This is a genomic window from Ottowia thiooxydans DSM 14619 (assembly GCF_000422885.1).
In the GTDB taxonomy this organism is placed as follows: Bacteria; Pseudomonadota; Gammaproteobacteria; order Burkholderiales; family Burkholderiaceae_C; genus Ottowia; species Ottowia thiooxydans.
This window is the reverse complement of sequence record NZ_AUGX01000012.1, coordinates 112,804-169,957: the sequence shown is the minus strand read 5'-3', so window position 1 is coordinate 169,957 and position 57,154 is coordinate 112,804. Positions and strand designations below refer to the sequence as shown.

General features: G+C 58.8%; 49 protein-coding genes and 2 tRNA genes (2 of these 51 running past the window's edge). 21 read left to right on the top strand and 30 right to left on the bottom strand.

Annotated features, from left to right (window positions below):
• The 3 genes from pgaC to G518_RS34815 all read left to right on the top strand — a co-directional run.
• Positions 1-241, top strand: the end of a protein-coding gene (gene pgaC / locus G518_RS0111705) for a poly-beta-1,6-N-acetyl-D-glucosamine synthase (RefSeq protein ID WP_281170527.1). Its footprint begins 1,043 nt before the window's first position; only the last 241 of its 1,284 coding nucleotides appear in the window; its start codon lies beyond the left edge, outside the window; it ends in the stop codon at positions 239-241.
• Positions 225-809 (top strand): poly-beta-1,6-N-acetyl-D-glucosamine biosynthesis protein PgaD, encoded by a 585-nt coding sequence (gene pgaD / locus G518_RS34820; protein ID WP_051236467.1) that lies wholly within the window; start codon positions 225-227, stop codon positions 807-809. The genes pgaC and pgaD overlap by 17 nt, the downstream gene beginning before the upstream one ends.
• A gap of 330 nt (positions 810-1,139) precedes the next feature.
• Positions 1,140-2,273, top strand: a complete 1,134-nt coding sequence (locus G518_RS34815; protein ID WP_169457934.1) for a serine hydrolase domain-containing protein — start codon at positions 1,140-1,142, stop codon at positions 2,271-2,273.
• Between the two features lie 33 nt (positions 2,274-2,306).
• Here the strand turns inward: G518_RS34815 and G518_RS0111690 are convergent, their stop codons facing one another.
• A complete protein-coding gene (locus tag G518_RS0111690) occupies positions 2,307-3,572 on the bottom strand; it encodes a phospholipase D-like domain-containing protein (RefSeq protein ID WP_028602702.1) in 1,266 nt (421 codons plus the stop codon).
• A 226-nt stretch (positions 3,573-3,798) separates the two neighbouring features.
• Between G518_RS0111690 and G518_RS0111685 the strand changes: the two genes are divergently transcribed.
• Positions 3,799-4,734: a class I SAM-dependent methyltransferase gene (locus G518_RS0111685; protein ID WP_028602701.1), complete on the top strand. Its 936-nt coding sequence runs from the start codon at positions 3,799-3,801 to the stop codon at positions 4,732-4,734.
• Between the two features lie 653 nt (positions 4,735-5,387).
• On the opposite strand, the gene G518_RS0111680 is transcribed toward G518_RS0111685, so the two are convergent.
• A complete protein-coding gene (locus G518_RS0111680) occupies positions 5,388-6,308 on the bottom strand; it encodes an OmpA family protein (protein ID WP_051236498.1) in 921 nt (306 codons plus the stop codon).
• Between the two features lie 23 nt (positions 6,309-6,331).
• Positions 6,332-9,703, bottom strand: coding sequence for an ESPR-type extended signal peptide-containing protein (locus G518_RS38420; protein WP_028602699.1), 3,372 nt, complete (start codon positions 9,701-9,703; stop codon positions 6,332-6,334).
• A 483-nt stretch (positions 9,704-10,186) separates the two neighbouring features.
• Between G518_RS38420 and G518_RS0111670 the strand changes: the two genes are divergently transcribed.
• From G518_RS0111670 to G518_RS0111655, 4 genes are all read left to right on the top strand, one after another.
• Entirely contained in the window at positions 10,187-10,957 is a 771-nt protein-coding gene (locus tag G518_RS0111670) for a response regulator transcription factor (RefSeq protein WP_028602698.1), read from the top strand.
• Positions 10,958-10,964: 7 nt separating this feature from the next.
• Positions 10,965-12,284, top strand: a complete 1,320-nt coding sequence (locus G518_RS0111665; RefSeq protein ID WP_028602697.1) for a FecR family protein — start codon at positions 10,965-10,967, stop codon at positions 12,282-12,284.
• A gap of 35 nt (positions 12,285-12,319) precedes the next feature.
• Positions 12,320-14,404, top strand: coding sequence for a CHASE2 domain-containing protein (locus G518_RS0111660; RefSeq protein WP_028602696.1), 2,085 nt, complete (start codon positions 12,320-12,322; stop codon positions 14,402-14,404).
• A gap of 137 nt (positions 14,405-14,541) precedes the next feature.
• Positions 14,542-15,687 (top strand): tetratricopeptide repeat-containing glycosyltransferase, encoded by a 1,146-nt coding sequence (locus tag G518_RS0111655; RefSeq protein ID WP_051236496.1) that lies wholly within the window; start codon positions 14,542-14,544, stop codon positions 15,685-15,687.
• Positions 15,688-15,718: 31 nt separating this feature from the next.
• On the opposite strand, the gene G518_RS34805 is transcribed toward G518_RS0111655, so the two are convergent.
• The 12 genes from G518_RS34805 to G518_RS0111595 form a co-directional block, all read right to left on the bottom strand.
• Positions 15,719-16,423: a DUF4254 domain-containing protein gene (locus G518_RS34805; protein ID WP_051236463.1), complete on the bottom strand. Its 705-nt coding sequence runs from the start codon at positions 16,421-16,423 to the stop codon at positions 15,719-15,721.
• A gap of 10 nt (positions 16,424-16,433) precedes the next feature.
• A complete protein-coding gene (locus G518_RS34800) occupies positions 16,434-17,831 on the bottom strand; it encodes a tetratricopeptide repeat-containing glycosyltransferase family protein (protein WP_156909344.1) in 1,398 nt (465 codons plus the stop codon).
• A complete protein-coding gene (locus G518_RS34795) occupies positions 17,828-19,390 on the bottom strand; it encodes a glycosyltransferase family 9 protein (protein WP_169457933.1) in 1,563 nt (520 codons plus the stop codon). The genes G518_RS34800 and G518_RS34795 overlap by 4 nt, the downstream gene beginning before the upstream one ends.
• Positions 19,391-19,401: 11 nt before the next feature.
• Complete coding sequence (locus G518_RS34790; protein ID WP_036594389.1) at positions 19,402-19,986, bottom strand: class I SAM-dependent methyltransferase; 585 nt, start codon at positions 19,984-19,986, stop codon at positions 19,402-19,404.
• A gap of 285 nt (positions 19,987-20,271) precedes the next feature.
• Entirely contained in the window at positions 20,272-21,315 is a 1,044-nt protein-coding gene (locus tag G518_RS0111630) for an ABC transporter ATP-binding protein (RefSeq protein WP_245597958.1), read from the bottom strand.
• A complete protein-coding gene (locus G518_RS0111625) occupies positions 21,312-22,292 on the bottom strand; it encodes an ABC transporter ATP-binding protein (protein WP_028602693.1) in 981 nt (326 codons plus the stop codon). Before G518_RS0111625 ends, G518_RS0111630 begins: the two co-directional genes overlap by 4 nt.
• A gap of 12 nt (positions 22,293-22,304) precedes the next feature.
• Complete coding sequence (locus G518_RS0111620) at positions 22,305-23,216, bottom strand: ABC transporter permease (protein ID WP_028602692.1); 912 nt, start codon at positions 23,214-23,216, stop codon at positions 22,305-22,307.
• A gap of 36 nt (positions 23,217-23,252) precedes the next feature.
• Complete coding sequence (locus G518_RS0111615; protein WP_028602691.1) at positions 23,253-24,233, bottom strand: ABC transporter permease; 981 nt, start codon at positions 24,231-24,233, stop codon at positions 23,253-23,255.
• Positions 24,234-24,339: 106 nt separating this feature from the next.
• Positions 24,340-25,923 (bottom strand): ABC transporter substrate-binding protein, encoded by a 1,584-nt coding sequence (locus G518_RS0111610; RefSeq protein WP_028602690.1) that lies wholly within the window; start codon positions 25,921-25,923, stop codon positions 24,340-24,342.
• Positions 25,924-26,245: 322 nt separating this feature from the next.
• The gene (locus G518_RS0111605; protein ID WP_156909343.1) at positions 26,246-27,187 is read right to left on the bottom strand and encodes a hypothetical protein; all 942 of its coding nucleotides are present in this window, start codon (positions 27,185-27,187) and stop codon (positions 26,246-26,248) included.
• Positions 27,184-27,504, bottom strand: coding sequence for a hypothetical protein (locus tag G518_RS0111600; RefSeq protein WP_028602688.1), 321 nt, complete (start codon positions 27,502-27,504; stop codon positions 27,184-27,186). The genes G518_RS0111605 and G518_RS0111600 overlap by 4 nt, the downstream gene beginning before the upstream one ends.
• Before the next feature lie 3 nt (positions 27,505-27,507).
• Complete coding sequence (locus G518_RS0111595; protein ID WP_028602687.1) at positions 27,508-28,173, bottom strand: hypothetical protein; 666 nt, start codon at positions 28,171-28,173, stop codon at positions 27,508-27,510.
• 411 nt (positions 28,174-28,584) lie between these two features.
• Here G518_RS0111595 and G518_RS34785 point away from each other — a divergent pair, with 411 nt between their 5' ends.
• Positions 28,585-31,542, top strand: coding sequence for a VIT domain-containing protein (locus tag G518_RS34785; protein ID WP_169457932.1), 2,958 nt, complete (start codon positions 28,585-28,587; stop codon positions 31,540-31,542).
• A 248-nt stretch (positions 31,543-31,790) separates the two neighbouring features.
• On the opposite strand, the gene G518_RS0111575 is transcribed toward G518_RS34785, so the two are convergent.
• The 6 genes from G518_RS0111575 to G518_RS0111550 all read right to left on the bottom strand — a co-directional run bounded on the left by G518_RS0111575 (position 31,791) and on the right by G518_RS0111550 (position 36,028).
• Positions 31,791-32,072 carry a hypothetical protein gene (locus G518_RS0111575; RefSeq protein ID WP_028602686.1) on the bottom strand — a complete coding sequence of 94 codons (282 nt, stop codon included), beginning with the start codon at positions 32,070-32,072 and terminating at the stop codon, positions 31,791-31,793.
• A 102-nt stretch (positions 32,073-32,174) separates the two neighbouring features.
• The gene (locus G518_RS0111570) at positions 32,175-32,927 is read right to left on the bottom strand and encodes a hypothetical protein (protein WP_156909342.1); all 753 of its coding nucleotides are present in this window, start codon (positions 32,925-32,927) and stop codon (positions 32,175-32,177) included.
• A 174-nt stretch (positions 32,928-33,101) separates the two neighbouring features.
• Complete coding sequence (locus G518_RS0111565) at positions 33,102-33,782, bottom strand: pentapeptide repeat-containing protein (protein WP_169457931.1); 681 nt, start codon at positions 33,780-33,782, stop codon at positions 33,102-33,104.
• Between the two features lie 75 nt (positions 33,783-33,857).
• Positions 33,858-34,646, bottom strand: coding sequence for a hypothetical protein (locus tag G518_RS0111560; RefSeq protein WP_156909341.1), 789 nt, complete (start codon positions 34,644-34,646; stop codon positions 33,858-33,860).
• A 459-nt stretch (positions 34,647-35,105) separates the two neighbouring features.
• Positions 35,106-35,181 (bottom strand) — tRNA-His (locus G518_RS0111555).
• A 142-nt stretch (positions 35,182-35,323) separates the two neighbouring features.
• Complete coding sequence (locus G518_RS0111550; RefSeq protein ID WP_028602682.1) at positions 35,324-36,028, bottom strand: Bax inhibitor-1/YccA family protein; 705 nt, start codon at positions 36,026-36,028, stop codon at positions 35,324-35,326.
• 231 nt (positions 36,029-36,259) lie between these two features.
• Here G518_RS0111550 and G518_RS0111545 point away from each other — a divergent pair, with 231 nt between their 5' ends.
• A complete protein-coding gene (locus G518_RS0111545; protein WP_028602681.1) occupies positions 36,260-36,667 on the top strand; it encodes a GlcG/HbpS family heme-binding protein in 408 nt (135 codons plus the stop codon).
• 36 nt (positions 36,668-36,703) lie between these two features.
• Here the strand turns inward: G518_RS0111545 and ppsR are convergent, their stop codons facing one another.
• Entirely contained in the window at positions 36,704-37,525 is an 822-nt protein-coding gene (gene ppsR / locus G518_RS0111540) for a posphoenolpyruvate synthetase regulatory kinase/phosphorylase PpsR (RefSeq protein WP_028602680.1), read from the bottom strand.
• Between the two features lie 185 nt (positions 37,526-37,710).
• Here ppsR and ppsA point away from each other — a divergent pair, with 185 nt between their 5' ends.
• From ppsA to G518_RS0111520, 3 genes are read left to right on the top strand one after another with little or no spacing between them, the layout of a single operon-like run.
• The gene (gene ppsA / locus G518_RS0111530) at positions 37,711-40,113 is read left to right on the top strand and encodes a phosphoenolpyruvate synthase (RefSeq protein ID WP_028602679.1); all 2,403 of its coding nucleotides are present in this window, start codon (positions 37,711-37,713) and stop codon (positions 40,111-40,113) included.
• Positions 40,092-40,442: a DUF4212 domain-containing protein gene (locus G518_RS38415; protein ID WP_051236457.1), complete on the top strand. Its 351-nt coding sequence runs from the start codon at positions 40,092-40,094 to the stop codon at positions 40,440-40,442. The genes ppsA and G518_RS38415 overlap by 22 nt, the downstream gene beginning before the upstream one ends.
• Positions 40,429-42,489, top strand: a complete 2,061-nt coding sequence (locus tag G518_RS0111520; RefSeq protein ID WP_028602678.1) for a VC_2705 family sodium/solute symporter — start codon at positions 40,429-40,431, stop codon at positions 42,487-42,489. Before G518_RS38415 ends, G518_RS0111520 begins: the two co-directional genes overlap by 14 nt.
• Positions 42,490-42,526: 37 nt before the next feature.
• On the opposite strand, the gene G518_RS0111515 is transcribed toward G518_RS0111520, so the two are convergent.
• Entirely contained in the window at positions 42,527-43,351 is an 825-nt protein-coding gene (locus G518_RS0111515; protein ID WP_028602677.1) for a MetQ/NlpA family ABC transporter substrate-binding protein, read from the bottom strand.
• Positions 43,352-43,608: 257 nt separating this feature from the next.
• Between G518_RS0111515 and G518_RS34775 the strand changes: the two genes are divergently transcribed.
• The 3 genes from G518_RS34775 to G518_RS0111500 are packed head-to-tail and all read left to right on the top strand — an operon-like array spanning position 43,609 to position 46,031.
• A complete protein-coding gene (locus tag G518_RS34775; protein ID WP_084651709.1) occupies positions 43,609-44,511 on the top strand; it encodes a methionine ABC transporter ATP-binding protein in 903 nt (300 codons plus the stop codon).
• Entirely contained in the window at positions 44,504-45,166 is a 663-nt protein-coding gene (locus G518_RS0111505; protein ID WP_028602676.1) for a methionine ABC transporter permease, read from the top strand. The genes G518_RS34775 and G518_RS0111505 overlap by 8 nt, the downstream gene beginning before the upstream one ends.
• A 40-nt stretch (positions 45,167-45,206) precedes the next feature.
• Positions 45,207-46,031 (top strand): MetQ/NlpA family ABC transporter substrate-binding protein, encoded by an 825-nt coding sequence (locus tag G518_RS0111500; protein WP_028602675.1) that lies wholly within the window; start codon positions 45,207-45,209, stop codon positions 46,029-46,031.
• 31 nt (positions 46,032-46,062) lie between these two features.
• Here the strand turns inward: G518_RS0111500 and G518_RS0111495 are convergent, their stop codons facing one another.
• A complete protein-coding gene (locus G518_RS0111495) occupies positions 46,063-48,069 on the bottom strand; it encodes an OPT family oligopeptide transporter (RefSeq protein ID WP_028602674.1) in 2,007 nt (668 codons plus the stop codon).
• Positions 48,070-48,508: 439 nt separating this feature from the next.
• Between G518_RS0111495 and G518_RS0111490 the strand changes: the two genes are divergently transcribed.
• Complete coding sequence (locus G518_RS0111490) at positions 48,509-48,922, top strand: PaaI family thioesterase (protein WP_028602673.1); 414 nt, start codon at positions 48,509-48,511, stop codon at positions 48,920-48,922.
• A 53-nt stretch (positions 48,923-48,975) separates the two neighbouring features.
• Here G518_RS0111490 and G518_RS0111485 read toward each other — a convergent pair whose 3' ends face one another.
• From G518_RS0111485 to G518_RS34770, 3 genes are all read right to left on the bottom strand, one after another.
• Positions 48,976-49,257 carry a hypothetical protein gene (locus tag G518_RS0111485; protein ID WP_051236455.1) on the bottom strand — a complete coding sequence of 94 codons (282 nt, stop codon included), beginning with the start codon at positions 49,255-49,257 and terminating at the stop codon, positions 48,976-48,978.
• A gap of 929 nt (positions 49,258-50,186) precedes the next feature.
• On the bottom strand, positions 50,187-50,759 hold the full coding sequence (locus G518_RS0111475) for a DNA-3-methyladenine glycosylase (protein ID WP_028602670.1): 573 nt from the start codon (positions 50,757-50,759) through the stop codon (positions 50,187-50,189).
• Positions 50,760-50,791: 32 nt separating this feature from the next.
• The gene (locus G518_RS34770; protein WP_051236453.1) at positions 50,792-51,745 is read right to left on the bottom strand and encodes a TraB/GumN family protein; all 954 of its coding nucleotides are present in this window, start codon (positions 51,743-51,745) and stop codon (positions 50,792-50,794) included.
• 112 nt (positions 51,746-51,857) lie between these two features.
• Between G518_RS34770 and hpnC the strand changes: the two genes are divergently transcribed.
• From hpnC to hpnE, 3 genes are all read left to right on the top strand, one after another.
• Positions 51,858-52,706 carry a squalene synthase HpnC gene (gene hpnC, locus G518_RS0111465; RefSeq protein ID WP_028602669.1) on the top strand — a complete coding sequence of 283 codons (849 nt, stop codon included), beginning with the start codon at positions 51,858-51,860 and terminating at the stop codon, positions 52,704-52,706.
• Between the two features lie 38 nt (positions 52,707-52,744).
• Positions 52,745-53,590 (top strand): presqualene diphosphate synthase HpnD, encoded by an 846-nt coding sequence (gene hpnD, locus G518_RS0111460; protein ID WP_036594426.1) that lies wholly within the window; start codon positions 52,745-52,747, stop codon positions 53,588-53,590.
• Between the two features lie 93 nt (positions 53,591-53,683).
• Entirely contained in the window at positions 53,684-55,003 is a 1,320-nt protein-coding gene (hpnE, locus tag G518_RS0111455; RefSeq protein WP_036594425.1) for a hydroxysqualene dehydroxylase HpnE, read from the top strand.
• A gap of 184 nt (positions 55,004-55,187) precedes the next feature.
• Here the strand turns inward: hpnE and G518_RS34765 are convergent, their stop codons facing one another.
• Complete coding sequence (locus G518_RS34765; protein ID WP_051236451.1) at positions 55,188-55,535, bottom strand: carboxymuconolactone decarboxylase family protein; 348 nt, start codon at positions 55,533-55,535, stop codon at positions 55,188-55,190.
• Positions 55,536-55,687: 152 nt separating this feature from the next.
• Here G518_RS34765 and G518_RS0111445 point away from each other — a divergent pair.
• A tRNA-Gly gene (locus G518_RS0111445) sits at positions 55,688-55,761 on the top strand.
• A 54-nt stretch (positions 55,762-55,815) separates the two neighbouring features.
• Here G518_RS0111445 and G518_RS0111440 read toward each other — a convergent pair.
• Together G518_RS0111440 and G518_RS0111435 are read right to left on the bottom strand one after the other, a co-directional pair.
• Positions 55,816-56,934 carry a Fic family protein gene (locus tag G518_RS0111440; protein ID WP_028602666.1) on the bottom strand — a complete coding sequence of 373 codons (1,119 nt, stop codon included), beginning with the start codon at positions 56,932-56,934 and terminating at the stop codon, positions 55,816-55,818.
• A 209-nt stretch (positions 56,935-57,143) separates the two neighbouring features.
• Positions 57,144-57,154, bottom strand: the end of a protein-coding gene (locus G518_RS0111435) for an NAD(P)/FAD-dependent oxidoreductase (RefSeq protein ID WP_028602665.1). Its footprint extends 1,216 nt past the window's final position; 11 of the gene's 1,227 nt are visible here — the last part of the coding sequence; its start codon lies off the right edge, out of view — the gene reads right to left on this strand; it ends in the stop codon at positions 57,144-57,146.

Genomic DNA, 57,154 nt, shown 5'->3' with positions numbered 1-57,154 from the left:
GGGCACGCTATTGGCCATGACCTGCATCCTGCAGATCTTGGTGAGTCTGTGGATCGATCGTCGCTACGACCGCGACCTGTTGCGCTATTTCGCCGGAACGATTTGGTACCCGATTGCGTTCTGGACTATCACGATGGCCACTACGGTCGTCGCCCTTCCCAAGGCTCTGATGCGCGGTCGCGGTAAGCGCGCGGTGTGGACGAGCCCCGACAGAGGAGTTACTGATGTACCACGACAATGATTCCCGCAACGTCACGTCCATTCGCACCTCACCGCCACCCGCACGCCAACGCTCGTGGGGCCAGCCCGAGGGGGATGAACCCATCATCGATGCGGCACGCATCCCTCTGAGCGCCTTCGGTACCGGGCGTTCACCGCAGCGCGCGCTCGCGATGTTTTTGTGGCTGCGCCTGCTGCGTCCCGCCTTCACACTCGCCATCTGGTTCTGTGCGATCTGGTATGCCTGGCCTTACGTGCTGGGCGCTCGCTCACAGCCCGAGGTAAGACAACTGCTAGGGCTATATGCCATCGTGATTGTGGTGATACTTCTCTCCATGCTCGTGATGGGACCGCTGCGCCGCCTGCAGCACCAACGCGAGGCGCCGTCGAAACATGAGCATTCGTCGTTGTCTGCTTTAGCTTCCTACATTGCCGTGCCGCCTGCGCGGCTGTCCGCCTGGCAACGTACCCGGCAACTGCTCGCGCACCATGATCGCAACGGCCAACTACGCGACGCCATCGACAGCGCTCCGGCGCCACTCCAAGACGAGGGATTGGTGCAGGAGCGAAAACTCTATTCACGTCGCTGAGACTGGAGCCTTTTCATCGCTCACCGCGCAGGCTTTGAACTTGGCATTCAATGAGCGGCGCGATAGAGCAGGGACTTGGGGTGCAGCGCGAGGAGCAGCGGCATAAGCCGTCGTGGGTCTCAATTTTCCTGCTTGTTTCAAGCTATGGCACGCGAAGGTGACCTGAGCAGCCGTGGTTATGCTGAAGACCTGCCGCTGGGCATTGCCACTCAAGTGGCCGACAATGCGAACGCTCCAATCACTAAAAAAGGCACAAATGCAGATAGTGCTGGCGCGCTGCCTCAGAAACCTCAGAAACCTCAGAAGCCTCAGAAACAGAGGAGGGTGTTCATGAAGATGGTCCCCGGGCTTGGAGCACAGAAAGTCTTCGGTGTTGCATGGTTTTTGCCAACTTGGCTTCGCGCTTTTCTGTTGACGCTTTTGGTGGCAACGGCATCAGCCGCACTAGCGCAAAAGAGTTCCAGTGCTACAGCGGCTTCGCACGCCGAATGGCCGCAGCTCTCGCCGGGGAAGGCTGCAAAGGCGTTGCAACTGTTCGGCGGTTTGGCAACGCGAATAGAAAGCCAGTACACGGACGTTCGCAGTGTAGTGGTCGTTCAGGATGGTCAACTCACGTTTGAGTATTACCGAAGGGGCATCGCAGCCGATACGCTTCAAGATACACAATCGGTCACGAAAAGCGTTCTCGCGTTGCTGGTGGGGCAGGCGCTTAAGTCCGGCCAGATCAAACGAGTCGATCAATTGGTAGCAGAACTTGTGCCCGAATTGGCACGTGCTCACCCCGACCCTCGTGCAAGCCAGTTGCGCATTGCACACCTTCTGACCATGACGGCCGGTTGGCCTGGCGCGCAGTTCAGCCAGAGAGACTTGGACGACAACGTGGCGTGGATCACACGCCGACCTTTTGTGGCATCGCCAGGCAATCAGTTCAACTATGACAATGGCGCCGCCAACCTGTTGGCGATTGCGCTTTCTCGTGCAGTCGGCAAGCCCGTATCCGAGTTTGCGCGTGAACAGCTTTTTACGCCGCTCGGCATCAGGCATTTCTCATGGGCCAAGGGAGCCAATGGCTATGATCTCGGCGCCCTGGGCTTGCGCCTTGGCACCCGCGATATGGCTCGGTTGGGTGAGCTTGCATTGGGGCAGGGAAAGTGGGGATCGAACACACTGGTGCCCTCGGAATTCATGCGCGCCGCCACTTCAACCCGTAATTCCGGTGGTCCGCCATTGGGTACACCATACGGTTATCTCTGGTGGGTAGCCAACAGTGCCCCTGATCGCGGTGCGACGCACAAACCATTCGTGGCGAGTGGCCACGGCGGCCAGTGGATTTGGGTGTACCCGGAGTTGAACCTGGTGGTCGCCGCAACCTCGAACACCTCGCCGCAGAGCATGGCGCGGGGGCAGGCCATCACCCTCATTCGCACTCAAATCCTTCAAGCGTCCCGCGCTCTGGTGAAGTAGAGATGCAGACACCTTCAATCCCTGGAGACTCAACTACAACTGAGATTTGAGCGGTAGCACGAAGCGCTCGATCAGTTTTTCCTTCAGGGGGCGTGCCGCCCACCTGTTGTAAGTGTAGAGACGCCCGTGCTTGAGGTCTGCCTCGAACATACGCGTCATTTTTTCTGCGAAGGAAGTGTCGTAGACGTTCAGGCTGGCTTCGTCGTTGAGCCGGAACGACCGAACGTCGAAGTTGGTGGATCCCACAGACACCATCTCCTTATCCACGATCAGCACTTTGTTGTGCATCATGGTGGGTTCATATTCATATATTTCGATCCCGGCTTGCAACATGGGTCCCCATGACGCCTTTGATGCGAGGCGAACGGTGTCGGAGTCAATATGCTCACCCGGCACCAAAATCCGGATCTTCACGCCACGCTCACCTGCTTCGGAAAGCGCTTTGATGATGAGTTCGTCCGGGACGAAATACGATGCTTGGAGGTCTATGCTTCTGGCCGCAGCAGCAATGCTCAGCAGGTACATGAGATGCATGCTCTCGCTGCCACCAGCTGGTGAACTGATGAAAAGGTGGGCGTCTGCGTCCCCTGCCGGTGCAAGGCGCGGGAAGAACTCTTCGCCATGGAGCACTTCGCCGGTGGTCTTGATCCAGTTGTCGTTGAACGCCGCTTGAAATTGAGCTGCCGCAGGTCCGTCGAGCCGAAAGTGCACATCGCGCCAGTGATCTGGATCCTGGGCACTCCCCTCCCATTGATCAGCGATGCCAACCCCACCTGTAAAGGCAATCCTGCCGTCTACCACCAACAGCTTGCGGTGCGTGCGATTGTTCATGCGGCCCAGGTTGTACCACTTGAGCGGGCGGTAGCGGTGCACCACGACACCAGCTTTTTGCATGCCCTCGATGAGTTCGTTTTCCATCTTCAAGCTACCTACCCAGTCCAACAGCACCCGAACTTTCACGCCAGCGCGGGCTTTCTCTGAAAGTGCCGCGGTCATCTTCTTTCCGATATCACCAGACCAGTAGATGTACGTCTCGAACGTGATGGTTTTCTGAGCCTCTCCTATGGCTTCCAGCATGGCGGGAAAAATCTCCTCGCCGTTCTGAAGATCTCTCACACGGTTGCCTGGAAGAATGGCTGGGCCGAGCATGACACCCAACTCTCGTCTGAACTGAGGGTCGCTCAATGCGTAGCGGTGTTCAATCTTGCGCTCGAGCTTTTTTTCGGGCGTGGCGAAGTTCATGGCCAACGCGACCGCAAGCACTGTAAGGAGCGCAGTGATGACGATGAGCTTCAGCATTTTTCTAATTTTTTCTAAAGTTCGCGTTAAGTTCCGATGGAGCCTGCGGCAGTCTAGCCTTGGGCTGGAAATAATTCCGTAGGACGGCATCGCCTGATGAATGGGGAAATGGGGCATCGCCGTGGTGAGGGCTCTGTGAACAATGCTGTTCGCTCTCACGGAGCGCCGAGCGTCAGAATTTGCGTCGCAGCCTTTGCACTAATCCGAATCCGTCAGAATCCGGGCTATGCAAGCTTTGTTGGACGCCATCGAAACCATGACCCCCGGCGGGGATGCTCGCCGGATTTTTCACGGACGCGGGGGGCGCTACCCCGGTTGTGAACACTGGGTACTGGATGCCTTTCCGCCCGTCTGGGTTTTAACCAGCTTTCGGAGCATCAATGAAGACGATCTGGCCACCATTGGCGCGGCGCTACAGGCCCGTTGGGAACGCATCGCTTCGCAAGCAGAACCGTTGAACTGGGTTTACCAGTGCCGCGCCACCGGCGCAGTCGAAACGCGGCTGATGAGCGGTGCCGTTCCCGAACCTCACGAAGTCACTGAAGGAGGCCTTGGGTACCTGGTGCACGTACTGAAAGGTCAAAACCATGGCCTGTTTCTCGACATGGCCGAAGGACGGCGTTGGGTACATGAGTACATCACGCAGTCACTATCCACTCAAGGCACCAGACCCAAGGTGCTCAATCTCTTCGCCTATACCTGCGCGTTCTCGTTGGTCGCCTTGCATGCCGGGGCCGAACAGGTCGTGAACATGGATATGAGCAAAGGTGCGCTGGAGATCGGTCGGCAAAACCACCGGCGCAACGATCTGGCGGCAGGGGCGAGTTTTTTTGCGCATGACATTTTTAGCTCATGGGGCAAGTTGACTCGAAACGGCCCATATGACCTCGTTATCGTCGACCCCCCAAGCTACCAGAAAGGCAGCTTTATCGCCACGAAGGACTACGCACGTCTGATGCGCCGCCTGCCCAGTTTGCTGGCACCAGGTGGCCATGTGCTGCTGTGTCTGAATGCACCTGAATTGGGGCTAGAGTTTCTTTTGGGCAGTATGCGCGAGCATGCGCCTGACCTGACCTATGTAGCACGTGTTGCCAACCCTCTAGTGTTCAGCGATACAGACGAAGATCGATCTCTGAAAGTTCTGGTGTATCGCCAAGACTAGGCGGGATGTGCGTTCAAGTGGGTGAATCAGGTTCATCCACTTGCAAATTACATTAATTCGAAGAGTCCGTTAGAAAACCACTGGTAGCCGGGGGCGGCGGTGATGTTCATGGCGTCTCCCTAAACTTGAACTGCTCAAATTTCAGCCAAGCTGCGGCGCACGGATCCGTAGTAGTGATGTGATTCAGGCGGAGCTATTTTCTAGCCACTCAAATATCGCTCAGGATTGCCTAAAAAAAACAGCGTGCGGGAGATACGTTTTCACGCATCCCTCACGCGCTGCCATGACTGTAGTTCCTCTCCATGAGGTGGGCCCGTTCGGCATGGTTGGTCTAGGGCGTGTTCACACTAAATTCACCCCCGCGTGAGGTTCTGGCGAGCCGCAATCAAGGCGCAAACCGCAGCCGGGTTGGGCACCCGGGGAGGATTTGCAACGCCGAGTGCGGCTCGCCAGAGCCTCACCCTTCGGGCCGGGGTTTGCCGGGCCGCATTGCCGCGTTGCGCCTCTTGCCAAGGATCGCACCTTGGCGGCACGGCGCGCCTTGCACTACAGCGCGGCCGGCTTCGGTACGGCAAACCCCGGCGCGGGGGTGAATTTAGTGTGACCACGCCCTATTACCTTCACCGTGCCATCACGCGCGCCCATCTGTCTGCTTATTGTTCTCCGGCGATTTCCAATTCCACTCGGCGATTCGGCTGCAGGCACTGCACCAAAGCCGTGGTCTTCTCTGAGCCTGCGCACTCTGATACTGGCTGGCGCTTGCCCATGCCTGTGGTGCGGATCACTTTGCGGTCAATGCCGTTTTGCACCAGTAGCTCTCGCACAGTGTTGGCACGTGCTTGTGACAGCACTTCGTTGTAGGCGTCCGAACCCAGCCGATCCGTGTGGCCGGTGACCAGCACGTAGTGCACCGACTTGAAATTGCCGCGTATGTCCTGCGCCAACCGTACCAGCTTGTTGCGTCCTTCGGGCAGCAGATCATCCATGGACGAACCATTGAACTTGAACAGGCCGTCTGCTCCCAGCGTGACCTTCTGTGCAGGGCGAGCCACGGGTGGAGGCGGTGGCACCACGGCTACAGGGCGTACCTGCGGTGGGTTCAACAGAAGCTCGCAGTCTGGTCCCTTCCAGTACATCCCTTCCGTGAGCATATCTCCATTGAAACGCACCATGTATTGGCAGGTCACAAACTCCGCACCTTTACCCGTGCGGAAATGAAAGATGTAGTTCCAGGTGCTGACGCCCCACAGACCTTCACTGAAGTGTGGCCAGCCTAGCAGTTGGCGCACCTGATCTTTGCCCATGCCGGTACGCATCTGGCGCAGGTTGTCCAGGTTAGCGAAGTCACCTTGCTTCCAGACTGCCTTGTCCAGAGCCGGGAAATCTTCAGGCTTGGGCGCTACGGGCTGTGCCTTGGCTGCTTTGGCATGGGCTTCGGGTGTGATGGTGTAGCTGGGGTTGGCGCAGCCCTGCACAAGCAGAGCCAGGGCGCACGCGGCTACTGCCGTCATGCTGCGGCAAGCCAGGCCAAATCCTGGGGTTTCACGCATTGGGTTTGCAAATTGTGTGTTCATCATTTTGGTCCTCAGTCCTGCCATCAGTTCAATATCCACTCGACACCCACCGTGGCTGCAGCGCCGCCTCGGCCCAAACCGACACCGCCGGTCACGCTCCAGGCGTTGTTTTCCGCCGTACGACGGAAGCTGACACCCACCGCAGGTTGGCCCTTGTAGACCGCTGTGCCCATACGCATTACTGTCTTGCCCGGCACATAGCTCGCAGGCATCTGCACCGCCATTGACGCAGCCACACCGGCATAGGCGTTCTTGGCCACATCGTCGATACGCTGGTTCAGCGTGTTCACGGCACCGTTGAGCTGGTTGACGTTGACCGCATCCGTGCCTCTCGTGCCCGGCGCAACATTGGTCACCTGCCGCTCGGCTCCCAAGGAGCCTACGGACACCACGTTCTCACGTCCGCCGTCATTGGAGTTGTTGCCCAAGGCCACGGAGTTGGTGCCCGTGCTCGTGGCACCCGAGCCCACAGCCGTGGAGTCCTTGCCGGTCGCTACAGGTGCCACATAGGTGGTTGGGTTACCGGTGACCCACTTGTTGCTGGCGGTGTTCAACTGGTTCACGTTTACCGCGTCGTTGCCATTGACACCGGGGGCCACATTGGTGATGGTGGTGGGCCCTGTACCACCGGGGTTCAGGGTCACGCTGTTGTAGTTAATGGTGCCGTCTTCGTTGATGGTGTAGGTCACTGGTCCCTTCACACCCGGCCCTGTAGCGCCTGTGGGACCTGCAGGCCCAGGGGTACCACCGGAACCGCCTGTTGCACCTGTAGCGCCAGTGGCACCGGTTGCTCCCGTGGCTCCTGTTGTACCGCCACCTGCACCTCCGCTGCCAGAGCCTGTGACGCCGGTTGCACCCGTGGCTCCCGTGAGGCCCGTAGCACCTGTCGCTCCGGTTGCGCCTGTAGCACCTGCTGGGCCTGTGGCTCCGCCGCCGGAACCTGTCGCGCCAGTGGCACCGGTTGCCCCGGTGGCGCCAGTTGCGCCTGCGGGCCCAGTAGCTCCACCGCCTGGGCCTGTAGCACCTGTCGCACCTGTGGCTCCGGCAATGCCCGTCGCTCCCGTCGCTCCTGTTGCACCCGCAGCGCCGTCAGCCCCGGTCGCGCCTGTCGCACCCGCTGGGCCAGGGGCTCCGCCGCCAGGACCCGTGGCTCCTGTAGCACCGGTTGCGCCGGTTGCACCCTTGTTCTGATCAATTTGCTTTTGCAGTTCACTGGTCACCGCGTACAGCTGGCTGCCATTGATCGCGTCGGTGCTGTTGGCACTGATCTCACCTGGCGCCACATTCACAATCTGGCGTTCTGCCCCATGAGAACCCACACTGACCACGCCAACTGCCGTGCCGGCGAAACCGCTGTAGTTCAGAGTAATGCCTCCGCCCACCACGGTGGCGGTATTCACTTGTACAAAGCCCTTGTCTACGCTGCCTGAGCCCAGTGCGACGTTGTTGGTGATCGTGGCTGTGGCGTCTTTGCCGATGGCGACGGCGTTGTCTGCACTGGCATTTGCTGTGTTGCCAATGCTGATGGTGTCATTGGCGGAGATGCTTTGACCGGCGTTGGTACCGCTGGCGATGTTGTTGCTGCCCGAAACATTATCTCCAGCGTTAGTTCCTATCGCAGAGTTGCTATCGCCCGTGACGTTGGTCGACGCGCTGTAGCCCATGGCAACGTTGGAGGATCCACTTACAGAATTCCCCGCTTGCTGGCCCACTGCACTGTTGGAGTTGCCGTTCACACTGCGACCAGAGTCGGAGCCTTGCGTGTTATTGGAGTTGCCGGAAACAGCTCTGCCAGCACCTGTACCAATCGCTGAGTTGCTTTCGCCGGTAACGCTTTGCCCGGTCAAATACCCCTGAGCGATGTTGTAGTTGCCCGAAACAACCTGTCCCGCACTCGCACCGGTGGCGATGTTGTTTCCCCCAGAAACGGTTTGACCCGCATTCGTACCGCTGGCGATGTTGTTGACACCTGTGACACTTGAGCCGGCGCTTACACCACTGGCGATGTTGTAGTTACCGCTGACGTTGTTCCCTGCAGCTGAGCCAGACGCTTGGTTGGATTGACCCGTCACGTTTTGGCCAGCATTGGTCCCCAGGGCAGTGTTGAAGACGCCTGAAACGGTTCGTCCAGAGTTCGCACCAATTCCGATGTTGTTGGAGCCCGTCACATTCTGGCCAGCGTTGGAACTGATGGCTGTATTACTTTCTCCAGAAACCCTTTGACCAGCATTGGACCCATTCGCGACGTTCTGGTGGCCAGTAACGTTTTGACCAGCTGAAGGTCCCGTTGCCTGATTCCCGTCACCGCTGATAGCCTGCCCGGCGCTCGACCCAGCCGCGATATTGTTGTTGCCCGTAACACTACGTCCGGCAAGCATGCCTGTTGCAGTGTTATTGCTCCCAGAAACATATTGACCCGCACCATAGCCGGTAGAGACGTTCTGGTTACCTGTGACATACGCGCCCGCTGATTGTCCCGAGGCGAGGTTGCGGTCACCCGAGACACTTACACCTGCAGCAGTGCCTAATGCGGCGTTGGCGTTCCCAGTTACTTCGCGGCCAGCACCAGCGCCGAGTGCGCTATTGTTTTCACCACTGATCATGCGGCCGGAATCGCTGCCCACCGCGGTGTTGAATCCTCCCGTGACTGAGAACCCCGTCTCGTTTCCGATGGCGACGTTCTCGGCGCCTGTCACATAGTTGCCGGTGCCATAGGTGCCCATCGAAATGTTGGCAGTGCCGCTCACGCTGCGGCCAGCTCCGGTACCGGTAGCGATGTTAAGGTTACCCGTGACGCTCTGGCCGGCGCTTGACCCGTTAGCCAAATTGTTATCGCCCGTGACGACCTGTCCAGCGCTATGCCCAACCGCTAGATTGCTAGTGCCAGACACTCGCTGCCCCGCATGCTGCCCTACGCCAGTATTGTTATTGCCCGAAACGTTAAACCCAGAGCCCGTGCCAAGGTGCGTGTTGGTGTTGCCCGACACCTGCGAACCCGCGTTTTGACCTAATCCGACGTTCTGGCTACCCGTGACGTTCAAGCCGGCTGCCGTGCCCGTTGCTGAGTTGTGGGAACCAGAAACGGAGACACCTGCGTCATGACCCGTTGCTGTGTTGTCGTTACCCACAACATTGGACCCCGCATTTGTGCCGGTGGCTACGTTGTTGCCGCCAGCAACACCGGTAGCCGCACCCGTTCCTGCGAAAGTATTGCCGTTGGCATCCACGGTGTGCGCCAACGCGCCGTTACCAATGGCCATCATCGTGCTGACGGCCATTGCCACGGCTGCCAGCTTGATCGATCCCGAGCGTTTGCCGCGCCCGGGTGAGATTTCAGATGCGGCGACCCACGCTCCCAGGCGTTCGTTGTAGATGGATCTGTATGTCTTGTTCATGCAAACTCCTGTTGATGCGTTGGCCACGTGCACGTAGGTAGGCCGGTGTTTCTCTGTGTGGTGAGGTGTGTGGGCGGCCCTTTGGCGCCCTGCGGTGTGCTGCGCGCTACCGGCCAGGCGTGGGGGGCCATCCCCGACAGGCGCAAATGTGCCGTGCATGCCGAATCATTGCGAGGATTTGCGACAATTTGTCAGAATTGGGCGGTGCGAACATGGCCGGATGGGCAATAGTTGGCAGTGATTTGGCACGCTGCGCCACATCTGCCAGATTGAGGAAAGTCACAGGGAAAGAGGAGGCGCTTCAATGCGAGAATTTTTCAGATTTCAGTGCGGCTGGTGGCCGGAAAATAGAGCCCTCTTTGCTGTTACAAAATAAGCCCGCGCTTTTCGCTCAAATGTGCTTGTTTTGCCCCTCGGCTTCATTGGCCTTTTTACTTGGTGCACGCGAGGTGTGTACCAAATTTGGAAAGATTTTTTGCCTCCATGCGTATTGCCATCCTTGAAGACGATCCGGTGCAGCAAACCCATTTGGTGCACATTCTTGAAACTCAGTTGGCGCTACACGACGATGTGGTGAGCTGCGCTGTGTTTTCGCAAGGTGAGGCCTTGCGAAGGGCGCTGCGCTATGAGACTTTTGATGCTCTGGTGCTGGATTGGAACGTGCCTGATCTGGATGGCATTGATCTGCTGCAGTGGCTGCGCTCGTTCCAGGGTGATGAAGTACCGGTGCTGATGCTGAGCTCACGGAGCTCGGAGCGTGATGTGTCAGTGGCCTTGGGTGTAGGGGCGGATGACTACATCATCAAGCCGTTTCGCCCGCTGGAGCTGTGCGCCAGGTTGCAGCGGCTGCTGCGCCGCCGCGCAGGGGTGCAGGTGTCAGAGTCGCTGGTGTTCGGGGCTTGGCGTTTTGACCGGGCGACTTTGTCGGTGGTGTTCACAAACCCTGCACCTCAAAAACCGAATGTGCACCAACTGACGGACCGTGAGTTTCGCCTGGCGCTGGCCCTGTTTCGATACATGGGCCAGTTGGTGTCGCGTGCGCATCTGCTGGAAAGCTCTGGCTACAGCAGCGAGGAGCTGCTTTCCCGCACTTTGGACAGCCATATTTACCGCTTGCGCAACAAGCTGAATCTCACGATGACGCGAGGCCTGCGTTTGCAGACGGTGTACGGCAAGGGCTATAGGCTGGAGGCCATGGTGCCAGAGCAGGCGGAGGGCACTGCTGCTGAGGCGCAGCCCACCAACGGGGTATAAATCTGCCATGCATGTGTCTTTGACTTCCCGTTTTTTTAGTCCCTGGGTCAGACCTGCCTGGTGGGCAGGGCTGTTGGTGGGATTTTTGCCTCTGCTGGTGGTGGCACAGTCGCATGTGGTGCGGCCTGGAGACACTTTGTGGGGGGTGGCGCGCAGCCATTTGCAAGAGCCGTTGCGATGGGTGGAGCTGCAGCAACGCAATGGTCTGGCGAACCCGCATATGCTGCGGCCGGGCACGGTGCTCGATCTTGGTGGTGCACCGGTACAGGGCACCCTGGTGGCTGAGGTACAGGGCCAGGCCTGGCTGCGGCGCGCAGGTCAACCTCCGCAGGAGCAACGCGTGCTGGAGGTAGGTGTGGCGGTGGCACCAGGCGATGTGCTGCTCACGGAGGCGAAGGCGTTTGTGCGTTTGCGCATGGCAGATGGCAGCCATGTAGTGCTGCCTTCTAGTAGTGCATTGCAACTGGAAGATGTGGCAGGCCCTGTGATGCGGTTGCGGCTTTTGCAGGGGCGGGTGGAGTCTCATGTCGAGAAGCAGGGCGGCAAGCGGGGGTTTGAGGTGCGCACGCGCTCTGTGGGCTTGGGCGTGCGGGGCACGTATTTCCGGGTGCGCGACGAAGACGGTGTGGTGGGCAGCGAAGTGCTGGAAGGTGCGGTGCTGGCAAGTGCACCGGCACAACCCGGCGCGGCAGCACGCTCACAGGCCTTGGTGGCTGGGCAGGGCGCCACGCTGGCGGGACCGCAAGCATTTGTGCCTCAGGCGTTGCTGCCGGCTCCGGTATTGGAGTCAGGAGTCACCACGGCTGCCGGTGTGCCATCTCGGCGTTTGCACGTGAGCCCGGTGGCTGGTGCGGTGGCTTACCGTTTGCAACTAGCCCGGGACGAGCGGTTTTTTTCGCTGGTGCATGAGCAGCGCAGCGAGTCGCCGGTTTTTGTGTTGCCAGACGAGCTTGTCAGCGATTTTTACCAAGTGCGATTCACGGCCATAGATGGGTTGGGGCTGGAGGGAATACCTGGCGACAGCCTGGTCGGGGTGCCTCCCGCGGCAGGGGCAGTGGCTTCAGGCAAGGTGTCTGTAGTGCCTCTGGCGGATGGCCGCTTCGAGATCAGATGGCCTGGAGTGGCTGGCCAGATTTATCGCTTTTCTTTGTCGCGCAACGCTGACATGGTGCCGGTGCTGGCAGAAGATGCTGCAGTGGCCACGCCAGGGATGGTCGTGGGGCCATTTTCGTTGCCTGGTCGCTACTTTTGGCGGGTGGAGGCGGCGCACGACGCGGCGGCTCAGGCTCTGAGTGGTAGCTTTGAGGTGCCTGCGGCGGCGCGCTAGTCGCCGCTCTGGGAACGCGGTGACGCTCTAGTGCAATGAAGGGTTCTCTATCCAGAGTACTGGCGAAGGGGCGCCACAAGCGTTTTGTGCTGGAGTGCGGGCTGTTGGCGCTGCTCTTGCCTCCGTTGTTGCTCTGGCTGAGCGGCCTTCCTGGGCTCTGGCATGCGGATGCGCAGTCTTATGACAGGCTGTTGCCACTGGCACGGCACGCCCCGTCTTCAGATATTTTGGTGGTGGCTGTGGACGAGCGCAGCCTGCAAGCATTGGGCCGGTGGCCATGGCCGCGTGAAGTGCATGGTGAGCTTTTGGAGGCATTGGCTCCCCACCAGCCGCGCGCAGTGATGCTGGATATGTTCTTTACGGAGCCAAGTGAAGAGCCGCGTGATGACCAGGCGCTCGTCAGGGGCATGGCGAAGGTTCCGACCTATCTGCCATTGCTATTGGCACCTCTTGGCTGGACCGAGAGCGCGGCTCAGCAGCAGCCTTCTGGTTCAGCGTATGTCGGCACAGCCAGGCCTGGTTTTGTGAGCCCGGTGCCCCGGCTGGCACAGGCAGCGCGTGGCATGGGTCATGTGAACGTGACGCCAGATGCGGATGGTGTGCTGCGTACGCTGTTTTTGGAAGAAGGCCCCACTGGTCATATGCAGCCATATGTGGGCAAGTTGATGCAAGGAGCTACCAACAAGGCGGTTGAAGCCGCTCCGCAGGTGGTTGGCTCATGGTCGCGCCGCACCGCGCTGCGCCTGCCGTTTGCAGGACCGGCGGGTACCTACCAGACGGTACCCTATATCAGTGTCCTGCAAGGCGAGGTGCCACCCGAGTTGATACGGGGCCGGACGGTGTTGGTGGGAGCGATGGACACCATGGGTCTGGGGGATCAGGTGCAAGTGCCCGGTGGCGTGCTGGCTGGAGTAGAGGTGCATGCCAATGCACTCGATGCCATTTTCCATGGCTACCGCATTGGTGTACCCACCCGTTGGCAGCATGGTTCCTGGATAGCCGCAGTGGTGGTGCTGGCGCTGTTCTTGTTCGGAAAATTCTCACGCCATGCGCTTGCTTGCGCCACAGGTATTGCTATATTTACAATAGCAATCAGCATGGCGGCGATGGCGTTGAGCGCTTTCTGGCTGCCGTTGGCGGGGCCATTGCTGGGCGTGGTGCTGGCGTACATCTTGTGGAGTTGGCGCCGGCAGCACGCCTTGGCCAGGTTTATTCAGCAGCGCATTGCGGCGCTGGACGCGGTGGTGCAGGTTGTGCCGGAGAGCACGGCTATCAAGGCCCGCGTGGCGGCCACAGGCATTGACTTTCAGACACGCGCGCTGGATCAGGCGATCAATGATTTGATGGCCTTGCGTGCGCAGGAGCAAGTGACGCGCCGGCAGCGTGAAGAGTGGTTGCGTTTTTTGTCACACGATTTGCGCAGCCCTCAGGTGAGTATCTTGAGCCTGCTGGAGTTGTGGCGTGGCAAAGCGCATGGAATGGACGAAGCCACGCTGGCCGATGGTGTGCGGCGGGAGGCAAAGCGGACTTTGGCCTTGGCTGAGGGCTTCATCGACATGACCACTGCAGAGTCCGGGCAGTACCAATGTGCCGATTGTCTGGCGGGCAGTTTGGTGATGGATGCCTTGGACCAAGTATGGCCCTACGCCAGTTCACGCAGTGTGCAACTGCAGCACGACTTGCCGGGTGAGGAATGCCTGTTGCATGCTGACGCGCACATGGTGACCCGCGCCATGGTCAATTTACTGAACAATGCTATCCGTCACAGCCCTGCGGGGGGCGTGGTATTGGTCCGACTGGAACAACGCATCTACCCTGAAGGCGCAGATGGCGTGGCGGCACGGCCAGCCGAGGTGGTTTTGAAGGTGCAAGACCATGGCGATGGCATGGACGAGAATCAACTGCTCGCAGTGCTGGATCCGGTGTCACAGGAAGCCGGCGCCAGTCCTTTGCGGATTCGCGGTATGGGCGTGGGGTTGGCCGTGGTTCGTGCGGTGGTGGCGCGCCACGGAGGCTGGTTGCATGCGATCAGCACGCTCGGCGAGGGAACGGAATTTCTTATAGGACTGCCTACAAAAGCCTCCTATCCCGACGATCTTCATCAGGTGGGCGTTGAATGAGGTTGCACCGCCTGAAGCGCATGACTCTTAGCCCGAGATTGGTGCCAGACCAAACTGCGTTCAAGCATATGAACCCGTTTGTCGATTGAGCACAATTCGGGACTAGATATTTTTATCCATTGATTTTTTCCAGTGCCATGACCACTACAACCATTCGCTCTTCCCGTCCGCGTGTTTGTCTGAACATGATCGTCAAAAACGAGGCTGCTTTGATTGAGCGCTGTCTTTCATCGGTGCTGCCCCTGATCGACAGTTGGGTGATTTTCGACACAGGCTCAACCGATGGCACCCAGGCGTTGATCCAGAAGTCATTGGCGCATTTGCCTGGTGAGTTGCATGAACGGCCTTGGGTGAATTTCGGCCACAACCGAACCGAAGCGGTGGTGCGGGCCCAGTCTTTCAGTCGGGAGAAATGTCCTGCGGATTACGTGCTTTTCTTCGACGCCGATGATGTGATGCATGTTCCCCAGGGCTTTAAGTGGCCGGCACTTAACACCGATGCGTGCTATCTGTGGCTGCAATTGGGTGATACGCGTTACACCCGCGTGATGATGGTGAGCACACGGTTGCAATGGAAATGGGTAGGTGTTTTGCACGAGTACCCAGAAGCCACACCGCCTTCGCAAACCTTGTGCACAGTGGAGGGCCCTTGGGTGGCTGCGAGCACAGAGGGCGCGCGCTCTGCTGACCCTCGCAAGTACCACAAGGACGCTGAGGTGCTAATGCGAGCACTGGAAATGGAGCCTGACAGCACCCGCTATCGGTTTTATCTGGCGCAAAGCTTGCGTGATGCGGGTGAGCCTGAGGCTGCGCTGCAGGCCTATTTGAGGCGTGCAGAGCTGGAAGGTTTTTCCGAGGAAAGGTGGTACGCCTTGTACCAGGCGGCGCTACTCAGCGAGCGTTTGCAAAAGCCTTGGCCTGAAGTGGTACAGCGCTATCTGGAGGCCTATGAGGCCAGGCCTCAACGGGCTGAGGCCTTGGTGGAGCTGGCTCGCGCAGAACGGTTGCAAGGGCATTTTTCAAGGGCTTATCTGTTTGCAAGCCAAGCTTGTCGTACCCCACGGCCTGCTGATATTTTGTTTGTTGATGAATCGGCGTATGCTTGGCGTGCTGCAGATGAGTTGTCGATTTCGGCCTACTGGACTGGACGGTATGAGGAGTCACTCAGCTTGTGTGAAGCTTTGCTGAAGCAGCCGGCGACGCCCGCTGAACATCGAGAGCGAATCCACGCCAATTTGGAGCATGCCAAACGCATGCTGCGCGAGCGCAGCGGGCAGGTGTGAACGGATTGGTATTCTTGAAACTAAGCTGATCTCAACTTTGCCGCAATGCGGATGCTGCCCGCGCGGCTTCTGCTACCAGTGCCAGGTTGAACGCCGGGTCGTTGTACATCTTGAACTGTCTATAAACCTTGAACCAGGCGCGCCCGGCCTGTGTGTCTGCGAGCAGGCCGTCCAGTGCGTCAGCCAGGTCTTGTTGTTGGGTTTGAAGACGCATGAGCCGCTCAGCACTGACGGCGCGATGGGCTTCACTGGCATCGGCACGCTGAGTTTGCTCGGCCATAGCCCGGCATTTGAGCGCCAGGATGGACAGCCTGTCTGCCATGCTTCCAGCGGTTTCGCTATGTAGTCTTGCGCCCAGTTGAGCAGGTGCTGCCACCGGAGTGTCGCTTCGGGCGCTTTCGGGTGTGACCAGCCGCAAAGCCACCAGAAGTAGCTCGTCCACTCGCTCGGTGGCGTCGTTGCGCGCCTGGTTGTGGCGGTCTATGGCGCGTTTGTTGGCAACGATTTCGGCGTCAGCTACGGTGGTGCGGCGGGCAAGATCTTCTTCACCCCACAGTTGGGAGTTGTGCCAGTGGTTGCGCTCTATCCAATACCAAACGTCGCTGGTTTGTGCCGGAGTGGGCGCCGTACTGGTAACCACATGCCAATCCTCTTGCGCCAGACGTTGCGCATGGAACTCCAGGATCTGGGAGCCTCTTGGAATTGCTTTGGGGCTGGTGGTGTCAATGTCTTGCATGGATGAGAAATCAGTTGAATGTGGGGGCCGGTGTGCGGGCACGCACGCATGCGCGCAGCCGGGATTCGATCTCGGTCAATACGGGAGCCCAATCTCCGTCTGTTGTTTGCCTGAACAGCTCCACCTGCGAATACCAAACTGTGTCGCGGCGCTGCCAACCCCAGCGCCAGTCGGCGTTGCGCCGCAAGGGCAACCACACGGGTAGCCCTAACGCGCCACAAAGGTGTGCGTAAGAGGTGTCTACGCTGATGATGAGGTCAAGCTGTGAGGCGAGCGCTGCGAGGTCGGCGAAGTCGTCTGTGTGGGCGCTCATGTCGACCAGACGCAAAGCTGGAAGCTGTTGCGCCTGGTGTGCGTACTGGCGTCCCTGCAGGCTTACCCATTGCACGCCAGGAATAGTGGCCCATTGGTGCAGCCATTCGATAGGCAGGCTCTTGGCTTGGCCATGCGGGTTGTCCAGGTTGCCACACCAGGCCAGGCCCACACGCATGGCGGGGTTGCCAGGGGCTGCGGCTTCGAGGATGTGACGCATGGCTTGTACGCGGGCGGGTTCGGTGCGCAGATAAGGCTCGAGCACGAACTGGGAGGCATCGCGTCGCAGTTGGCGCGCCAGGCTACCTAGTGGTGCCTGGTAATCTGGTGTGATTCCGTGTTGCGCCAGCGTGGCGGCCCAGTCTGGAAGGTGCTCCCCAGATTGACTTTTTTGCCAAGTCTTCATTTGCGCAGGCCCACGCGGGTGTGGCAACACCAGTGCATCGGCAAACGCATGCTGCATCACTGCCACCAGGTTTGGCATGCAGGCGAGCACCACTCGCGCCCCCATAGCCTGAAGATCCGGCACCATGGATGCATACATGATTTCATCGCCCACGCCTTGCTCTGCATGGATCAGCAGGGTGCGACCGTCTAACGGCTGCCCTTGCCACTGGGGCCAGGGCAGCGGGCAAAGGCGCAGCACTTCGCCGTCAAACAGGTGCAGGCGCTCTTCGTAGTAGTCCCAGCCTCTGCTCCAGACTCCTTCGGTAAGCAGCTCCATGGCAAATTCCCACCGCACAGCGGGGCTATCGTTTGAGGAGGCAAGAGCTTGCTCGAAAGCCGCGCGCGAAGCGCTCAGTTCACGTTTTTCCAATAGCGTCAGGGCGCGGCCCAGCGCCAGACCTTGCATGCCAGGCTGCAAGGCCGCAGCCCAATCGAGGTGCATCAGCGCCTCGTCTGGTGCGCACTGGCGCAAGGCCATGCCTAGTTGCGTGTGCAGGTGCGCATGGTTGCTCTGAGTCCTCAGAGCGGACTTGAGCAAGGCAACGCCGTAAGCGGAGCGCCCCGCTTCCAGGTGCGCTTGTGCTGCCAGACCTATATCTGCGCTGTCCGCATTGGGCATCGTCCGGGAGCTTGTAGTTCGTGCTGTCATTCGCCCGTACCTGCCTGGGCCAGCCGTTGTTGCAGAGCTTGTGCCAAAGCATCGGATACGGCACGCCAGTCGCCGGGATCGCTCTGACGAAAGTAGCGGGTGTGGGGGTACCAGAGGCTGTGATCGCGCGTAAGCCCATGCCGCCAATCACAGCGGTGCATGAGCGGCACCCAGGTTTCTTTGTTGAGTGCGCCCGCCAGGTGCGAGACAGATGTGTCCACGCTGATCACGAGGTCCAGGTTATCGATGAGTGCCGCAGTTTCGAAAAAGTCGCTCTGCATGGCGCTCATGTCGAAGATGTCCAGCTCGGGCGCCAGGGCGGCTTCGGCACCGCGCTCACCGTTTTGAAGGCTGACAAAACGCACCTTTGGGACCGCAGCAGCCAGCGCACCCATTTGAGTCAATGGAATGCTGCGTTGCGCCGACCAGCGCATGAAACTGGTACTGACCGCAGCAGGATTGCTCCCCCACATCAATCCCACCCGCAGCACAGGCGCGGGCGCTCCGGGTGGCTCCAGCAAGGCCAGTTGCCGCGCATACCAAGCGCTTCGTTGGGGATCAGCCCGCAGGTAGCCATGAGGGGTGTTGGAAAAATCCCCAGCGCTGCGCCGGTAGAAGGCCATCAGGTCACCCATGGGCAACTGCCAGTCGATGGGGCCTATATCTTTCAGATCCGCAACGCTATCACCCACGCGATGGGCTCGGACGATGGCGCTGGGAAAGCTCGCCGCAAACAGGCGGACCAGGGGTGGTTTGACAGCCAGCACCACCTGCATTCCGGTGCGCGCGGCTTCATCCAGCAATTCGGGCACGACGGAGGCGAACATCAGCTCATCGCCTAAGCCCTGCTCGCCGTGCACCAGCAATACGCCGCTCGTCGTGCTGCCGGGGCCTGGCCACAAGGGAAGCCCGAAATCATGGCAGTAGACGCTATTGCGCCCACCGGTAGTGAAGCGCTGCCGGTATTGATCGAAGCCCGCCGCAAACTCTTCGCGTGACAAGAGAAAGAGGGCATATTCCCAGCGGGTCAGGGCATCCGAGGTGCTGTTGAGTTCACGCTCAAACCGCAGGCGCGCCTGGTCATCTAGCCTAAGGGCGGAGCAGCACACGGCCATCCTGTGGTGTAGTGCCGCATAGTGGCCACCGACGGCTTCGAAACGCTCGAAGTGTTGCAGGGCCAGCGCAAACTGCTCGTCAAGCCGCAGCATCTCACCGTAGTTCCACAACGCATCACGGTGCTGTGGTTGTTGGCGCAGGCAAGCTCGGTATTCAAGCCGCGCCGCTTGTTCGTAGCCGGCTGCTTGTAGCGTCACTGCCAGGTTATAGCGGTATTGCGGGTGGGCGGGATCCAGCTCCACGGCACGTTGCAACAGTGCCAATCCCAGAGTCTGCTGCCCGAGTTGCCCCGCCACATGCCCCGCGAGGTGATGCGCTTCAGCGTTCAAAGGGTCTAGTGCCAATGCGTTTTGGCAAGCTGCATCGGCTTGCTCCCATTGCCCAGAGCCAATACAGGCCAGTGCTTGCACAAGCCGGTCTTGCAATGTTTCGCCTTGGGTCATGGCGGGAACCATCACGGTTTGCGAACCCGCAGCAAGAACCGTGTCTGTGTAATCACATTGCTTTGATGCAGCGCTGCATCTTGCAGTTGTGACTCGCTTATTTCACCGCTGTGCAGACGCCGCAACCAGCGGTCTTCAAAATCGTGTTGAATCTGTTCGCTGACGAAGTCTATGCCGCAATACAAGGCCAAGGGGGTGTTGGCATAACCCCCTGCAACCCAGGCTTCGCATTGGGCACGATCAAAAAGAGAAAGGCCCAGCGGGGTGACTGGGCGCACATGCGTGGGATCAGAGTAAAAATTGTCATGCCGGTGGTGCGGCACGATGATATGCACCGCCGCGCCCGGCGCGCATACCCGCCACAGTTCTTTCATTACCCCCAGGTAGGTTTGGGGCTCACGGCCCAAATGCTCCAGCACGTGGATCAGTTGAACTTCGTCCACGCTATCGTTTGCCCAGGGCCAGGGGAATTGCTCCAGATCTACGACCTGGTCAGGCTGGCAATCAGGCACTGAGTCTACGTTGAGGTAACCCGGAAGGCGCTTGAAGCCACAGCCGAGGTTGAGCTTGAGCGGGATAGCAGAGGCAGGCTGCATGGCATGTTTTCCAGAAATGGTACTGAACCCGTGCGTAGGTACAGTCAGTCATGCCACCTGGCGCATCAACGACCTACAAGGTGAAGAATGTTACCAAGCACCTTGAACGGAAATCGATACAAAATTCACGCGAACGAGGCAAAAACAGGCGTGTCAGATTTGTTCAGATTCTCGCCTTGCCTATGGGGGCCTGACCTCGTGCTTTTCTGATCAGGCTTGTTGTTTTGCAGGCCGCGAAGGCGTCTAAGTGGTTCGTGTATCTACAGGCTTGAAACCTTGCTGAGACTACAAACGTCCTTCTTCAACCGCATGGCATGCCACCTGCACGCCGTTCAGTGCCTGAAGCTTCGGGCGCTCAGCCGAGCACCGGGCGTTGGCATGCGGGCAGCGCGGGTGGAACGCGCAGCCCGTGGGTGGGTTCAGCGGGTTGGGCACCTCGCCTTGCACGGGTGTGCGGGCGCGGCCGGTGTGTTTCATCTGTGGAATGGCGTCCAGCAGCATGCGGGTGTAGGGGTGCTGTGGTGTGGCAAACAGCGCCTGCTTGTCTGCCACTTCGATCAGGCGCCCCAGGTACATCACACCCACCTGATCGGCCACATGGCGCACCACGGCCAGGTTGTGGCTGATGAAGAGGTAGGTCAGGCCTTGCTGGCGCTGCAAGTCTTTCATGATGTTGAGCACCTGCGCCTGCACACTCACATCGAGGGCCGATGTGGGCTCGTCGCACACCAGAAATTCGGGTTCGGTGGCGAGCGCCCGCGCAATGGAGATGCGCTGGCGCTGGCCGCCAGAAAACTGGTGCGGGTACTTGCCCATGTCCAGCGGCGACAGGCCTACGGACTGCAGTAGCTCCCCCACGCGTTGCTTCAAAGCAGCCTTGTCAGTCAGGATGCCATGTTCGCGCAGAGGTTCGCCCACGATGTCCTGCACGATCCAGCGGGGGTTCAGGCTGGCGTACGGGTCCTGGAAGATCATCTGAATGCGGCGGCGCAGCTTGCGGCCTTCAGATGTTTTGAACGCAGCGTGGGCGTCTTGCCCGTCGAACTGAAAACCACCACGGGTGGGCCCATACAGTCCCACCAGCAAGCGCGCTACAGTGCTTTTGCCGCAGCCAGACTCACCCACCAGCGCCAGTGTCTTGCCGCGCTCAATGCTGAAGCTGACGCCGTCCACTGCATGCAGCAGTACGCGGGGCTTGCGTTCCAGCACGCGGTTGAGCCAGGGGGGTGACACGTCAAAAGTACGTGCCAGGTCGTTAGCAACCACCAATGGCGCGCCTTGCGCGGAATGCACAGTAGTCTCAGGGGAACTCATCACGGCGGTGTTCATCGGGCCGTCTCCAGGGTGGCAGGCTCATGTAACCAGCAGGCTGCGCGGGTGGCGCCGGCGGGCATCAGTTCGGGTCGCTCCTGAAGGCAGCGGTCGAAACGCTGTGTACAGCGCGGGTTGTAGGCACAACCGGTAGGAATGGCGTTCAGCCTCGGCATGGCGCCGTCGATCTGGTTCAAGCGCTCGCGATCACTTGTCATGTCCGGGATGGCAGCCATCAAGCCCGCGGTGTAGGGGTGTGCGGGCTGGTGGATAACCTCGTGCACCGGGCCGATCTCGGCCACGCGACCAGCGTACAGCACAGCCACGCGGTCGCAGGTCTCGGCGATCACACCCATGTCGTGGGTGATGAGCATCACAGCCGCGCCGCGTTCTTTACACACTTTTTTCAGCAGCTGGATGATCTGCGCCTGGATAGATACGTCCAACGCCGTGGTGGGCTCGTCGGCCACAATGAGCTTAGGCTCCGCCGCCAGTGCCAGGGCGATCACCACCCGCTGGCGCATACCTCCCGAGAACTGGTGCGGAAAGTGGTCTATGCGCTGTTCTGCTGCTGGAATACCTGTGTCCTGAAGCAGGCTGATGGCGCGGCGGCGGGCCTCGGCCTCGGTCACCGGTAAATGGGCGCGGATGGTCTCGGTGAGCTGCCTGCCTATGGTGTACAGAGGGTTCAGCGAGGTGAGCGGGTCCTGGAAGATCGCGCCGATCTTGCGGCCCCGAATATGGCGCATGGCATCGAAAGGAAGCTTGTCGATGCGCTGACCTTCCAACACGATTTCGCCGCCTGCAATTCGGCCGGGTGGCTCAAGCAGGCCGATGATGGCCGCACCGGTGAGCGACTTGCCCGCACCGGATTCACCCACCACGCCCAGAATTTCTCCGGGGGCGATATCGAAGGAGATGTGGTCCAGTGCCCGCAGTGTGCCGTGGCGATGCGGAAACTCAACCACCAGGTCTTTGACTTGTAAAAGGCTCATGGGGTGGGTTCCTTAGCGCAAACGGGGGTTCAAGGCATCACGCAGCCAGTCGCCCAGCAGGTTCACGCTCAGCGCAATCAGCACCAGCATGGCGCCAGGGAACACAGTGATCCACCACTCGCCCGAAAAAATATAGTCGTTGCCCACGCGGATGAGGGTACCCAGAGACGGCGATGTGGGCGGCACCCCCACACCCAGGAAGGATAGAGTGGCCTCGGTGATGATGGCTGTCGCCACCTGGATGGTGGCCAGCACCATAACAGGGCCGGTGACGTTGGGCAGTACGTGGCGCAGCATGATGCGGCTGGGAGCCACACCAGTGACGCGTGCCGCCTGCACGTATTCCTTGTTGCGCTCCACCAGGGTAGAGCCACGCACCGTACGGGCGTACTGCACCCAGCCGGTCAGCGTAATCGAGATGATCAGCACGCCGAAGGCCACAGTTTCATGGGCATTGGGGAACATGGCCCGCCCCACGCCGGCGATCAACAAAGCGACCAGGATGGGGGGGAAGGACAACATCACGTCGCACACCCGCATCAGGAAGGCATCAAGCCAGCCGCCGAAGAACCCGGCCAGCAGGCCAAACACCACACCGACCACCACTGACAGCACCACGGAAACCGCGCCCACCACCAGAGAAATGCGAGCGCCATAGATCAAGGCAGAGAGGATGTCTCGCCCCTGATCGTCGGTGCCCAGCAGATACTTGGTGGTGCCGTCGGCATGCCACGCTGGCGGCAGGCGGGCATCGCCCAGTTCCAGCGCGGCCAGGTTGAACGGGTTGTGAGGTGCCACCCAACCCGCAAAAAGCGCACAGAACACACAGACCAAGGCAATCAGTGCTGCGCCCATGGCGACAGGTGAGCTGCGGAAGCTGTGTCCGACATCGCTGTCAAGCCAGCGGCTAATTGTTTTTTTCATCGTAGGAAATTGCTCAAACGGTACCGAGGGCTGGGGTCAATGTCCGCCGGCTTTGCCAACGCGCAGGCGGGGGTCCACCACAAAATAAAGCAAATCCACCACCAGATTGATCACTACAAAAATCAGCGCCACCAGACATAGATAGGCGGCCATGACCGGGATGTCGGCAAAGGTCACGGCCTGGATAAAGAGCAGGCCCATACCAGGCCACTGGAAAACCGATTCGGTGATGATGGCGAAGGCGATCAGGCCGCCCAGTTGCAGACCGGTGATGGTCATCACCGGCACTAACGTGTTCTTGAGTGCGTGGCCAAAATGGATGGCCCGGTTGGAGAGCCCGCGTGCGCGTGCAAACTTGATGTAGTCGGTGCGCAGCACTTCCAACATTTCGGCGCGTACCAGTCGCATGATGAGCGTGAGCTGGAAGATGGCCAATGTGATGGCGGGCAGCACAATGTGGTGCCAGCCGTCCACCGTGAGCAGCCCGGTGCTCCACCAGCCCAGTTGAACCGTATCGCCCCGACCGAAACTGGGGAACCAGCCCAGGCCTACGGCAAACACCAAAATCAGCAAAATGCCGATGAGGAAAGTAGGCAGGGACACACCCAACAGCGAAATACCCATGAACACCTGGCTCATGAAGCTGCCACGGCGCAAGGCGGTATAGACGCCCATCGGGATGCCAATCACCAGCGCCAGCAGGGCAGCGACGAGAGCCAGTTCCAGGGTGGCAGGAAAGCGTTCACCAATCAGACCTGACACCTTGGCCGCTTGCCGCAGGCTCATGCCGAAATCGCCCTGCACAGCATTGCCCAGAAAGTGCCAAAACTGCACGAAAAATGGTTGGTCGAGCCCGAGCGCTGAGCGCATTTCGCGGATCTCTTCCGGCGTGGCGTCCTGGCCCAGCAGAAAAGAGACGGGGTCTCCCACATACTGAAAGAGCAGGAACGAGATGAACGCCACCGCGATCATGACGATCACGGACTGGATCAGGCGGCGCAAAACAAAGGCGATCATTGGCTGACTGAAAAAATGGAAGACAGGCCTAGGCCCTGGGCCTGCACAGAAACACAACGGCCCGCCTATGCCACTCTTGCCAGGCGGGCCGCAGCCACATGAGGAATTACTTGACCTGAATCAGGCGCCAGTCCAGCCGGTTGTCAGCGCGGTGGATAACCTCCACGTTTTTGCGCATCGCCCATGGGATGACCTGGTTGTGCAACGGCAGGTAGGCCACGTCTTCATTGGCCATGACCAGCGCTTTTTCGATCAGCTCGTTGCGCACCTTGAGGTCGGTCTCCACCTTGACCCGTTCGATCAGCGCGTCCACCTGCGGGTTGGAGTAGCGGCCCACGTTGTAGTTGCCGTCACCACCTGCACCCACGCTGCGCAGCAGCGATTGCAGCGAATACAGTGCATCAAAGGTAGGCACGCCCCAGCCCAGCATGTAAATGCTGGCTTCGTAGCGCTGGATCATTGGGAAATAGGTCACCAGAGGCTGAGTGCGAAGCTTGGCCTTGACGCCAATGCGTGCCCACATGGCAGTTACAGCCTGGCAGATGGCTTCGTCGTTGATGTAGCGGTTGTTCGGGCAGGCAAAGTCCACCTCGAAGCCTTGCGGATAACCGGCGTCAGCCAGGAGCTTCTGGGCCGCAGCCACGTTATAGGGGAAACGGGCATCAGCCTTCTTGGTCCAGCCGTTGACCTGTGGCGCAATCAGCGTGCCGGTGTTTTGCGACAGGTCACGCATGGTGACGCGCTTGATCGCGCCCATGTCGATCGCCTGATAGAGCGCCTTGCGCACTCGCTGGTCTTTCAGCGGGTTCTTGCCCTTCACATTGGAGCCAGGCAACTCGTCGCGGTGCTGGTCCATGCCCAGGAACATGGTGCGTGCTTCGATGCCGTCCATCACGTTGATGGCACTATTGCTGCGCAGCCGGGCCAAGTCCTGTGTGCTGGGGTCCAGCACAAAGTCGGTTTCACCGGAGAGCAGGGCCGCGATGCGCGTGGGGGCAGACTTGATCGGCGTGTAGACGATTTCGGTCACGTTGGTGGGGTTTTTGCCTGAATAGTGGGGGTTGGTCACCAGCACCAGGCGCTGATCGGGCTGCCATTCCTTGACCATGTACTGGCCGGTGCCCATGGCATTGCGGTGAGCGAAGCTTTCTTCGGACGTTTTGATGTCCTTGGGCTCAGTCGATTTGTTCTTCTCAGACCAGGCCTTGCTCATGATGCGCAGCTCGGTCAACTGGTTCAGCAGCACCGGGTTGGGGCTCTTGAGCATGATGTCGATCGTGTTGGCATCTACCTTCACGACTTTGTCGATGCCTTGGGCGTACACGGCGTAGTTGGACGTCTTGGCCATGGAACGATTGATCGAGAAGATCACGTCCTCAGGCGTCAGGGTGGAGCCATCACTGAATTTGACGCCGCTGCGCAGCGTGAAACGCATTTGCGTAGGGTTGATCAGCTTCCAGCTGGTGGCCAGTTGTGGCTCAGGCTTGAAGGTTTTGCTGTTGTAGTACACCAGCGACTCATAGATGGACGCGTGTATGCCATTGCCCAGTGCATTGTTCTGCGAATGGATGTCCAGCGTAGGGATATCGCTGGCGCTGGACCATTTGAAGGTCTTGGCATGAATGGCAGGAGCCATCAAGGTCGCTGCAGCGACGAACACAGCGGTCCAGGCAAAACGGGTCGTTGTCATAGGGCCTCTCATGAAAAGATCAAAAGGCAGACTATGCAATACCCGTACCAGGAGGCGCAACAGGGTAAGCACCAGAACAGGGATTCTCCCGGGAGAGGGAAATCCCCGAGAAGCACGGGGCCTAAGCGGGGTGTAAATGCTGCTAGTGGGCGTTGATCGCCGGCTCCCTACCGGAACGGTGGGTTTTCCTGGGTGAGCGTTCCGCAATGGTCTCGCAGCCAATGGTGGTCTGGGCACCTCCATAGATCGCACTGAAAAGGAGCGCTCTACACGGCAATGCAGTGATTTAGACCATAAATCGCTTTTCTGTCACCTGTAGAAGCTAGGGCAAACTACCTTCGGCAACTCGGTAGTCAGCTTGTTCCACGGCTGGTCTGACTACGATCATCAGGATCAGCGGCCACTCCAGCCACGCATGAAGGCCGGCAGCTACCGCATATAGGCGGCGGGCCTCGTTGAAATCAGCCAGGAAGTAGACGGATAGCAAACCGCAGGCCAGCCAGGCCATGGGCCGCGGCAGATTGGCTGCACCTCCTCCAGGCATGGCGTGAGGAATCAGGTAGATGACAGACAGGTAGTGAAGGCATTGAGCCCAGACCAGTGCCGGGATGGCCGCCGTCAGGATGCGGGGCGATCCTGCCCAAAGGCCACTCAGCTCGGGTGGCGTGATGGAAGTTGGCGAAAAATCGGGAGGTTCCAACAGGAGCAGTGCTACAAACAAGAGAAAGGGCGCGGCGAACAAGGCCAGCAGTACCTTTCGCGCTGGCCAGGGCCCCAGCCTCAGATACTGTGGTGCCAACGCGACCGGCGTGAAATTGTGCGCGATGGCCAGGGCGGCCAGTATCAGCAGCACGGCTGGTGTATCCGCCACGGAGACCAGGAGCGCGGGCATGCCTAGCGCCAGAAGCACGAGTAGCGGGCGGCGACGAAGCGGCACGCGAGGCCACAGCGCAATCATCGACATCAGCGCGAGTGCCAGAGACACGGCATCGCACAGCGCAGCCACATCGATGTCCACGCGGCCCTGCCACTGTGCCAGGCGGGACAGCACCTGAATCAACAAGGCCAGGCCCAGGAAGATCAGGCTGCTCTTGGGCACCGCCTTGCCCCAGGCTTTCCAGACCCACGCCAGCTCGCACAGCACATGGGGAAGTCCAAAAAGTGCCAATGCGATCACATAGAGTTGTGCGGGTATCAGCAGGGCAGCTACACCCAGGCCTGCTGCCACGCAGGGCCACCCTGCGGCTTTTATCGGCAGGCTCACAGCAGCATCCCCAGGGCAGCTGATGCTGCATTGGCCGCCACGGCCACACACAGAGATCGCACCAGCGACTGTCGCGTGATCAGCCAGAGCAGGGCGGTTTCAGCCAAGACGACCAGGGCTTCGACCAGCAGCAGGCCGGTGCTGTAATCATGTGCGCCGAAGTTGGCCATGGAGCGCCACGCGAACGGGTGGGTCAACACGGTGGGAAGCAGTGAAGCCACGGCCAGTCTTGCAGCGGTCACAGTACGCCGGCCGGCTATCCAGACGATGGGCGCCTCTATGCTCAGCGACAACGCCAGCGCCGTACCTCCGTCCATGGCTTATTGCACCAGTTTGCGCCAGGCGTTGACAGGTTCCAGCGGACTGGCGGTCAGCGGCAAGGGTGATTGGCACTGAAGCACCGGCCTGGTGAGTGATTTTCGGCCTTGGTGGTAGATGCTTTTGGATTCAGTTTTTCGCTGACAGACACCGTCAAAGTTGCTGACCGTGGCGCCGGCAGTCACGCTCAGGGTGCATGCCTGGTCTTCGGTGAGACCGGTACAGAAGCGGTCAGTTGCCAAAGCTGGTTCCTCGCAGCTCCAGCCCATGGTCTGCATCTGGCTCAGTTGGGCGGCATCGCGCGGCGGGCTACCGGGCGGGCCGCAGTAGCCGGCCCAGGCCTGCCAGGGGCCTGAGGGCAATCCGCGTTCGATGACCGGCCTGACGTTCAAGCTGCATGTCAGGTCGATGTAGCGGTAGCTGCGGTCCATGGATCGTTTGCACTGACCGCTGCCGCCGCCCTGCAAGGTGTTGCCGGGTATGGTGCAGGCTTCGTTGACGGTGAGGCTTTTGCACCAGGGGTCTACTCTGTCATAGGCCTGTGGATTCTCTGCGAAGCGCTGCTGCAGCGGGGCGGCCTGAGGGGGCAGTAGATCGGCATGCGCAATATTGATGCCGAACACAAGCAAGCTTAGTAAAAAAAGGAAAAGGCCAGCGCGCAGTTTCATGATCGGACCTTCATGCGGTGAGTGTCGGGCGATTGCCCGACAGGAAATCATAACGAGCGCTTTTGGCTCGGTCGTTGTGATTCCGGATGTCGTCGAAAGAACGCCGCTTGTTTTCAGTGTGCAGCTTCCCGCGTTTGACGAGCTTACTACTGTAGCGCTGGTCCATAAAGCTTTCTCGTCTGCTTCTCAAGGCTGTATTTGTTTAGCGCAACGGCACTCGCGTATGGCTGCAGCAAGCAAAAAATACGTATTCGAGGGATAGACTAGGCAAGCGTGTTGTGCTTAGTTGAGCTACCGCTATGAAACGACCCGTGACCGCCGTCCCGCACTCGTCATCATCACAAAAAAGAGCGTAGTCGTTGCATGAATTTTCAGGAGCACAACTTGGCTCAAAAATATCCCGGAGTCTGTATGCCTAGCCCATTTCGTCGCCTCATGGTCAAGACTTTTCTGATCGCTGCTCAACTCGTCAGCCTGACCCTGATGTCTTCAACCGCGGTTGCCCAAAATGGAGTCATCCGTGTGGTGGTGCCGCAAGCTCGCCTGCCGGTACAAATCACGCGGGTCAGCAGCGACACCGAGGTCGTTGGTCGGATCGCGCGGACACGGGTGGAGCTGGAGGTGCGCAATCCGAACGCGTTGGAACTTGAAGGCGAGCTGCAGTTCCCATTGGAGCCAGGGCAGGAGGTTTTAGGGTTCGCATTGGATATAGGCGGTCACCTGAGGCCGGCGGTCGCCGTGGAGAAAGCCAAGGGCCGGCAGGTCTTCGACGACGTCACTCGGGCCCGCGTAGACCCCGCGTTACTGGAGTCGACCGGTGGCACCAACTACAAGCTGCGCGTTTACCCCTTGCCTGCAAGCGGATCACGGCGCGTGGTGCTGGATATTGCAAGCCAGTTGCCTCGGGTACAGGCGCGTGGCGCGGAAAGCTTGCAGTTGCGTCTGCCTCTTCAGTTCGGCCGGGCTGTGCAGCAGATGGATGTACGTGTGCGTATCGCTGGCGTGGCGCCCTCACGGGTGACGGCGCAGAGGGGCGCGGCACGCTACAAGCCGGTGGCGGATGGGCGCCAAGGTACGGTTCTGGCACTGCCCCGTAGCAGCACCAATGCGGGTGGCCACGCCCAGGGCCTGCTGGTCACTATCCGCCACGCAGCGGGGGAAGCCAATCCAGGCGCTGTGCCGGCAGTTACCACCAACGTATTCAAGGGCAAGACCTACTTCTACGCCGATGCATGGCTACCTACACAGACCCAGGCCAGACCCACACCCCGCCGGGTAAGCCTTCTCTGGGATGCGTCCGGTTCTGGCGGCCAGCGCAATCACGCCGCGTCGTTTGCCTTGCTTGATGCCTGGTTCCGATCCGTGGGCAGGGTCACCGTGGCCGTGCAGCTGTTGCGCGACGTACCGCAGGAACTCAAGTCCTTCGAGATAGTGGGTGGTGACTGGCGTGAACTGCGCTCGGCGCTGGAAGCGGTGGTGTATGACGGTGCGACCCGACTGGGCGCTGCCCGCATACCCGTCGATGCGCAGGAAGTCCTGCTGTTCAGCGATGGCCTGGACAACTACGGCGCGGCTTCGCTGGCTCCGCCAGCAGTACCCCTGCACGCCATAGGATCGGGTGCGGGCAGTGATGCGCGCCGCCTGCGGCAACTGGCCGAGGCCAGTGGAGGAAGCTATGTGGACACCTCCCTGCTGGCTGCGGATAAAGCGGTGGAGATGATGAAGACTGCGCATACCCGCGTCGTCGGTTTGCGCTCCACAGGCGCAGCGGATCTGCTGGCTGCGTCCGCTTACCCGGAAGCTGGAAGACTGGCAGTGGCCGGTGTCCTGACCGCGCCGGAAGCCATGATCGAAATAGATCTGGAGTCCCCGAATGGTCAGCGCAGTACCCGCCGGATTGCGGTGGCGGCGCCGGCCACGGCTTCTGCATCGCCGTCACTGGCCAGTTGGCAATGGGCTGCCCTGGCCATCGAAAAGCTGGAAGCAGACGCAGACCGCAACAGCGCTGCTATTTTGCGGCTCGGCATGCACTTTTCACTGGCTACGCGCGCCACGTCGCTGATCGTCCTGGACAGTGTGAATGATTACGCTCGATATGAAATCGAGCCACCGGAGTCGCTGCGAGCCGACTACGAACGGCTGATGGCACAGGCCAGAGACAAGACCAGTGCAACGCGTGCGGCCCATCTCAAGCGAGTGACCCAAAGCTTCAAGGCCAAGGCGGATTGGTGGGCAAAGGATTTCCCCAAAGACATGCCCCCGAAGCCTGTGAACCCGCAAGCCACGTCCGATACCGGGGCTGTTCCGGCTCGCGTCCGTTCTTCGGTGGCCGCAGTGGCACCGTCGCCCGCCATGCGTGCACCGCCAGCACCCGCACCCGCACCGGCGGCCGCACCCTCTGCTGGTCCAAGCGCCAGTGCGCAGCAGGCGGGCCAGGCGCCAGCCACGATACGGCTGCAGAAGTGGCAACCCGACGAGCCTTACGCACGGCGCCTGCGTGCCGCCTCTGGCGACCAGATGTATGCCGTTTACCTGGATGAGCGGCCCTCGCATGCGTCCAGCACCGCTTTCCATATCGATGCGGCAGACCTGTTCATCGAGCGCGGGCAGCGCGAGCTGGGCCTGCGCATTCTTTCCAACCTCGCAGAGATGGACCTGGAGAACCGGCACATCCTGCGCATCCTTGGTTATCGCCTGATGCAAGCTTCGGCGTGGGACGAGGCCATACCGGTATTGCGCAAGGTCCATCGCCTGAGCCCAGACGAGCCGCAGTCGTGGCGCGATCTGGCACTGGCTTTGGATGCAGCGGGACAAGGCCAGGAGGCTGTGAACCTTCTCTGGCATGTGGCCAGCCACCCTTGGAACCAGCGCTTTCCAGACATAGAGCTGATTGCGCTGGCCGAGATGAATGCCATCATCGCGCGCCATACGGCGGCCGGGGGCAAGGCACTGGACCTCTCGTCAATAGACCCCGCTCTGACGATCAATATGCCGCTGGACCTCAGGGCCGTGCTGACATGGGACGCCGACAACACCGACATCGATCTGCATGTGATCGATCCGAATGGAGAAGAGGTGAGTTTCGCCCGCACGCTGAGTTACCAGGGCGGCCGGATTTCCAAAGATTTTGTGGGTGGTTACGGGCCTGAAGAGTTTTCGCTGCGGAACGCAAAAGCCGGCACCTACACGGTGAAGGCAAGGTTCTACGGACACCGGCAGCAGATCGTGGCGCCTGCCACCACACTCATGTTGAACCTGAGCACGGGCTTCGGCACACCCGGTCAGAAAGACCAGTCCACAGTGTTGAGGCTTTCAGGCGCCGGAGATCTGGTGACTGTGGGCACCTTCACGGTGGAGACGGCGCGATAGGTCGGCAGACTTCGTTTTTCACGAAATCGGACCGCCGATGAAGCGCTGCGCCGGCGGCTGCTAAGTGAGCGGGTGCAGCGGCCTGTTAATCGTCATTTCGCAGGTATGCCCGATCACTTTGCACGCCCAGAGATGGGCTGGCAAGAACCTCAACCCGATATCTTTCAAAGCGTCAGCTGCAGGCGCCATAGTGCTAAACCCCTTGCCGGCGAGATTCACATGCTCTCCTTGGTGGTGCCTCCAACGGCCTATCTTTTGCGTATTGGGCCTGTCAAGACGCGAGCGCAGATGACAAACGTAAGGAGGGCAGGCCCCAGCGCTAACAGGATTTCGGCACCCACAAACAAGCCTTGCAACATGAGCAAGGGCAGTACGCCCAGCCCGGCTCCGACGAGCAAAAGCCAGGCCGCAAGGACCTGCCCCTTGCGATCGCGAGACACCTCTCCGCGGCCGCGCGCGGCAAGCCACAAAGCCACGGCAAGCGAAGCGAGGAGAACCTGCCAGCCAACTAGTCCGAGGACTTCGTTCATGCGCCTAACGTGAAGTTGAACGGACGGTGCATGCGGTCCGATCGACTGGGATGGTGGACCTCATTTTCCATAGCAGTAGGTGTTTTCCAGCGTATAGAAAAACTAGGCGGCGAGCTGCGGAAAAATCTGATGTGCCAACGACCAGTTCACGGCGGGCTGCCCGCGACCTGCGGACAATGGCCAAACTGGGTCTGCACGATGAGGCATTTGAGAAAATGCCTCATTCTCCATCTCTATACGTTGCAAATAGCTGTAGAAGTGAAATGCACCCGAGTATTTAGGCACTTTGGCATTCGTAACGACGCCAAGCTCTGCGAGTATCCGCAGGCACCAGATCCGTGCTGCCAGATTGCTTTTGGGCATCAATTTTGTCGCTGATACCTGCTTTTGAAGCTCTGTGGTTGATAAGGTTACCGGAACGGACTCAATCACTTTCAATAGCGCACGCAGCACTTCAACATGCTCAGTCTGATACGCCAGCGTGATATTGGGCACATCCTCCAGGTCGATCAAATGGCTGTAATCCGGCGTCATGGAGCAGCGCCCAGCGCGGTCGAAGTCGGCAATCTGTTCTGCTCTGTCGAAGAACCCATAGTTGCTAAAGTCACGCCCTGCGGGAGAACGATGGAAAATGCCGCATATGGCGCAGGGAATATCGGCATCGAATCGGATGAGACGATTGTGTGCCGAAAAATCGAATCGCTCCCATGTGTGATCTGGCAAATTGCACGCCGAGTAGTAAGCCATGATGGGCGTCATCGCCCGGCGTACGCCTGTAGCAATGCTGGCGATGAACAACTCTGTAACTCTGTCGCGCAGCATGTGACTTGCGGCCAACGTGCGCAGTTTTTGCACGGTAGTGTCGCGCTCAAAAGTTTCGACTGCCATGAATGGAAACCCTGTGTGGATGTGGAGACTCTAGCGCAACGTAGACCTTGTCATCTCCGCAGACTTTGATGACCAGCGAGATGGTTAGTCGCCTCTGCGGGGCAGTTTTTCTCCAAGTGGCGTACGCCCCTCACTAGTTACCTAAAGTTGTTCAGGGACCTGCGTTCGGACTAGCGCACAGTCCTCGTCAATCTCACAGGATTGGAAAGTAGAGTCCATGAGATCGCAGTCTTCAAGCATGACGGCTGACCCGCCAGTATCAGTCGCGGTGGCTTGGGTGCCCAGGAAGCGGACCGAGCGAAACGAGCTTGCAAATTGGCAGCGTACAAAACGCGTCGAGGCAAGCTCAAGCGTCTGAAATTTGCAAGTGACGAAGTGGCATTGCTCGTGCAGAGCATCATGACCGAACAACCGTCGTGATCTGCCTTTGGGTTTGAAGCGGCATGCGATGAATTGACAGGATTTGTAGAAGCCGTCTACGCCGAGTTGACCACCCAGGAATTCGCACTTCTCAAAGCTGCACTCGATAAACTCGCAGTTCCACATTCTGACCTCTGTGAAGTCACACTCATTGAACTTGCAGTTCTTGAATGAGGGCGTCATGAGACTGCAATGGGAGAAGTCGCTGCCGGAGAAATCGCAGCTTTCAAATACCATCTTCTCCAGAGAAACGCGAGCGCCACTCCAACTGCCCGAGTTGAAGAGAAAGCCGCGGCAGTCTTTAAGCCCGTCTGTAGTCTCGCCGAAAATAGTGGCCAATTGGGTCAGGTCGGACAGTAGCTCCTCGCGCCTGTCATGCCATCTTGTTCTGAGGTTGATCAAAGGAGCGTTTCGGGTCATATGTCCTCTCGGCTGACGGGCTGGAGCGCATTACGAGGCGAGCAGGCGTGCGCATAGTTACCACTCCCGCCAGTCATCAACGCGTTGAATCAAGGTGGGGGTTTTTGTCACTATCGCTATCAGCTCGAGGGCCTCAATGAGGTCTTCGCTATGCGTAGTTTGAATGAGTGATTCCTCGGCATTCAGTTGGTTGAGGGATGCCACGAATTGCCGAACTCGGCTGAGGATCTGCGATTTGGATGTTTTTTGAAGCGCCAGCAAGTCTTCGAGCAAGTTCAGCATCATGGCCTTGGCTTGTTGCTGAAGTGGCTGTTCCCAGTCATCGTTCCAATGTGAGAACCAGTCTCTTGAAGACAAGCTGTCAAGGGTTGTGGACTCAAGTATTTGAGCCTGCTTCTCCATATACAAACGCGCCCGTTCTGCGACCTCTTGTGCCTCACGCTCTTCTTCGGCTAGCAGGTTACTTCGATCATGGTCCCAACGCCATTGCGCCAGGCTCTGCGCACCAAGGCTTTCCCAGGAGCTACCGTAGCTGGAAGAATCAAGTTTCAGATCCTCTTGCGTGATCGGGATTGACCCCATCGATTTCATACCGGGAGGTAGAGGTTCGGAAATCCAATGCGCTTGCAATACAGACTTCCAAGAATGATGGGTGAGAAACAGCCATCGACGTAGTTCAGAGTCGGAGGGCAGTTTTGGCTCGTCCGAAACCCAGGCCGATGTGACCACCAGCACCCTGGTTGTGCTGACCGTGCGCCTGGCAGTTGACTGGGTTGGATCGATCCCGGTGGTCGCTTTGATAACGACCGCTGCTGAAAATTTTTGACCTGCCAGCGGCAGCAGCACGACGCTGCCCGGGGCGGGGAGCTCAGTGGCGCCGGTGGTGAGTAATTTCGACATGATCAGTTGAAATCCAGAGAGCCCTGGCTCTTGTGTTCTTGGTTCTCGATATTCGCGACGGCAGTCGACTCCCGCCGCTGTCTCAGGAGGCATCTCATTGGGCGCCTCTACTGCCTTTGAGCTCAAACGCAATATGTACCGCACCGCGCTGAAGGCCTACTCTGGCACCTGCTGTCCATCTTGACACGACAAAGGGGAGCGCACCCGCTTCAAGCCAAGGCCTTGCAAGGCAATGTACCGCATGCAAAAACAGCAAGCGGGATTTCCGCAACGGTCAGTGATCAGACGGGGGGGGGGGGGAGCTTACAGGCGGCTCCGAAAAGGAGCGCTGTATGAGACAAGTGGATGATGGGGTCCGGTGAAATCACCGGAAAACCTTTTTAAATCATCAACACTTAGAGAATTTGGGGTGACTGATGGGGCTCGAACCCACGACAACCAGAATCACAATCTGGGACTCTACCAACTGAGCTACAGTCACCGCGAACTTCGAATTATAGCCGCTAGAAATCATGTTTCGGCTACGAGGAGCGCTGAATTGTGAATACAGGCGAAAACTCGATGGTACACAAGCAAAAAAAGGGTCCCATGTGGGACCCTTTTTTGGTGGCCGTTGAGGCTGATTAGTCGTTGCTGCCGCTGGTGAGGCCCAAGATAGCCAGCAAGCTCTGGAACACGTTGAAGACGTCCAGATACAAGGCCAGTGTGGCGCTGATGTAGTTGGTTTCGCCGCCATCGATGATGCGTTTCAGGTCATACAGCATGAACAAGCTGAATACGCCGATCGCCAGCGTGCTGATCACCAGCATGCCCGTGGTGGAACCCACAAACACGTTCACGATGCCGCCCACCATGATCGCCAGCGCACCCACGAAGAGCCATTTGCCCAGACCGGAGATGTCGCGCTTGATCACGCTGGCGAGACTGGCCATGACGAAGAACACGCCTGCCGTGCCGCCCATGGCGGTCATTACCAATTCAGAACCGTTCTTGAAACCCAGCACCATCGCGATCATGCGCGAGAGCATCAGGCCCATGAAGAAGGTGAAAGCCAGCAGAACAGGTACGCCCGCAGCGGAGTTCTTGGTTTTCTCAATGGCGTACATGAAGCCGAAGGCACCCGCCAGAAAAACGACGAGACCCACGCCACCCGTCAGGCTTCTTGTAATACCTGTGGACACGCCAATCCAGGCGCCCAACACAGTAGGAATCAGGCTGAGGGCCAGCAGTAAGTAGGTGTTGCGCAATACCTTATTGCGCTCTTCCGGAGTAGCTACCCCACCGCGTGCGGCGTCAGCATAGCCAAAAGTTTGAATGCGGTCGCTCATAAGTCAGTTCTCCTCTAGGTGGCGGATAAATGTGCGCCGCTCGGGCGGCTTGACGTTCATTGTACGTATGAGTAGCAAAGAACGTAAAAATTCCCTTAGAAATCAAAAAGATGCGTGTGCAGCCGTGCGATGGGCTCTCATCATGCAAAATTTCCTCAAGTAGATGCTTGGCTGCGATCGCGCGGCCCCTCTGATTTTTTTGCTACTTAGGCCCTATGTGGAGATCAAATTATGAAAACCAAATACATCCTCGAACATTCTGAGGTCAAGGCGATTGCTGCCGCAGCAGAGGCCGAGGCTTTGAGGAACGATTGGGCTGTCGCGATTGCCATCGTGGATGAGGGGGGTCACCTGTTACATTTTCAGCGCTTGGATGGCACTCCGCCCGTGAGTGCGCATGTCGCACCAGCCAAAGCACGCACGTCGGCACTCGGGCGGCGCGAGAGCAAGGTCTACGAAGACATGATCAACGGTGGCCGCTATTCCTTCCTGTCTGCACCGTTCATAGAAGGCATGCTGGAGGGGGGCGTTCCCATCATGAAAGACGGCCAGTGCCTGGGCGCGGTGGGCGTGAGCGGCGTCAAATCAGCGAACGATGCCCAAATTGCTCGCGCCGGTATTGCCGCGATAGGTCTGTAGTTGTTTTTTAGCTCACCCCGCCAAAAGGCGTTTGGCTTAGTAACTCAAGCGTTCGGGGCGCAGTTCCTGCAAGATCGTGGTGGCAATCTCCTCGATCGACTTGGTCGTTGTTGAAAGCCAACGGATGCCGGAGCGTCGCATCATGCTTTCCGCTTCTGCCACTTCCATACGGCAGTTTGCCAAACTTGCATATTGTGAGTTTGGACGGCGCTCCGAGCGGATTTCAGACAGGCGTTCGGGCGAGATGGTCAAGCCAAACAGCTTTTTGCGATGCGTCACCAGCGCAGGAGGAAGCTGACGGCGATCGAAATCTTCTGGAATAAGGGGGTAGTTGGCCGCTTTGAGGCCGTGCTGCATCGCCAGATACAGGCTGGTGGGCGTTTTGCCACTCCGGCTGACGCCAATAAGGATCACGTCAGCGCCGGCCAGATCCCTGTTGCTTTGGCCGTCATCGTGCGCCAGGCTGTAATTGATGGCCTCGATGCGGTCGTGATAAGCCTGACTCTTGCTGATATCTGAAAACCTTCCCACGCGGTGGTGGCTCTTGATGCCCAGTTCAAGCTCCAAGGGCTGCACGAAGGTACCGAACATGTCCATCAGCATGCCCTTACAGCCGGTGCGGATAATGCCTAACACTTCCATATCCACCAAAGTGGTGAAAACTAGAGGTCTTTTCCCTTCTAACTCCCCCACATGGTTGATTTCGCGCACCGCTTGGTGGGCCTTGTCGGCAGAATCGACGAAAGGTATGCGAACACGATGCGGTACGAAGTCAAACTGAGCCAAAATGGCGTTGCCAAAGGTCTCGGCGGTGATGCCGGTGCCATCGGAGACAAAAAAGACAGTGCGCTCTGGCATGGACTAGGTTCCTGTGGGCTGGCTTAAAAACATAGAATCCCCCTCATTATGCGAATTCAACCCGCACGCGTGGAAAGTGGCACACAAGCACAACTCCAAAGTCCGTCTGCGCGAGTGGGTAGCGTGCGTGTTCGTTCTCTCTCTGAACGACGCGCCAGACCGGTTTTAACTTCTGGAGCTTCCCCATGTCTGCATTGTTTGATCCGACCTCCCTGGTCGTACCGTTTGAAAAACTGAGAATGACTGACGTCGATTCGGTGGGCGGTAAAAACGCCAGCCTCGGCGAGATGATTTCCCAATTGCCTACTGAAGGTCCTGAAGGCGTTCGCGTTCCTACCGGTTTTGCTACCACGGCGCATGCGTTTCGCGAATTCCTGGCGCACGGCGGCCTGGATGCACGTATTCAGGCTCGGCTGGATACGCTGGATACCGAGGATGTCCGTGAGTTGGCGGTCGCGGGTGCAGAAATTCGTGGATGGGTAGAGGCGCAACCCTTCCCGGCAGACTTGGAAAAATCCATTCGGGAAGCGTTTGTCACGCTCAGCGCTGGCAACACTCAGGCCAGCTTCGCGGTGCGTTCTTCCGCCACTGCAGAGGATTTGCCTGATGCATCCTTTGCGGGCCAGCAAGAGACCTTCTTGAACGTGACCGGCATCGAGGCCGTGCTGCACAAAATGAAAGAGGTGTTTGCCAGCCTCTATAACGACCGTGCCATCAGCTACCGCGTGCACAAGGGTTTCGCGCACGCTGGCGTAGCGCTCTCAGCGGGCGTTCAGCGTATGGTCCGAAGCGATCTGGGCGCTGCCGGCGTCATGTTCACCATTGATACGGAAAGCGGGTTCGAGGATGTGGTGTTCATCACCAGCAGCCATGGCCTGGGCGAGACCGTGGTGCAGGGCGCTGTGAACCCGGATGAGTTCTATGTGCACAAGCCCACTCTCCAGGCTGGCAAGCACGCGGTAATCCGTCGCAACCTGGGATCGAAACTTATTCAGATGGTGTTTTCCACTCCGGAGGAAAAAGCCGCCAGTGGCCAACTGGTGAAAACCATTGACGTTCCCACTGAACTTCGCAACCGCTACTCCCTCACGGATGAAGATGTTTTGCAGCTGGCGCGCTACGCGCTGGTGATCGAAAAACACTATGGCCGTCCCATGGACATTGAGTGGGGCAAGGACGGTACAGACGGCGGACTCTACATCCTGCAGGCACGGCCAGAAACCGTAAAAAGCCAGCAGAAGGGCAAGACAGAACAACGCTACAGGCTGAAAGGCACGGGCACTGTGCTGGCCGAAGGCCGAGCCATTGGCCAGAAAATTGGCACCGGACCAGTGCGCATGGTGCACAACATCTCCCAGATGGACCAGGTGCAGGCCGGCGATGTGCTCGTGACCGATATGACTGATCCCAACTGGGAGCCGGTGATGAAACGCGCCAGCGCCATCGTGACCAACCGGGGCGGGCGCACCTGCCATGCGGCCATCATCGCGCGCGAGTTGGGCATTCCCGCCATTGTGGGCTGCGGCGACGCCACTGAAAAACTCAAGAACGGCACGCTGGTGACGGTGAGCTGCGCGGAGGGCGATACCGGCCACGTCTACGACGGTCTGCTCGAAACCGAAATCACCGAAGTCAAGCGCGGCGCCATGCCGCCGATCTCCACCAAGATCATGATGAACGTAGGCAACCCGCAGTTGGCCTTCGACTTCGCGCAGTTGCCCAATGAAGGCGTGGGTTTGGCCCGCCTGGAATTCATCATCAACAACAACATCGGCGTGCACCCCAAGGCTATCCTGGACTATCCGCAAGTTGATGGAGATCTGAAAAAAGCCGTGGAATCGGTGGCGCGCGGACACGCCTCACCGCGTGCGTTCTATGTGGACAAGGTCGCTGAAGGTGTGGCCACTATCGCCGCCGCTTTCTGGCCCAAACCAGTGATCGTGCGTCTTTCTGACTTCAAGAGCAACGAATACCGCAAGCTGATTGGTGGCAGCCGGTATGAGCCCGAAGAAGAGAACCCGATGCTCGGCTTCCGTGGCGCGGCGCGCTACATCAGCGCTGATTTCCGCGAAGCCTTTGCCATGGAGTGCGAAGCACTCAAGCGGGTGCGCGAAGACATGGGCCTGACCAATGTGCAGGTGATGGTGCCGTTTGTGCGCACTCTGGGTCAGGCTGAGCGCGTGACGCAGTTGTTGGCTGACCATGGTTTGCAGCGCGGCGTGAACGATCTGAAAGTCGTGATGATGTGCGAGGTACCCAGCAACGCCATCCTGGCCGAGCGCTTCCTCGAATATTTCGATGGCTTCTCAATTGGCTCCAACGATCTCACACAGCTCACGCTTGGCCTTGATCGCGATTCAGGCATGCCGTTGCTGGCTGCCGATTTCGATGAGCGAGATCCTGCCGTTAAAGCCTTGCTCCAGCGTGCCATTAGCGCTTGTTTGGCAGCGGGTAAGTACGTGGGTATTTGCGGGCAGGGCCCCAGCGACCACCCGGACTTTGCCCACTGGCTTGCCAAGGAAGGCATTTCTTCGATCTCGCTCAATCCTGATAGCGTGATCGATACATGGACCCTGCTCGCGAGCTGACCAGTCGCAGCGCCTTATTCGCTCCGGAGATGGGACACCTCAAAGATGCGGAGCATTTGGAGAGGATGGAGGCGTTGTCCGAAACCCCACACTACGGCTTTGACCGGTTGAAGGTGGTCCTTCTCGTGGTGTGGGCGGCCGCGTCTTTTGGCGTCAGCTGGTTTGCCCGGGATCTGCGGCAGGTGGTGGCGGGTTGGCCGGTCAATTTCTGGTTTGTGGCCCAAGGCGCCGTACTGGTGTTTCTGGGCATTGTGGTGGTCTACGCCACGATCAGGAATCGCCAGGAGCGCGCTCATGTGGGCGCGGGCGCTGCGGATGAAAACGCCTGAAGTTGCGCGTTACGAATCACGCCTGCACCGGGCGTTATTTTTGTTTGTGGTCGGATTTCTGGCGTTCCTGGCCCTCATGGCCTGGGCTGAGCAAGCCGGACTTTCCCGCGCCTGGATTGGGCCGATTTTTCTCTTTGCAACTGTCATGCTCTATGCCGGAATTGGCATCTGGGGCCGAACGACTGATCCGGAAGAGTTCTATGTAGCAGGCCGGCGCATTCCGCCCATGTACAACGGCATGGCGACTGCGGCAGACTGGATGAGCGCCGCATCGTTCATCAGTCTTTCGGGGGCGCTCTATCTTCAAGGCTTTTCTGGCACTGCTGCGCAACCCGGCGGCTTGGCTTACGTGTTGGGTTGGACCGGGGGGTTCTGCCTGGTGGCGCTTCTGATTGCGCCAAGGCTGCGCGCCATGCGCCTCTACACCGTGCCGGATTTCTTTGCGGTGCGGTTCGGCGGTTATTGGCCACGTTTGTTGGCTGCTGCGGGGGCTGTGGGCTGCTCGTTCATGTACGTGGTGGCTCAGATTTATGGCATTGGGTTGATCGCCTCGCGGCTGACGGGAGTGCAGTTCGAGATTGGCATTCTGCTGGGTCTGGGCGGCGTGCTGCTGTGCTCCTTTCTCGGAGGCATGCGCGCCATCACCTGGACCCAGGTCTCACAGTACGTTGTGCTGCTGTTGGCATTTTTGATCCCCGTTTCGTGGCTGGCTTACAAGCAACTGGGAACGCCGCTTGCGGTAGTGGCCTATGGCGCGCAACTGCCCAAAATTGAGAAACTTGAGCAGGCGTTGATAGATTCCTCAGCGGAACAAGCCGTGAGCGCCATCTACCAGGAGCGGGCGCGGGACTACGCCGAACGCCTGCGAGATCCGGCAGCGGCCTTGGCCCGTGACCGCTCCCAGCTTGAGGAGCGCATCCGCATGCTCAAAGCTCAGGGCGTGGATTTTTCTCTCATCATGCAAGCACGGCGTGAACTGGCCGCCCTGCCGCGTAACGAGGCGAGCGCCATAGATCGCTGGACGCGTGCCATGAAAGAATCCATAGAGCGCAGCAAGCCCCTTGGCGGCTTGCCACGCCACGGGCAGGCCTTCTCTGGCGACCCTGAGGGTTCGGTGGCCGACCGGGAGGAGTTCGACGCTTCCCGTATGAATTTCTTGGCACTGATGTTCTGCCTCATGGTGGGCACTGCCAGTTTGCCTCACCTTTTAACCCGCTTCTACACCACCTCCAGCGTCGCTGACACGCGCAATTCGGTGGCTTGGTCGCTAGGGTTCATCGCCTTGCTCTACTTGGCCACGCCAGCGCTGGCGGTGTTGGTGAAGTACGAGATCATGCAGGGGTTGGTAGGCAGCAGTTTCGATGCCCTGCCCAATTGGATTGCGCAATGGGGCAGGGTGGATCCCGGTCTGGTTTCGGTGGCTGACGTGAACGGAGATCGCATTCTGCAGTTCGGTGAGATCAGGCTGGGCGCCGACATGATCATGCTGGCGACCCCTGAGCTGGGTGGCCTGCCTTACGTGATTTCCGGCTTGGTGGCGGCGGGTGGTTTGGCCGCAGCTCTTTCCACTGCTGACGGCCTGTTGCTCACCATCAGCAATGCACTGGTGCACGATACAGCGCCCACTGGCCCGGATGGCATGGTGCGTGTTTCGGAAAACCACGTCATTCTTTCGAAGTTTGCACTCCTGGCCACGGCCATGCTGGCTGCGTTTGTTGCGGTGCTCAAGCCCGCAGAAATTATCTCCCTCGTGACTGCATCGTTCTCGCTGGCAGCATCCACCTTTTTCCCTGGCCTGGTCATGGGAATTTTCTGGCGCGGTGCCACCAGGCGCGGCGTCGTGGCGGGCATGTTGGCTGGCGTTGGCGTGACAGTGGGCTACATGCTCATCGCCAACCCCACACTGCGTGCCTGGTGGGGGGCTGCACCTGGCGGACTGTGGGGTGGCATCTTGCCCATGTCGGCAGGCGTCTTCGGCGTACCGGTGGGGTTTGCGGTGATCGCCTTGGTTTCGCTCTTGCCTGCGGGCGGCAAGAAGGCGTCGTGAGCCGGAAATAGATGGAGCTTTCGCTCCATCTATTTAATCAAAAAGCCGGCACCAGCGAACCGTTGAACTTGGTTTGAATGAAGGTTTTGACCTCTGCCGACTGGTAAGCCTGCACCAGGCTCCTGGCCCATGGTGTGTCCTTGTCGGCACGGCGTACCGCAATCAAATTGGCGTATGGGCTCTTAGGCGACTCTTTGATCACGGCGTCTTTGTCTAAAGACAAGCCAGCCTTTTCGGCGTAGTCGTTGTTGATGGAGGCAATCGTGAGGTCATCCAGCGAGCGCGGAAGCTGCGCGGCGTCCAGTGCAATCAGCTTCAGTTTCTTGGGGTTGGAGACCACATCCAGCGGCGTTGCGGTGTTGTTCTTCACCGCCTCGGGTTTAAGCGTGATCAGCTTGGCTTCCTGCAGCAGGAGCAGGGAGCGGTTGCCGTTTGACGGGTCGTTTTGAATACCCACAGTGGCGCCATCGGGCAGTGCATCAAGGCTCTTGATTTTTCGTGAGTAAAAGCCCAGCGGTGCTGTAACGGTCAAGCCCACAGGCACGATGTCAAAGCCACGTGCCTTGTTCTGGTTGTCCAGGAATGGCTGATGCTGGAAGGCGTTGGCATCCAGGTCACCGGCTGCTAACGCGGCGTTGGGCAACTGGTAATCATTGAATACGATGACCTCGATGGGCAAGCCGTTGCGTGCAGCGACTTTTTTGACAACCTCAAAAATCTGCTCTGCATTTCCCACGGAGACGCCTACTTTGAGCGTCTTTTTCTCTTGCGCATGAAGCGTGCCGTGAGCAGACAGGAAAGCAGTGGCAGCGAGCGAGATCGCAGCGATGACGGCGGTGCGGCGGCGGGGTGTGTTCGTCATGGTGGGCAGCATCAAAAATGTGAAAAGAGATACGCACTGTGTCTGCTCCTCTCGTTTTTCCAAACGAAGGAAAGTGCGAAACCTTATGTGCTTATTGATGTGAAATTACCTGTGAGTTATACAAATTAGTAATAAGGAGCGAACTATTAATTCGTTCCCTATTCGGCCCGTAGTTCCCATACTCGCGTCATTCAATGTTTTTTCGAACGCCGCAGGAACGCTCGGTTTGCGAGCATTCCTTCGGTATGACGCCCCTAATGACTACTGTTTTGCCTATTCGTTTTCCTCCACCGGAGACCGCGTCAGATGCGCCTCCGGTGATCCAGCTCGAATCCGTTCGCAAGTCGTTCAAACTTCCGAATGGAGAAAATTTCGACGCCGTGCGTTCGCTCTCGCTGGATATCTACGCTGGCGACATCTTTGGCCTGATTGGTAAGAGTGGCGCGGGCAAATCCACACTGCTTCGACTGATCAACCTGCTTGAACGCCCTGACGCGGGCCAAGTGATTGTGGAAGGCCGTGATCTGACCAAGCTCTCGCGTCGCGAACTACGGGACACGCGCCAGAGCCTTGGGATGATCTTCCAGCAGTTCAATCTGATCCAGAACGCCACGGTGGCAGATAACGTGGCCTTCCCGCTAAAAATCCACGGACGCCACACACGGGCTGAGATCAAAGCGCGTGTACAAGAGTGCTTGAAGTTGGTGGGCCTGGAGGAAAAAAGCGAAAGCTACCCTGCCCAACTGTCCGGCGGGCAAAAGCAGCGTGTAGCCATTGCGCGTGCGTTGGCTCCCCGCCCTAAGGTGCTGCTATGCGATGAGCCGACATCAGCCCTGGACAGCGAGACCACGCACGAGCTGCTGGCGACGCTGCGCGACATCAATCAGAAGCTTGGCGTGACCATTGTGATCGTCACGCATGAGCTGCAAGTCGTCGAACTGTTATGCAGAAAAGTAGCCATTCTTGAACAGGGCGAGCTGATCGAGCAGTTCGCCATTGATGGCCCTACTGGCCCCCGCTTGACGGTACTGGGCCGGGAGATTGACGCACTGGTGCGTCGCCGTGCCCGAGAGGCAGCAGAGTCGTTGCAATCAGGCGCAGGGCTTGGTGAAGGCAGCTCGCAGCGCCGTACCCAGATCCAGGGAGTGGCTTATGCCTGAGAACATTGTTGCCATCTTGCCCGAGCTGGGCATTGCAATCGGCCAGACATTTTTGATGTTGGCCATAGGGCTGAGCGCGGCTCTGCTAATCGGCGGGCCGCTGGGGATTTTGTTGTTCTTGCTGAGCCCCGGGCAGTCGCTGGAGAACAAGCCTGTGCACTTGGTGCTGAACTGGATTGTGAACACCGTACGTTCGTTTCCCTTCATCATTCTGCTGGTGGCGCTGGTGCCCTTCACGCGGGTGATTGCGGGCACTTCCATTGGCCCATTAGCCGCTGCGGTTCCGCTGTCTGTGGCCGCGATCCCGTACCTGGCCCGCCTGGTGGATCAGTGTTTGCGTGAGGTTCCGCGAGGCGTCATTGAAGCGGCCCACGCCATGGGCGCCACAGAGCTTCAGATCATCTGGCGCGTGCTGATCGTGGAAGCCCGCTCCGGCCTGGTGCTGGCGTTCACTGTGCTTGCGGTGAGCTTCCTATCGTATTCGGCTATTGCCGGCGTCGTTGGCGGTGGCGGTATCGGTGATCTCGCCATCCGCTACGGCTATTACCGTTTCCAGACAGACGTGATGGTGATGACCGTCGCCCTGCTCGTGGTACTGGTTCAGATCATTCAGTTTGCAGGTACCACGAGCGCACGTCGTCTGGACAAGCGTTGAATATTTTCGTTTCTTTTCTTAACTCCAACCTATCGTCATCATGAAACACACACCTCTGCGCCGTTCCGTTCTCGCCCTGGCTTTTGCCGCTGTCTCGCTTGGAGGCTTGTCTTTGCAAGCCAGCGCGCAAAGCGCCAAAAAGGAGCTCACCATCGGCGGTACTGCCGGCTCCAACATAGACCAGCTCAAGCAGGGCATCGTCCCTATCCTGGAGAAGAAGGGCTACAAGGTCAAGCTGGTGGAATTCAACGACTACGTGCAGCCCAATCTGGCGCTGGCACAAGGATCGCTTGATGCCAACTTCTTCCAGCATCTGGTCTACCTCAAGAAATTCGCTACAGACCAGAAGCTTGATATTGTGGAGCTGGTGCAAGGTCCGATTGCGCCGCTGGGTGTCTATTCGACCAAACGCAAGACCTTGGCTGAAGCCAAGGAAGGCGACCGCTTCACCTTGCCGAATGACCCAAGCAATCTGGCACGTGCGCTCGTTCTGCTGGAGCAGGCCAAATTGGTGACGCTCAAAAGCGGTATTGATCCCCTGCGCGCCTCCGAGAAGGATATCGACCAGAACACTCGGAAGCTGAAGTTCATTCCGCTTGAAGCTGCGCAACTGCCGCGTTCGCTGGGCGACACAGAATACGCCATCATCAACGGCAATTTTGCAATCTCTTCAGGCCTGAAACTGACAGAGGCGGTGTCGCTCGAAAAAACGCCTGACCACTATCTCAATGTGGTTGCCGTCAAGCGTGCAGATAAAGACGCGGCCTGGGCGAAGGATCTGACAGAAGCCTACCGCTCTAAAGAGTTCCAGACCGTGGTGGACAGCAAATTCAAGGGCTACGCCAAGCCTGCGTTCTTGCAATAAACCATGCGCCAGGCTTGATGGGCGGGCGCGCTTAGGCGCGAACCGCCCGTTTGTAGAAGAACACAGCGATCCCGATGAAGCCCAGCAGGCCTAACCACATCGCTGGCGCAAATCCTTCCGCCACCAGCGCGAGTGGCGCGTCTTTGCCGCTGAAGCCTATCAGCGACGCAATCACCAGGCCCATCAGGCTTTCGCCTACGATCAAACCTGAAGCTAAAAGCAACCCGCGTTCTTCGGCCGCTGCGGCCCATGCCTTGCCGGCATGTTTGGCGCGCGCGTCAATGGCGCGTTTGATGAGATAGCCCAGTACAGCGCCTGCGGTGAGGGTCAGGCCAATGGTGGGTGGCAAGTAAATTCCCAGGCCTACCGCCAGCGGTGGCAATGCCCCCTTGCCAGAGCGCCGCAGCGTGACATCCGCAATGATCACCGCAATACCGATCGCAATGCCTAAACCAAGCATGCTCCAGTCCAACGAACCGCTGAAGATGCCCGTGGCAATCTGGTTCATCAAAGTCGCTTGCGGTGCAGCCAGGGCTTGAGTCGCGTCCATGCCTTCTCGCGGCATTGATCCTGCAAAGCCATAAGCGTTGTAAAGCAGATTGAGCACAGGAGGAATGACGGCACCTCCAACCAGGCAGCCAATAATGAGCACCACCTGTTGGCGCCGGGGTGTCGCACCTACGATGTATCCGGTTTTCAAGTCCTGAAGGTTGTCATTGGAAATGGCAGCCATGGCCAGGATGATCGCCACCATAAACAGCACCAGCCCCACACCGAGCTTCCCCGAGACGCTGGCCTCAAACCCAGGTACCAGCGAATGCAAACCCAGCAATGAAAGCCCCATGAGAATGGTGGCAATGATGCCAATGCCTGATATAGGGCTGGCAGATGAACCCACCAGCCCGGCCATGTAGCCGCAAGCGGCTGCAACCAGAAACCCAAAAACCGAAGCGAAGAGCACGCACAAACCTGCGAGGCTGTAGAGCGCGGCACTGCTCAGCTCTGGCATGTAATCCTGAATGAAACTGGTGACGACTCCAAAGAGCACTGCCAGCGCCGCCAGGCCGATGATCAGCATCCAGCTGCGAGGCATGTCTTCATCGGTTTCATCGCGGGGGGTGCCAGCAGCCACCTCTGCCCGTGCAGGCTGGCTGCGGATGGCGCGGATGATCGGGCGCGCTAATGTACCCACAGTCCAGAGCGCCGAGATGCCAATCACTCCTGCGCCAAGAAAGCGCGCCTTGCTGGCCCACAATTGATTGGCGAGATCGCTCACAGCTTGTCCCGCTAATGGCGTGGCCTCTGCGGTCAGCCAAGGCACCACCACGCCCCAGCACAACACCAAACCCAGCAGCACCGAAATCCCCGCCGCCATGCCCATGAGGTAGCCAGCGGCCAATAACGCTGGCGAAAAGCCTGCCGCCACGCGGAATGCCACGTTGCCCACGGGAATCCAGGCGCTGAATGATTCGCCCAGAACGCGCAGGCCGCTGCTCATGAAGCCGAACAGGGCTGCAAGGCCCGCACTCCAGCCGAGGTCGTGGAGACTGGAGTTCTTTGAACCAGTATGGGCACCAGTCTCATCCTGGTGGCGCTTTTGGTCTCCCACGCGCAGTACTTCTGCTGCTGCGACCCCCTCAGGGTAAGGCAAGTTTGATTGCACCACCATGACTCGGCGCAGGGGCACCGTATAGAGCACGCCCAACGTACCGCCGGCAGCGCAGATCAGCGACGTTTGCCAGAACGGGAAGCCTGACCAAAGCCCCAGCATCAGCAAGGCCGGCAGCGCGAAGATCACGGATGAAAGTGTTCCCGATGCAGACGCCTGGGTCTGCACCAGATTGTTTTCAAGGATGTTGGAATCCTTGAAGCGGTAAAGGAGTGCCATGGAAATCACGGCTGCCGGGATTGCGGAAGCGAAGGTCAACCCAACCTTCAATCCCAGATACACGTTGGCCGCCGTGAAGGCCAGAGTGATCAGCGCACCCAAAAGAACGCCGCGCACGGTGAATTCACGCGAGAAATTGTCTTTTTTCATAGTTTGAGTCGTTATAGGCTCCGGTCATAACGCTTGAATCTGGCGCCGTCAGAGCGGGGAGCCACCCTTCCCTCGGGTGTATCGGCGGATTGTGCACCGATCTCAGGCCATATTCTGGCTTTTATTAGAACAAAAATACTCTTTTTTAAGGTAAAGACCTCAAAGTAGTACAAGTATTTCCAGCGATTTGGCAACGAGAGGGGTTTTGCAGAGGTTCCCTAGAGCGCTCGGGCATTCTCAATTTCCAGGCGATGCTTGCTGGTCTTATCTAGAGCGAAGCAGAATGAGCGGGGTAGAGCGAAGCAGAATGAGCGGGGAATTCGATACGCGTGTCGCGCGTGAGGCAATTGGCCTGCTGAGCATCTGATTGCACGCCCCGGCGGTCAGACTGCAATGTGATCGAGAGTCATGGCCCATTCACCCCTACCTTGGACTGAAAATGCTTAGAACCAATCAAACCGTAGAGAAATTCCTGGAACGTCAAAAAGGCACACTGCCGGGCACCTTCGGCTTGCGGCCGCTCGCCATTTCAGAAGGTCGGATGACCATGGAGCTCACCATCGCGCCTTGGATGATGGCCCCCAATGGATTTCTCCATGCCGCCACACTGATTCTGCTGGCGGACACTTGCGCAGGCTACGCCACTGTGGCGCACTTACCGGAGGGGGCGAAAGGATTTACCACGCTGGAGTTGAAGTCCAACTTTCTGAGCACGGCCAAAGAAGGCGTATTGAGCGTGGAAGCCGTGGCAGATCACATGGGCCGGACCACCCAGATCTGGTCTGCCACCGTGGTGAATGAAACTGGCCGCAAATTGGCGCTGTTCCGTTGCTCCCAGGTCATTCTGTGGTGAGCGCGGCAAAGGCGTGAGGATGGGGCGCTTGATAGAAACGCCAGCAGGACAAATTAGACCTCGATGACGACTTTGCCGGTATCAATGAATTCATTGAATTCAACAAGCGGAATGGCGGCATTCATTGGCTGCCCATCTTCCTGCCAGCTCACCACCATACTTTGCTCAGCGCGCTCCAACTCAAGGGCGTAGTCAGGCTCTATGGCAATTAGCGGCCCATCTCCCGCGCGGAACTCCAGGCGCGAACGCACACGAGCTCTCGCACGATCTCCAGGAGCCATTCCGTCTTGGCCCTGGGTGTAGTCGATCGGGGAAGCGGGGGTAACAGCATTCATACGGGACTCCAGGTTGAACGATAAAAGAGTGCGTGTTGATTCTTAATCGTGTGTGATCGTTGCTTCGTCGGACGAAGGCGCATCCACTTGAAATCAAGTGAGAGGTTTGAGGAGAAAGCAGCGATGATTTGCCGAAGCAAATCATCGCTGGAAAACCGCAGCTCGAGGAGGAAGGGAGGAGGAGAAAGAGCTGCGGCTAGAGACGGCTTTGGCGATCAGGAGCAATTGCGCAAAATACTTCCCCCACTTGCAATGGCCGGAAGCATTTGTTGGCATTGCTCCAAAGTGGCAAACCTGAAGTTGAACTCGGTCCCACCGGCATCTGCTACGCGGGCCTTGGCGGGCAGGCTTGCTTCGGCTGATTCCGAGGAACAACGCAGTGCCCCAGCACCGTGGGAGCTATTTCTTCGCAGGTTCTGAAGATGAGTCGCACAAGTGGTGGAATCGTGCCCGTCGTACTCAGCAATCACCTTGCCCTCGGTAGATGCGTACTGAAAAAAACGCCCGTGATCACTGACGGAAACAGATGTACATCCCGAGATAAAAGAAATCGCGCCCACGCATGCCGTGGTGGCGAGTGAGGTGCGAAGTAAAGGGATCATTCGGGTTATGGCCTGAAATGGGTATGCACTCATTGTGAACGTCCTTGTCATGCCCTGCCGTCGTCTATAGGCCTGGTTGCGTGTCAGACAACGCCCACAGGCCGCTTTCGTAACTGAAGCTCCGTAAAGCTCGCGAGAGGGCCGGGAGCCTAAGAGCCTGTTCAAAGTCTCCTCGCGGTCCTATTGCGCTCGAAAAACAGCGTCTGCGGCGTTAAAAATACTCGCGATACCACGAGGTATCCCTGCGTTTTTCGTCGCATGGGCGCACCCCTTGCATCCACAGTCTTTCGAACACAATAGCCCTCGCGCAGAGACTTTGAACAGGCTCTAAAACCGCCGACTCAGGAACCGAGATCCCCGCAACCCAAAGCGCCAAGGCAAATCGACCGCCTTGGAGATGCCGATGCGCGGGCCAGCTAACACCTGCACCGGAGGATGGGTGGCGGGAACAGCCAGTACTTCGAACGGAGGCTCGTCCAGCCGCAAACCGTAATGCGCCAAGCTGATGCCCAGAGCTTGGCCTACGCGACCAGGCCCCGCACAGAGCAGGCGCTCGTCTTGGAGTCCTCGCCTTTCACGCATGCGGTCCAAGCCTTGCATAGGCTCCAGCGCCCTGATCAGCACCCCGGCGCCGTGATGCTCCTCACGACACACAAAATTCAAGCACCAATGGATGCCATAGCTTCGGTAGACATAGGCTCGGCCAGGAGGGCCAAACATGGCCTGGTTGCGTGGTGTGGGCCCGGGGTAGCAGTGAGAGGCTGGTTCAGAGCGGTCATAGGCCTCGGTCTCTACGATGATTCCACCCACCCCATCCACCAGCAGGGTGGCACCGATCAAAGCGTGCGCCAGGGAAGGTGCGTCCTTCTCGAAATCGCGAGGATGGAGGCGACGGGGCATAGCGGATGCAGGGGGCGGGGTTGAGATCAGGATCAGAACACCATATCCACGGTGTAGCCACGCGCTTTCAGCAGCGCAGGCAGGCCCGCCGCGCCAAACATATGCAGGGCGCCTACTGCACCGAATACCGGGGCACTGGCAGCATGCAGTTCATCGATTCGGGAGGCAAGGGTGAGGTTGCGCTCATCGAGCAAGCGCCGCGCCATGGCGCGTTCGGCTTGCGAATTCATGCAGTCGCACCATTGCTCATAGTTTTGGAGGGTTGTGGCATCACTCCCCGCCCAGGCTCGGGCCAGTTTGACCAGCACCTGGGTCGCGGCGCCGCTTTCAAGGTCGCTCAAGCTCTCTGCCATCATCTCCGTCAGTTCGGCGAGGTTGCTGGCGCGCAGTGCGCTGAGCTGCTCATCAACGGTTTCCAAAGCACGAAGCGGTTTTTTCTGGTGCTTTGCCATTGCGGTCAACATGGTTTCAGCACCATACGCTGGCTCCAACCGGTGGCGGCGCGCGGCGGCTACCAGGACAGTGCTGAGCTGAAACTCAGTGCGCAGGCCTTCGAGCGGCTTCCAATCAATGCATTCTGACTCTGCCTGCTGGCGTAATCGCGCCGTTAATTCAGGTGCAAGGCGTGAATCGCCAGCTTGAGCACGCATCCCCTGCATAAGCTGGGTCACGGTGGCTGTATCGCTCAGGTCCATCTCCAGAGCCAAAACCCTGCTGTCATCCATGGCAGCTTGTACCTTGGGCCCGGGCGCCCACCACTCCAGCCGGCCAAGGTGTATGGTGCCGTACAAATAGGAATGCTTTCCAGCCTTGCTGATCTTCCAGAGAAAGCCCCGGTCTTGGGCTTGCTGTGCCGCGGCAGACAGGGCTGCCTCGGTGGGAGGAACGAAGGCTTGCAAGCATTCTTTACCCCATGCTCCTGGCGCGAGCAGCGTTGCCAGGAGACCGGAGGCGGTAACAACCCATTGGCGAAGCGTTGATGTCATGAAGAGCGTTAAAAGGTGAGGGGGTGGGGATCTCAAAGTCTTGTTTCATTCTCGCTGATCGCACGGTGGGTTTTGTGAGTGGACATTGCACGCAGGTCACAATTGCGAGCCCATGCCTCAATCCATTGATCACTACGAAAATTTCCCCGTGGCCTCCTGGTTGTGCCCGCCTCATCTGCGGCCACCTATCGCGGCGATCTACCATTTCGCCCGAACGGCCGACGATATCGCCGACGAAGGCCACGCCAGCGCGAACGAGCGTTTGGCAGACCTGGCGGCGTACCGTGCAGATTTGCACGCGGTGGTGAAAAAGCGGGCGCCTTCGAATCGCTGGCGGCCCGTGTTTGAGCCATTGGCCTCCCAAATGGCGGCATTTGATCTGCCCCCCCAGCCTCTGGATGACCTGCTCTCAGCCTTTACTCAAGACGTCACCATGACGCGCGATGGCAGCGCGTATGCAGACATGACTGACCTGCTCGACTACTGCAGCCGCTCAGCCAGCCCTGTAGGCCGCTTGTTGCTGCACCTATACGGCGTGAGGGGTGAAGAGCGCTACGCCGAGAGCGACGCCATATGCTCCGCACTACAGCTGATCAATTTCTGGCAGGATTTGAGTGTGGATATCCCGCGAGGCCGCTATTACCTGCCCTTGGCCGACTGCGCGGCGCACGGGTTCATCATCAGCGATCCCGCACGCCAGTTTCCTGAAATGCAGCAGAGCGGGGAAAGCACACTTCTCATAAAAGCCTGTGTGGAGGATGCACGAGCCAGAATGCTGAGCGGCGCCCAGCTCGTGCACCGTATTCCCGGCCGCGCCGGCTGGGAATTGCGTGCAGTAGTGCAGGGCGGTCTGCGCATTCTGGACAAGATCGCCGCCACTGGCTACGGCACTCTTCGGGGGCGCCCCACCGTAGGAAAGGCAGACGCGCCCATCATTTTTTGGCGCATGCTGCGCATGTAATTCTGGCCTCGGCCCCGACCGATGGGACAATCAACCCTGTGAGCACTACCCCGCAAGACTACGTTCAACAAAAAGCCGCTGCCTCGGGCAGCAGCTTCTATTACGCCTTTCTTTTTCTGCCAGCGCCGCGCCGCGCCGCCATTACGGCCTTCTACGCCTTCTGCCGAGAGGTGGATGACGTGGTGGACGAGGTGAGCGATCCCGGCGTGGCAGCCACTAAACTGGCTTGGTGGCAGTCTGAAGTAGGCCGCGCCTATTCAGGCCAACCCACCCATCCGGCCATGCAAGCGCTGATGCCGCATACTGCCGAATACGGCATAGAAGCGCGCCATTTGCTCGCCGTGATCGAAGGCTGCCAGATGGACTTGACGCAGTCTCGCTACCTGGATTTTGCTGCGCTGCAACGCTACTGCCATCTCGTTGCCGGCGTGGTGGGCGAGGTTTCAGCCAAGATCTTTGGCCAGAGCGTGCCACAGACCACGGAATACGCCCACACCCTGGGCCTGGCGTTTCAGCTCACTAACATCATTCGAGATGTCGGCGAAGACGCACGGCGCGATCGCATCTACCTCCCAGTGAGCGAGCTGCAGCAGTTCGACGTCAAGGCGCACGAGGTCGTCAAGGGCGAATACTCTGATCGCTTCGTGAAGCTCATGAAATTCCAGACCGAGCGCGCGCACGCCCTGTATGACAAGGCGCTGGCCCTGCTACCTGCCCAAGATCGCCATAGCCAAAAGCCGGGCCTGATGATGGCCAGCATCTATCGCACTCTGCTGCGCGAGATAGAAGCCGATGATTTCAAGGTGCTGCACCAGCGCATCGCCCTTACGCCGCTGCGCAAACTATGGCTCGCCTGGAAGATGCAGGCACTGGGCCGGTTCTAGGAATGAGCGTTCGCTCGACGAGTTTTTGTCGTTTTGCGTGGCCGGGTTGTCGCGGCACCACGGACTCTCGCGCCAATGGCACAGAAGGCTGAAATGACGAGTCCGCAACGAATCGCCATCATCGGTGCTGGCTGGGCGGGAATGGCCGCTGCAGCACGGGCGGTACAAGAAGGCCATCAAGTCACACTGTTGGAAGCTGCACGCACGCTCGGCGGCCGGGCAAGAGGCGTACCGCTCACTTTGCCTGATGGCGGTGAAATCTGGGTAGATAACGGCCAGCACATTCTCATCGGCGCCTATGCCGAATCCCTGCGGTTGATGCGCATGGTGGGCGTGGATCCGGAGCAAACCCTGCTGCGTTTTCCTATGGCGTTGACGTTTCCGGATGGCACAGGCCTTTCGCTGCCGGATCTACCTACCCCACTGGATGCGCTAGCTGGCATCGTAGGTGCGCGCGGCTGGCCGTGGCGATCCAAACTGGCGCTGCTCAGGGTAGCTAGCCGCTGGCAGCTAGCCGGGTTCCGTTGCGCCCCGAGCGCCAGCGTGGCTGATCTCTGCGCCGGATTGCCGCCCACGCTGATGAAGGAATTTATCGAACCTCTGTGTGTGTCGGCACTCAATACGCCGGTAAAGCAATCCAGCGGTACGGTCTTTCTGCGTGTTCTGAAAGATGGCTTGTTCAGCCAACGCGGTGGCTCCAACTTCTTGTTGCCGCGCTGCGATCTGAGTGCACTATTTCCTGTTCCTGCCGCGCGTTGGATCGAGGAAAAAGGTGCGCGGGTGCTGACCGGCCAGCGAATCGATGGGGTGGAAAGAAAAGCAGATCAGTGGTGGATAGATGGTGAGTCGTTTGACCTGGTGGCGTTGGCCGTTTCCGCCTCAGAAGCCGCTCGCATCCTGAACGTATCGTCACAGGTTGCTGAAGGCTCTTTGCACGAACTGATGAAGATGTGGTCTGCGCAAGCTGCCGCACTGGAATTTCAGGCCATTGCTACGGTCTACGCTCAGGCTAATTCATCCGGCACAGCTTCGCTGCTGCAGCGCCCCATGCTCGCTCTGCGTGCAGATGATCAGCATCCCGCGCAGTTCGTGTTCGACAGAGATCAAATCAGCGTACCCCAACATCCCACAGGGCTGCTCGCATTTGTGATCAGCGCCAGCCAGGGTGAACGCACGAAGCTGGAGGCTGCTGTAGTCGCTCAAGCCCAGAGCCAACTGGGATTGGCCGTGAAGCCTCTCCTCACCATCATCGAAAAACGCGCCACCTTCGCGTGCACACCTGCATTGGTCCGCCCGCCGACTCAAATCGCTCCTGGTTTGGCCGCTTGCGGTGACTACATTGAAGGGCCGTATCCGGCCACGTTGGAGGGCGCGATTAGAAGCGGTTGGGGCGTGTTCGACCAACTTCGTTAACGCCAGGCTCCCTGCCGACCTGGCGTTCAATGGTTGAAGCTTCGCGCAGGATAGAGCACAGAGAAGGCAAGAAATGCTACGGCTATTGATCCGGCATGGCGATGCATTAACCGTTCGCCCTGAGCTTGTCGAAGGGCTTAAACCCTTTCCAGGACGAACGAGATTCAAACTTCATAAGGCAGCATTAACTGCCTGCTTCATCAGGCTTCACAAACCCTGATTCGACCAACACGGGGCGAGCAATAAGTGCGGCGGAGACAGCCGCTGGTGTCCCTGCATAGAAGGCCAAATGGGTGATGAGCTCCGTTAGCTCCACCGGCGTCACGCCGTTATCCAATGCCTTTTCCATATGCGAGCGCATTTGATCAGTCGCTCTCATGGCAATCAATGCCGACACCGTGATCAGACTGCGATCACGTTTGGAGAGCTCGGGGCGTTCCCAGATGTCCCCGTATATCGTCGTGTCGATGAATTCCACGAGCTTTGGCACCGTGTCTTTGATCTTGCCTTTTGAAGACGAAGGGTTCCCCATGTTCTGCTTTCGGTTGAAAAGTCACCCCATATTGCACTAGTCTGAGTGGGCTGCGGTGATCACGTTCCAAGGTCCTTTCATACGACATTGGCCTGCCCAAACCGAGTCGATTGGAGCCTGCTCGAAAAGCTCCGCTAGAATCGGGGCCGCACGCGGGTGTAGTTCAATGGTAGAACACTTGCTTCCCAAGCAAATTACGAGGGTTCGATTCCCTTCACCCGCTCCATTTGTGACCTTGATATAGCGTCATGAACGGGCAAAGCATGTTGGCAGCACTTGTTCATGCTGCTTCGATCGCCAACCAATAGCGTGTCGACTTGCGCTCCCCGGACCTTCGAAGTGCGCCCTTGTTGACCAGATCGGCCAGATCACGCGTGGTTGTGGCTGGGGGCGCACCGGTGATGGCAGCGTAGTTTCCGGCGCTCAGGCCGCCTGTAAATCCGTCGGGCCCTTCCCGGAACAGGCGCAGCAGGGCTTTCTCCTGCCGCGGATTGAGCTGACCAGATAGCCGCGTGAGCAGAGCCGCCTTGTCTATAAGAAATCGTACGAACCGGTCGGCCTCCAACTGAGCCTCCAGCGCACGCTGGGAAAACCAATGCAGCCATTCGTCGATGTCGAGTCTGACACTATGGCGCTTGAGCTGCTCGTAATATTCTTTTCGGTGGCTATACAGCACGGCGGACATACCGGTAAAACATGGCGTGCTGGTCGCCTGTGCCAGAGCCATCTCAGCGATAGCCCGGCCGATGCGGCCATTGCCATCTTCTAACGGATGTATGCACTCGAACCACAGGTGTGCCACCGCTGCCCGCGTGATCGCGGGCAGGGCATCGGCCGCACCGGGTGCCGTGCCGGCAAACCAAACAAGAAATGCCTCCATTTCAGCCATCACCTGGGCTGACGGCGGAGCTTCGTAGTGCACTCGCTCGTCTCCAATCTGGCCGGAGACGATTTGCATGGGCGATACATGCTCCCGGTAGTGTCCTATCTGCCCCAAGTCGCGCCGGCCGTGCATAAGCATGTGGTGCCATGCAAAGAGGCGTTCGTGGGTCAATGCGGCGTCTGGCTCTCTATATAGGTCGGCCATCATCTCGGCGAGCCCATCTTCCCTGGGCTTGCCGCGTGAAAGCTGGGGCGAGGTATCAGATAAGCCCAGGTGCTTACGCAGTGAAGACTGCACACTGGCGCGGTCCAGCACTTCACCCTCGATAGCCGATGTGCCGAGCGCGTCACGCTCCAACAGTGCGATGGTCAGACTCTCGCGTTCGCCGGCGGCCAGGTGGCGCAGGCTACCAATGGTCACCGACACACCCTCGGCAAAGCGCCGCTCCTCTCTATCCAGAAGACCGTTTTGCCAGCTAAAGCTGGGCCATTCCTTGAGTTGCCAGATCCACGGCATGATTGATAAGACTCCTATTTATCGATCATTATGTAGAAAATTATGATTGATAAAAAGAAACTTATCGATCAACCTCAATCGTTGAGCCTGTTTGCTGGACGAGCGGCTGATCGGTGGCAAATCCTGTAAGTCGCGTACTTCTGATGCTTTGAAGCCCCACTGACCTCGAGGTAGAGACGCATCAACGGCTTAGGGATATCGCCTGCAGATCACGTCGCCC

What these genes read in the sequence shown, in the direction of transcription:
- G518_RS34785 (WP_169457932.1), top strand. Translation starts at nt 28,585, where the DNA reads ATGCCTAGCCCATTTCGTCGCCTCATGGTCAAGACTTTTCTGATCGCT.
- G518_RS0111575 (WP_028602686.1), bottom strand. Translation starts at nt 32,072, where the DNA reads ATGAACGAAGTCCTCGGACTAGTTGGCTGGCAGGTTCTCCTCGCTTCG.
- pgaD (WP_051236467.1), top strand. Translation starts at nt 225, where the DNA reads ATGTACCACGACAATGATTCCCGCAACGTCACGTCCATTCGCACCTCA.
- G518_RS0111655 (WP_051236496.1), top strand. Translation starts at nt 14,542, where the DNA reads ATGACCACTACAACCATTCGCTCTTCCCGTCCGCGTGTTTGTCTGAAC.
- G518_RS0111505 (WP_028602676.1), top strand. Translation starts at nt 44,504, where the DNA reads ATGCCTGAGAACATTGTTGCCATCTTGCCCGAGCTGGGCATTGCAATC.
- G518_RS0111610 (WP_028602690.1), bottom strand. Translation starts at nt 25,923, where the DNA reads ATGACAACGACCCGTTTTGCCTGGACCGCTGTGTTCGTCGCTGCAGCG.
- G518_RS0111595 (WP_028602687.1), bottom strand. Translation starts at nt 28,173, where the DNA reads ATGAAACTGCGCGCTGGCCTTTTCCTTTTTTTACTAAGCTTGCTTGTG.
- ppsA (WP_028602679.1), top strand. Translation starts at nt 37,711, where the DNA reads ATGTCTGCATTGTTTGATCCGACCTCCCTGGTCGTACCGTTTGAAAAA.
- G518_RS0111545 (WP_028602681.1), top strand. Translation starts at nt 36,260, where the DNA reads ATGAAAACCAAATACATCCTCGAACATTCTGAGGTCAAGGCGATTGCT.
- G518_RS0111500 (WP_028602675.1), top strand. Translation starts at nt 45,207, where the DNA reads ATGAAACACACACCTCTGCGCCGTTCCGTTCTCGCCCTGGCTTTTGCC.
- G518_RS0111440 (WP_028602666.1), bottom strand. Translation starts at nt 56,934, where the DNA reads ATGCCGTGGATCTGGCAACTCAAGGAATGGCCCAGCTTTAGCTGGCAA.
- G518_RS0111685 (WP_028602701.1), top strand. Translation starts at nt 3,799, where the DNA reads ATGCAAGCTTTGTTGGACGCCATCGAAACCATGACCCCCGGCGGGGAT.
- G518_RS0111485 (WP_051236455.1), bottom strand. Translation starts at nt 49,257, where the DNA reads ATGAATGCTGTTACCCCCGCTTCCCCGATCGACTACACCCAGGGCCAA.
- G518_RS38415 (WP_051236457.1), top strand. Translation starts at nt 40,092, where the DNA reads ATGGACCCTGCTCGCGAGCTGACCAGTCGCAGCGCCTTATTCGCTCCG.
- G518_RS0111670 (WP_028602698.1), top strand. Translation starts at nt 10,187, where the DNA reads ATGCGTATTGCCATCCTTGAAGACGATCCGGTGCAGCAAACCCATTTG.
- G518_RS0111515 (WP_028602677.1), bottom strand. Translation starts at nt 43,351, where the DNA reads ATGACGAACACACCCCGCCGCCGCACCGCCGTCATCGCTGCGATCTCG.
- G518_RS0111625 (WP_028602693.1), bottom strand. Translation starts at nt 22,292, where the DNA reads ATGAGCCTTTTACAAGTCAAAGACCTGGTGGTTGAGTTTCCGCATCGC.
- G518_RS38420 (WP_028602699.1), bottom strand. Translation starts at nt 9,703, where the DNA reads ATGAACAAGACATACAGATCCATCTACAACGAACGCCTGGGAGCGTGG.
- G518_RS34795 (WP_169457933.1), bottom strand. Translation starts at nt 19,390, where the DNA reads ATGACCCAAGGCGAAACATTGCAAGACCGGCTTGTGCAAGCACTGGCC.
- hpnE (WP_036594425.1), top strand. Translation starts at nt 53,684, where the DNA reads ATGACGAGTCCGCAACGAATCGCCATCATCGGTGCTGGCTGGGCGGGA.
- G518_RS0111475 (WP_028602670.1), bottom strand. Translation starts at nt 50,759, where the DNA reads ATGCCCCGTCGCCTCCATCCTCGCGATTTCGAGAAGGACGCACCTTCC.
- G518_RS0111600 (WP_028602688.1), bottom strand. Translation starts at nt 27,504, where the DNA reads ATGGACGGAGGTACGGCGCTGGCGTTGTCGCTGAGCATAGAGGCGCCC.
- ppsR (WP_028602680.1), bottom strand. Translation starts at nt 37,525, where the DNA reads ATGCCAGAGCGCACTGTCTTTTTTGTCTCCGATGGCACCGGCATCACC.
- G518_RS34805 (WP_051236463.1), bottom strand. Translation starts at nt 16,423, where the DNA reads ATGCAAGACATTGACACCACCAGCCCCAAAGCAATTCCAAGAGGCTCC.
- G518_RS0111490 (WP_028602673.1), top strand. Translation starts at nt 48,509, where the DNA reads ATGCTTAGAACCAATCAAACCGTAGAGAAATTCCTGGAACGTCAAAAA.
- G518_RS0111520 (WP_028602678.1), top strand. Translation starts at nt 40,429, where the DNA reads ATGAAAACGCCTGAAGTTGCGCGTTACGAATCACGCCTGCACCGGGCG.
- G518_RS34790 (WP_036594389.1), bottom strand. Translation starts at nt 19,986, where the DNA reads ATGCAGCCTGCCTCTGCTATCCCGCTCAAGCTCAACCTCGGCTGTGGC.
- hpnC (WP_028602669.1), top strand. Translation starts at nt 51,858, where the DNA reads ATGCCTCAATCCATTGATCACTACGAAAATTTCCCCGTGGCCTCCTGG.
- G518_RS34815 (WP_169457934.1), top strand. Translation starts at nt 1,140, where the DNA reads ATGAAGATGGTCCCCGGGCTTGGAGCACAGAAAGTCTTCGGTGTTGCA.
- G518_RS34800 (WP_156909344.1), bottom strand. Translation starts at nt 17,831, where the DNA reads ATGACAGCACGAACTACAAGCTCCCGGACGATGCCCAATGCGGACAGC.
- G518_RS0111550 (WP_028602682.1), bottom strand. Translation starts at nt 36,028, where the DNA reads ATGAGCGACCGCATTCAAACTTTTGGCTATGCTGACGCCGCACGCGGT.
- G518_RS34765 (WP_051236451.1), bottom strand. Translation starts at nt 55,535, where the DNA reads ATGGGGAACCCTTCGTCTTCAAAAGGCAAGATCAAAGACACGGTGCCA.
- G518_RS0111615 (WP_028602691.1), bottom strand. Translation starts at nt 24,233, where the DNA reads ATGATCGCCTTTGTTTTGCGCCGCCTGATCCAGTCCGTGATCGTCATG.
- G518_RS0111495 (WP_028602674.1), bottom strand. Translation starts at nt 48,069, where the DNA reads ATGAAAAAAGACAATTTCTCGCGTGAATTCACCGTGCGCGGCGTTCTT.
- G518_RS0111620 (WP_028602692.1), bottom strand. Translation starts at nt 23,216, where the DNA reads ATGAAAAAAACAATTAGCCGCTGGCTTGACAGCGATGTCGGACACAGC.
- G518_RS0111680 (WP_051236498.1), bottom strand. Translation starts at nt 6,308, where the DNA reads ATGAACACACAATTTGCAAACCCAATGCGTGAAACCCCAGGATTTGGC.
- G518_RS34770 (WP_051236453.1), bottom strand. Translation starts at nt 51,745, where the DNA reads ATGACATCAACGCTTCGCCAATGGGTTGTTACCGCCTCCGGTCTCCTG.
- G518_RS0111665 (WP_028602697.1), top strand. Translation starts at nt 10,965, where the DNA reads ATGCATGTGTCTTTGACTTCCCGTTTTTTTAGTCCCTGGGTCAGACCT.
- G518_RS34775 (WP_084651709.1), top strand. Translation starts at nt 43,609, where the DNA reads ATGACTACTGTTTTGCCTATTCGTTTTCCTCCACCGGAGACCGCGTCA.
- G518_RS0111690 (WP_028602702.1), bottom strand. Translation starts at nt 3,572, where the DNA reads ATGCTGAAGCTCATCGTCATCACTGCGCTCCTTACAGTGCTTGCGGTC.
- G518_RS0111660 (WP_028602696.1), top strand. Translation starts at nt 12,320, where the DNA reads ATGAAGGGTTCTCTATCCAGAGTACTGGCGAAGGGGCGCCACAAGCGT.
- G518_RS0111630 (WP_245597958.1), bottom strand. Translation starts at nt 21,315, where the DNA reads ATGAACACCGCCGTGATGAGTTCCCCTGAGACTACTGTGCATTCCGCG.